The sequence below is a fragment of the Bradyrhizobium tropiciagri genome (assembly GCF_001189845.1).
In the GTDB taxonomy this organism is placed as follows: domain Bacteria; phylum Pseudomonadota; class Alphaproteobacteria; order Rhizobiales; family Xanthobacteraceae; genus Bradyrhizobium; species Bradyrhizobium tropiciagri.
Map to the genome: position 1 here is coordinate 1 of NZ_LFLZ01000061.1, position 55,523 is coordinate 55,523.

General features: G+C 65.1%; 48 protein-coding genes and 2 pseudogenes. 24 read left to right on the forward strand and 26 right to left on the reverse strand.

Features of this window, described 5'->3' with window-relative positions; genetic code table 11:
* Positions 1-856 precede the first annotated feature (856 nt).
* On the reverse strand, positions 857-1,771 hold the full coding sequence (locus tag AKN84_RS33640) for an ankyrin repeat domain-containing protein (protein ID WP_050424767.1): 915 nt from the start codon (positions 1,769-1,771) through the stop codon (positions 857-859).
* Between the two features lie 331 nt (positions 1,772-2,102).
* Complete coding sequence (bla, locus tag AKN84_RS33645) at positions 2,103-3,023, reverse strand: class A beta-lactamase (RefSeq protein ID WP_050424768.1); 921 nt, start codon at positions 3,021-3,023, stop codon at positions 2,103-2,105.
* Between the two features lie 99 nt (positions 3,024-3,122).
* On the opposite strand from bla, the pseudogene AKN84_RS33650 reads away from it, so the two are divergent.
* Positions 3,123-4,084: pseudogene (locus AKN84_RS33650) on the forward strand (LysR substrate-binding domain-containing protein).
* A 324-nt stretch (positions 4,085-4,408) separates the two neighbouring features.
* Here the strand turns inward: AKN84_RS33650 and AKN84_RS33655 are convergent.
* The 6 genes from AKN84_RS33655 to AKN84_RS33680 form a co-directional block, all read right to left on the reverse strand.
* A complete protein-coding gene (locus tag AKN84_RS33655; protein ID WP_050424769.1) occupies positions 4,409-5,377 on the reverse strand; it encodes an ABC transporter ATP-binding protein in 969 nt (322 codons plus the stop codon).
* On the reverse strand, positions 5,374-6,354 hold the full coding sequence (locus tag AKN84_RS33660) for an ABC transporter ATP-binding protein (RefSeq protein ID WP_128971401.1): 981 nt from the start codon (positions 6,352-6,354) through the stop codon (positions 5,374-5,376). Before AKN84_RS33660 ends, AKN84_RS33655 begins: the two co-directional genes overlap by 4 nt.
* Positions 6,351-7,268 carry an ABC transporter permease gene (locus AKN84_RS33665; protein WP_050424771.1) on the reverse strand — a complete coding sequence of 306 codons (918 nt, stop codon included), beginning with the start codon at positions 7,266-7,268 and terminating at the stop codon, positions 6,351-6,353. The genes AKN84_RS33660 and AKN84_RS33665 overlap by 4 nt, the downstream gene beginning before the upstream one ends.
* Positions 7,234-8,190 (reverse strand): ABC transporter permease, encoded by a 957-nt coding sequence (locus AKN84_RS33670; protein WP_050424772.1) that lies wholly within the window; start codon positions 8,188-8,190, stop codon positions 7,234-7,236. Before AKN84_RS33670 ends, AKN84_RS33665 begins: the two co-directional genes overlap by 35 nt.
* 238 nt (positions 8,191-8,428) lie before the next feature.
* Positions 8,429-10,219, reverse strand: coding sequence for a peptide ABC transporter substrate-binding protein (locus AKN84_RS33675; RefSeq protein ID WP_050424773.1), 1,791 nt, complete (start codon positions 10,217-10,219; stop codon positions 8,429-8,431).
* A gap of 333 nt (positions 10,220-10,552) precedes the next feature.
* Positions 10,553-11,971 (reverse strand): M20 family metallopeptidase, encoded by a 1,419-nt coding sequence (locus AKN84_RS33680; protein WP_050424774.1) that lies wholly within the window; start codon positions 11,969-11,971, stop codon positions 10,553-10,555.
* 242 nt (positions 11,972-12,213) lie between these two features.
* Between AKN84_RS33680 and AKN84_RS33685 the strand changes: the two genes are divergently transcribed.
* Positions 12,214-13,575 carry a metallophosphoesterase family protein gene (locus AKN84_RS33685; RefSeq protein ID WP_050424775.1) on the forward strand — a complete coding sequence of 454 codons (1,362 nt, stop codon included), beginning with the start codon at positions 12,214-12,216 and terminating at the stop codon, positions 13,573-13,575.
* 36 nt (positions 13,576-13,611) lie between these two features.
* On the opposite strand, the gene AKN84_RS33690 is transcribed toward AKN84_RS33685, so the two are convergent.
* The 7 genes from AKN84_RS33690 to AKN84_RS33715 all read right to left on the reverse strand — a co-directional run bounded on the left by AKN84_RS33690 (position 13,612) and on the right by AKN84_RS33715 (position 18,965).
* A complete protein-coding gene (locus AKN84_RS33690; RefSeq protein ID WP_050424776.1) occupies positions 13,612-13,824 on the reverse strand; it encodes a hypothetical protein in 213 nt (70 codons plus the stop codon).
* 339 nt (positions 13,825-14,163) lie between these two features.
* Positions 14,164-14,535 carry a response regulator transcription factor gene (locus AKN84_RS33695; RefSeq protein WP_050424777.1) on the reverse strand — a complete coding sequence of 124 codons (372 nt, stop codon included), beginning with the start codon at positions 14,533-14,535 and terminating at the stop codon, positions 14,164-14,166.
* The gene (locus AKN84_RS33700) at positions 14,532-15,398 is read right to left on the reverse strand and encodes a S1C family serine protease (RefSeq protein ID WP_050424778.1); all 867 of its coding nucleotides are present in this window, start codon (positions 15,396-15,398) and stop codon (positions 14,532-14,534) included. Before AKN84_RS33700 ends, AKN84_RS33695 begins: the two co-directional genes overlap by 4 nt.
* A gap of 97 nt (positions 15,399-15,495) precedes the next feature.
* Positions 15,496-15,618 (reverse strand): hypothetical protein, encoded by a 123-nt coding sequence (locus tag AKN84_RS50110; RefSeq protein WP_279707939.1) that lies wholly within the window; start codon positions 15,616-15,618, stop codon positions 15,496-15,498.
* Between the two features lie 89 nt (positions 15,619-15,707).
* Positions 15,708-16,421: a response regulator gene (locus AKN84_RS33705; protein WP_050424779.1), complete on the reverse strand. Its 714-nt coding sequence runs from the start codon at positions 16,419-16,421 to the stop codon at positions 15,708-15,710.
* Positions 16,414-18,069: a DUF4118 domain-containing protein gene (locus AKN84_RS33710; protein ID WP_210168521.1), complete on the reverse strand. Its 1,656-nt coding sequence runs from the start codon at positions 18,067-18,069 to the stop codon at positions 16,414-16,416. Before AKN84_RS33710 ends, AKN84_RS33705 begins: the two co-directional genes overlap by 8 nt.
* Before the next feature lie 308 nt (positions 18,070-18,377).
* On the reverse strand, positions 18,378-18,965 hold the full coding sequence (locus AKN84_RS33715; protein ID WP_050424781.1) for a hypothetical protein: 588 nt from the start codon (positions 18,963-18,965) through the stop codon (positions 18,378-18,380).
* Between the two features lie 428 nt (positions 18,966-19,393).
* Here AKN84_RS33715 and AKN84_RS33720 point away from each other — a divergent pair, with 428 nt between their 5' ends.
* The 6 genes from AKN84_RS33720 to AKN84_RS33740 all read left to right on the forward strand — a co-directional run bounded on the left by AKN84_RS33720 (position 19,394) and on the right by AKN84_RS33740 (position 23,149).
* Positions 19,394-20,971, forward strand: coding sequence for an outer membrane beta-barrel protein (locus AKN84_RS33720; protein WP_157863374.1), 1,578 nt, complete (start codon positions 19,394-19,396; stop codon positions 20,969-20,971).
* 120 nt (positions 20,972-21,091) lie between these two features.
* Positions 21,092-21,637 carry a hypothetical protein gene (locus AKN84_RS33725; RefSeq protein WP_050424783.1) on the forward strand — a complete coding sequence of 182 codons (546 nt, stop codon included), beginning with the start codon at positions 21,092-21,094 and terminating at the stop codon, positions 21,635-21,637.
* On the forward strand, positions 21,532-21,834 hold the full coding sequence (locus AKN84_RS49465) for an outer membrane protein (RefSeq protein ID WP_244485656.1): 303 nt from the start codon (positions 21,532-21,534) through the stop codon (positions 21,832-21,834). Before AKN84_RS33725 ends, AKN84_RS49465 begins: the two co-directional genes overlap by 106 nt.
* Positions 21,835-21,862: 28 nt before the next feature.
* Positions 21,863-22,039 carry a hypothetical protein gene (locus AKN84_RS47525; RefSeq protein ID WP_157863375.1) on the forward strand — a complete coding sequence of 59 codons (177 nt, stop codon included), beginning with the start codon at positions 21,863-21,865 and terminating at the stop codon, positions 22,037-22,039.
* 40 nt (positions 22,040-22,079) lie between these two features.
* Positions 22,080-22,691, forward strand: a complete 612-nt coding sequence (locus AKN84_RS33735; protein WP_157863376.1) for an enoyl-CoA hydratase-related protein — start codon at positions 22,080-22,082, stop codon at positions 22,689-22,691.
* Positions 22,692-22,933: 242 nt separating this feature from the next.
* The gene (locus tag AKN84_RS33740; RefSeq protein WP_050424786.1) at positions 22,934-23,149 is read left to right on the forward strand and encodes a hypothetical protein; all 216 of its coding nucleotides are present in this window, start codon (positions 22,934-22,936) and stop codon (positions 23,147-23,149) included.
* Positions 23,150-23,154: 5 nt separating this feature from the next.
* Here AKN84_RS33740 and AKN84_RS33745 read toward each other — a convergent pair whose 3' ends face one another.
* Positions 23,155-24,183, reverse strand: coding sequence for an AraC family transcriptional regulator (locus AKN84_RS33745; RefSeq protein ID WP_050424787.1), 1,029 nt, complete (start codon positions 24,181-24,183; stop codon positions 23,155-23,157).
* A 262-nt stretch (positions 24,184-24,445) separates the two neighbouring features.
* Here AKN84_RS33745 and AKN84_RS33750 point away from each other — a divergent pair, with 262 nt between their 5' ends.
* Entirely contained in the window at positions 24,446-24,895 is a 450-nt protein-coding gene (locus AKN84_RS33750) for a cupin domain-containing protein (RefSeq protein ID WP_050424788.1), read from the forward strand.
* Positions 24,896-25,009: 114 nt separating this feature from the next.
* On the forward strand, positions 25,010-26,503 hold the full coding sequence (locus AKN84_RS33755; protein ID WP_050424789.1) for a flavin-containing monooxygenase: 1,494 nt from the start codon (positions 25,010-25,012) through the stop codon (positions 26,501-26,503).
* On the opposite strand, the gene AKN84_RS33760 is transcribed toward AKN84_RS33755, so the two are convergent.
* Positions 26,500-27,225, reverse strand: coding sequence for an alpha/beta hydrolase (locus AKN84_RS33760; protein WP_050424808.1), 726 nt, complete (start codon positions 27,223-27,225; stop codon positions 26,500-26,502). The two genes, AKN84_RS33755 and AKN84_RS33760, sit on opposite strands and share 4 nt — an antisense overlap.
* Positions 27,226-27,384: 159 nt before the next feature.
* Between AKN84_RS33760 and AKN84_RS33765 the strand changes: the two genes are divergently transcribed.
* Both AKN84_RS33765 and AKN84_RS33770 read left to right on the forward strand, forming a co-directional pair.
* Positions 27,385-28,362: a helix-turn-helix domain-containing protein gene (locus AKN84_RS33765; RefSeq protein WP_050424790.1), complete on the forward strand. Its 978-nt coding sequence runs from the start codon at positions 27,385-27,387 to the stop codon at positions 28,360-28,362.
* A 20-nt stretch (positions 28,363-28,382) separates the two neighbouring features.
* A complete protein-coding gene (locus tag AKN84_RS33770) occupies positions 28,383-29,450 on the forward strand; it encodes a maleylacetate reductase (protein WP_050424791.1) in 1,068 nt (355 codons plus the stop codon).
* Between the two features lies 1 nt (position 29,451).
* Here AKN84_RS33770 and AKN84_RS33775 read toward each other — a convergent pair whose 3' ends face one another.
* Positions 29,452-30,906: a GH1 family beta-glucosidase gene (locus AKN84_RS33775; RefSeq protein WP_050424792.1), complete on the reverse strand. Its 1,455-nt coding sequence runs from the start codon at positions 30,904-30,906 to the stop codon at positions 29,452-29,454.
* A 242-nt stretch (positions 30,907-31,148) separates the two neighbouring features.
* Between AKN84_RS33775 and AKN84_RS33780 the strand changes: the two genes are divergently transcribed.
* From AKN84_RS33780 to AKN84_RS33805, 6 genes and pseudogenes are all read left to right on the forward strand, one after another.
* Positions 31,149-33,815 (forward strand): M1 family metallopeptidase, encoded by a 2,667-nt coding sequence (locus AKN84_RS33780; protein ID WP_050424809.1) that lies wholly within the window; start codon positions 31,149-31,151, stop codon positions 33,813-33,815.
* A gap of 78 nt (positions 33,816-33,893) precedes the next feature.
* Positions 33,894-35,546, forward strand: coding sequence for an acetolactate synthase large subunit (locus AKN84_RS33785; RefSeq protein ID WP_050424793.1), 1,653 nt, complete (start codon positions 33,894-33,896; stop codon positions 35,544-35,546).
* A gap of 137 nt (positions 35,547-35,683) precedes the next feature.
* Positions 35,684-37,315 (forward strand): annotated as a pseudogene (pgm, locus tag AKN84_RS33790) (phosphoglucomutase (alpha-D-glucose-1,6-bisphosphate-dependent)); the annotation flags it as partial.
* A 31-nt stretch (positions 37,316-37,346) separates the two neighbouring features.
* On the forward strand, positions 37,347-38,303 hold the full coding sequence (locus AKN84_RS33795; RefSeq protein ID WP_050424794.1) for an NAD-dependent epimerase/dehydratase family protein: 957 nt from the start codon (positions 37,347-37,349) through the stop codon (positions 38,301-38,303).
* Positions 38,296-39,171: a dihydrodipicolinate synthase family protein gene (locus tag AKN84_RS33800; protein ID WP_050424795.1), complete on the forward strand. Its 876-nt coding sequence runs from the start codon at positions 38,296-38,298 to the stop codon at positions 39,169-39,171. The genes AKN84_RS33795 and AKN84_RS33800 overlap by 8 nt, the downstream gene beginning before the upstream one ends.
* A 129-nt stretch (positions 39,172-39,300) precedes the next feature.
* A complete protein-coding gene (locus AKN84_RS33805) occupies positions 39,301-41,625 on the forward strand; it encodes a xanthine dehydrogenase family protein molybdopterin-binding subunit (RefSeq protein ID WP_050424796.1) in 2,325 nt (774 codons plus the stop codon).
* Positions 41,626-41,824: 199 nt separating this feature from the next.
* Here the strand turns inward: AKN84_RS33805 and AKN84_RS33810 are convergent, their stop codons facing one another.
* The 3 genes from AKN84_RS33810 to AKN84_RS33820 are packed head-to-tail and all read right to left on the reverse strand — an operon-like array spanning position 41,825 to position 45,043.
* Positions 41,825-43,021 (reverse strand): acyl-CoA dehydrogenase family protein, encoded by a 1,197-nt coding sequence (locus AKN84_RS33810; protein ID WP_050424797.1) that lies wholly within the window; start codon positions 43,019-43,021, stop codon positions 41,825-41,827.
* 13 nt (positions 43,022-43,034) lie between these two features.
* Positions 43,035-44,180 (reverse strand): acyl-CoA dehydrogenase family protein, encoded by a 1,146-nt coding sequence (locus tag AKN84_RS33815; RefSeq protein ID WP_050424798.1) that lies wholly within the window; start codon positions 44,178-44,180, stop codon positions 43,035-43,037.
* Between the two features lie 8 nt (positions 44,181-44,188).
* Positions 44,189-45,043: an enoyl-CoA hydratase gene (locus tag AKN84_RS33820; protein ID WP_128971406.1), complete on the reverse strand. Its 855-nt coding sequence runs from the start codon at positions 45,041-45,043 to the stop codon at positions 44,189-44,191.
* Positions 45,044-45,201: 158 nt separating this feature from the next.
* Here AKN84_RS33820 and AKN84_RS33825 point away from each other — a divergent pair, with 158 nt between their 5' ends.
* Genes AKN84_RS33825 through AKN84_RS33835 form a run of 3 tightly spaced genes read left to right on the forward strand, consistent with a single transcriptional unit; the run spans position 45,202 to position 47,230 of the window.
* A complete protein-coding gene (locus AKN84_RS33825) occupies positions 45,202-45,810 on the forward strand; it encodes a LemA family protein (protein WP_050424799.1) in 609 nt (202 codons plus the stop codon).
* 21 nt (positions 45,811-45,831) lie between these two features.
* Entirely contained in the window at positions 45,832-46,728 is an 897-nt protein-coding gene (locus AKN84_RS33830; protein ID WP_050424800.1) for a TPM domain-containing protein, read from the forward strand.
* Between the two features lie 4 nt (positions 46,729-46,732).
* A complete protein-coding gene (locus tag AKN84_RS33835) occupies positions 46,733-47,230 on the forward strand; it encodes a TPM domain-containing protein (RefSeq protein ID WP_050424801.1) in 498 nt (165 codons plus the stop codon).
* Positions 47,231-47,427: 197 nt separating this feature from the next.
* On the opposite strand, the gene AKN84_RS33840 is transcribed toward AKN84_RS33835, so the two are convergent.
* The 4 genes from AKN84_RS33840 to AKN84_RS33855 form a co-directional block, all read right to left on the reverse strand.
* The gene (locus AKN84_RS33840; protein WP_050424802.1) at positions 47,428-48,042 is read right to left on the reverse strand and encodes a glutathione S-transferase family protein; all 615 of its coding nucleotides are present in this window, start codon (positions 48,040-48,042) and stop codon (positions 47,428-47,430) included.
* A gap of 179 nt (positions 48,043-48,221) precedes the next feature.
* Positions 48,222-49,535, reverse strand: coding sequence for an MFS transporter (locus AKN84_RS33845; RefSeq protein ID WP_050424811.1), 1,314 nt, complete (start codon positions 49,533-49,535; stop codon positions 48,222-48,224).
* Positions 49,536-49,660: 125 nt separating this feature from the next.
* Complete coding sequence (locus tag AKN84_RS33850) at positions 49,661-50,470, reverse strand: MBL fold metallo-hydrolase (RefSeq protein WP_050424803.1); 810 nt, start codon at positions 50,468-50,470, stop codon at positions 49,661-49,663.
* Complete coding sequence (locus AKN84_RS33855; RefSeq protein ID WP_050424804.1) at positions 50,467-50,841, reverse strand: Crp/Fnr family transcriptional regulator; 375 nt, start codon at positions 50,839-50,841, stop codon at positions 50,467-50,469. The genes AKN84_RS33850 and AKN84_RS33855 overlap by 4 nt, the downstream gene beginning before the upstream one ends.
* Before the next feature lie 204 nt (positions 50,842-51,045).
* Between AKN84_RS33855 and AKN84_RS33860 the strand changes: the two genes are divergently transcribed.
* From AKN84_RS33860 to AKN84_RS48220, 3 genes are all read left to right on the forward strand, one after another.
* Complete coding sequence (locus AKN84_RS33860; RefSeq protein ID WP_050424805.1) at positions 51,046-52,122, forward strand: hypothetical protein; 1,077 nt, start codon at positions 51,046-51,048, stop codon at positions 52,120-52,122.
* Positions 52,123-52,212: 90 nt separating this feature from the next.
* Positions 52,213-53,760: a hypothetical protein gene (locus AKN84_RS33865; protein ID WP_050424806.1), complete on the forward strand. Its 1,548-nt coding sequence runs from the start codon at positions 52,213-52,215 to the stop codon at positions 53,758-53,760.
* Between the two features lie 91 nt (positions 53,761-53,851).
* On the forward strand, positions 53,852-54,016 hold the full coding sequence (locus tag AKN84_RS48220; protein ID WP_167351890.1) for a hypothetical protein: 165 nt from the start codon (positions 53,852-53,854) through the stop codon (positions 54,014-54,016).
* 25 nt (positions 54,017-54,041) lie between these two features.
* Here AKN84_RS48220 and AKN84_RS33870 read toward each other — a convergent pair whose 3' ends face one another.
* On the reverse strand, positions 54,042-55,247 hold the full coding sequence (locus tag AKN84_RS33870; RefSeq protein ID WP_050424807.1) for a CaiB/BaiF CoA transferase family protein: 1,206 nt from the start codon (positions 55,245-55,247) through the stop codon (positions 54,042-54,044).
* Between the last annotated feature and the right edge of the window lie 276 nt (positions 55,248-55,523).

Genomic DNA, 55,523 nt, shown 5'->3' on the forward strand with positions numbered 1-55,523 from the left:
GTTGCGGAAATAGGCGACGCTGCTAATGATGTCCGTCATCCGGGAAACATGGCCGTAAGCTGAATGGGATATCGAGACCGCAAATATCTAGTTTATGCCGTTCTTGGAAGTCGGGTGGCGCCTCCGCCGTGGGTTGAGCGAACTTGGACCCACATATTCAACGCTTTGGACTGTCTTATTCATGTACAGCGCCGCGCAGTGGCGGTGCGTTCAACTCAATTGGACTCGTTGACGGGAACGCCCAATCAGAGGAGAATTTCGTTTGGGCGCATTGGCTGGAACGAACTGGGTAGCAAACGGTGGACTCACGCCGAGAATGGTGTGCTTCTTTCAGGCCGTCAGGCTGCGTTTCTGAATTGCGAAATGTGGGCGCCTTCTTGGTCCATTTGCGGGCGCGACGGACTGGCGCCTGATGTGTACTTTTCCATGATGAGCGAGCCCAATGAGAAACTAAGCTTTAGCTCGACTTGCCTCTTGGCGGTCGCGTCTGACTTGGGTCAACCTGATGAAGCGTGGCAAGCTGCAGATGCTATCGCGGCAACAGTCCAGGCAGTTTTCCGAGCGCATTGCATTCGACAATGGGGCGGCCATCTCCACGACGGAATGCTTCGTCTGAACGCGATCAACGATCTATTGGTCTCAGGCTTGTTTAAGCCCGGCCAGAAACATTTGGCACTACCGTCGCTTGCGGTTCTGCAAGGAACTTGGGCTGCGTTTTAGGCTGTCGAGGCTAAATCGCAATGTCTGCCTCTGGCCCATTTCGGCATTTGCCGCGGTTGCACAAAGGCGGTCGGTATCGGAGCAAAGCGGATATCGCGAACGATTTATGACTACGTGTCCTGGTTCGTAAGCGGTCTCAGCGCGGCGTCAGCTCCGCGCGCAGTGCTGAGAGGATGGTGAGATCAGCGGCGTGCTTGCCCGCCTTGTCAGCCAGCGCGGCGTCGGCGCCGTGGGCCAGCAGCGCTTTCGCGATCGCGGGATGATTGCCTTCGGCGGCGATCATCAGTGCCGTGCGTCCGCGCGCGTCGCGATCGTCGATCCTGGCGCCGGCGTCCAAGAGATACGAAACGACCTCGAGCGCCTGCGCCTCCGGCACGGTCTCATCCGGTCCCGATGCCCACATCAGGAGCGTGAGGTCGTTGGCGTAGCGCGCATTGATGTCGATATCGCGCGCGAGCAGCTGCTTGACAATGCCGAGCTGACCGCCGGCCGCCGCGTACACGACCGGTGGCTTGCCGGTGTCGTCGGCCTTGCCGCCGTCGGCGCCGTGCGCCAGCAGCATCCGCACCACCATGTCCCGGCCGGCATAGGCGGCGGCCGCGACCGGCGATGCGCCGCTCCGTCCGGTGAGATTGACGTCGGCGCCGCGGTCGATCAGGCGCTGCACGATCGCGGTATGGCCGCGCTCGGCGGCAAAATACAGCGCGGTCGATCCGGCAAGGTTGCGCGCATCGACCGGCGCGCCGCGCGCCAGCAGCAGATCGACCATGTCGAGATGGCCGGAGCGGGCGGCGTGGCTCAGCGGCCGTGCGCCGAGCCGGTCCCGCGCGTCGACCGATGCGCCGCCGTCGAGCAGCTCGGTGGCGAGGTTGATGCAATCGGCATCGGCGGCCGCGAACAAGGTCAGCGAGATCTCGATCGCGCTGAGCTGGGCCTTCTCGGCTTCATATTTGCGGATCAGCTCGCGGCACCGCGCCGGGTCGACCGCAGCAGAGCTGCTGTGAACGTGGCCCGCAACAAGCAGCGCGGCGAGAGCGATGCGGCGATACAAGACGTGTCCTCCGGATGGCTGCTGGGCGCATCGCCATCCGGATCGAGCGTCGCATGATCCTTGGTTGCTGCCAAGCCGCGCAGCGATGTAAAGCCGCGCAGCAAGGGCGCTGCGCTCCCTCGCCCCGTTCTTACGGGGAGAGGGTTGGGGTGAGGGGCTCTCTCGGCGCATGAGAGAGCAGACGGATGCGCGGAGACTCCCCCTCACCCGGAACGCATCTGGAGATGCGTCATAGCCGAAGCTCCGCTTCGGCGTTCTGAGGACGGCCGCCGAAGGCGGCCTATGCCTCTCCCCGCATGCGGGGCGAGGTGAAGCAGAGCCCGTCGCCGCTCTAGCCGGTCTGCCCGGTGCTCGCATTCGCGACGGCACGCGCGACGTTGGCGATCACCTCGTTGCACTTCTCCATCGGCGCGCTGGCCCCGGTCAGGTAGACCGTCACCACGATCGGCTTGCGGCCGGGCGGCCAGAACACGCCGATATCGTTGTAGGTGCCGCGCTCGCCGGTGCCGGTCTTGTCGCCGACCCGCCAGTCGCGCGGCACGCCGGCGCGCAGCCGCGCGTCGCCGGTCTTGTTGGCGACCATCCAGTCCACCAGCTTCTGGCGCGAATTGGCCTGCAGGATATCGCCGAGCACCACGCGCTGCAGATTCTTCAGCATCGCGACGGGGCTGGTGGTATCGCGCGGGTCACCGGGCACGGCTTCGTTCAGTTCCACCTCCCAGCGGTCGAGCCGGCTGATATTGTCGCCAATGGTGCGGAAGAAGCTGGTCAAGCCGGCAGGCCCGCCGATCTCACGCAGCAGCAGGTTGGCCGCGGTGTTGTCGCTGAGCGTGATCGCGGCCCCGCAGAGTTCGGCCAACGTCATGCCGGATCCGACATGTTGCTTGGCGACAGGCGCGTAGGCCAAGATATCCTTGGCCTCGACTTGCATCCGTTGATCGAGGCTGGATTCGCCGCGATCGACCCGGTGCAGCACGGCAGCTGACAGCATCGCCTTGAAGGTGCTGCACATCGGGAACCGCTCGTCGCCGCGTTGGCTCGCGCGCAATCCCGTCTCCATGTCGAGCGCGGCGACGCCGAGCCGGCCGCTGGTCGCGAGCTCGATGCGCGCAAACTCCTGCTGCAGCCGCTGCGCCGGCTCGCCTGGTGCTGCCGCCGTACTCTGTCCCGCCGCGGCGCTCTGCCACGGCAGGGTGGTGCAGGACACCGCAAGGCCCAGTGCGCGCAATCCAAATGTTCGTCTCGTCAGCATGTCGAATCTCCCGTTGCGGCGCGAACCTGCCGGGCGGCGTGACGGCGCACAAACGATCATTTATACAACGAGGCATGAGGAAAACTTGGTCATGACGCCATGCGCCGGCATCTCCCGCTGAACGCGTTGCGCGCCTTCGAGGCGTCTGCGCGGCTCTTGAGCTTCACCCGCGCGGGGATGGAGCTGCGCGTCACGCAGACCGCGATCAGCCATCAGGTCAAGCAGCTCGAGGAACTGCTGGGCGCGAGCCTGTTCCGCCGCCTGCCGCGCGGGCTGGTGCTCACCGACGAGGGGTTGGCGCTGTTGCCGGTGCTGTCAGACACGTTCGACCGGATCGGGGCCGCGATCGACCGGATCGAGGCCAAGGGCACGCGCGAGGTCGTCACCGTCGGCTGCGTCACGACGTTTGCGACTGGGTGGCTGCTGCAACGGGTCGACCGCTTCAAGCGCGCGCATCCCTATATCGACCTGCGGCTGCTCACCAACAACAACCGCGTCGACATCGCGGGCGACGGGCTCGATCTTGCGCTGCGCTTCGGCGACGGCTCGTGGCACGGCACCGAGGCGATCCATCTGTTGTCCGCGCCGCTCTCGCCAGTGTGCTGCCCCGATGCAGCGACCCGGCTGCGCAAGCCGTCCGATCTCGCGCAGGAATTTTTGCTGCGCTCCTACCGCGCCGAGGAATGGCCGCTGTGGTTTGCGGTGGCCGCGCGCCGTGTCCGAAAATCCAGGGGCCGATCTTCGACAGTTCGGTTGGTATGGCCGAGGCGGCGGCACGTGGCGTCGGCGTCGGGCTGGTGCCGATTGCGATGTTCGCAAATGAGCTTACCTCCGGCCGGCTGGTGCGGCCGTTCGCGGCCGAGGTGCCGGCGGGGTCGTACTGGCTGACCTGGCTGAAGTCGCGCGAGGTCACGCCGGGCATGCGCGCGTTCCGCGACTGGCTGCTCGATACGCTGCGGGCGGAAGTGAATGAGAGCGAGAAGAGCGCATCGGCTCCGCGGCCAAGGGCCAAGGCAAAGCGCAAGCCGGTAAAGTCCGCGTCGAAGAAGCGTGGTCGCTAGCGGATGTGGCGCAAGCTGCTGCAGCGAGCGGTGCTTATACGATTTCGGAATATTGGAAATGTATCCTTGATTTGCCCGACGTGTCAAGCCGCCTGGTCGGACGCAGGCAGCCGCCAGCTGTTTTGCATGGGGTTGTTTTCGATATTTTGGTCCGTCATGCCCGCGCAAAGGCTCCGCCTTTGTCGCTGGAGGCGCGAGCGGAGCGAGCCTCGAAGGATGCACGGCCCGGCCGGTGGCCGTCGACCCTTCGAGGGCCGCTGAAGAAGCGGCCACCTCAGGGTGACGGTGAGGGAGCATCAGCAGCTTGATCGCCGGAGGAGCGGCCTACGCCAGATGGCACGCCACGAAGTGCCCGTTGCGTCCTTCCCGCAATTCCGGCGACGCTTGCCGGCAGCGCTCTTCGGCGATCGGGCATCTGGTGTGGAAGTGACAGCCCTGCGGGGGATTCATCGGGCTCGGCACGTCGCCCTTCAGGCGGATGCGGTCGCGCTTCGCCTTGGGATCGGCGACCGGCACCGCCGAGAGCAGCGCCTTGGTGTAGGGATGCTGCGGGTTGCGGTAGAGGTCGCTCGCCTTGGCGAGCTCGACGATGCGGCCGAGATACATCACGGCGACACGGTCGGAGATGTGCTCGACGACGGAGAGATCGTGAGCCACGAACAGATAGGTGAGGTTCAGCTCGGCCTGCAGGTCCTCGAGCAGGTTGATGACCTGGGCCTGGATCGAGACGTCGAGCGCCGAGACCGGCTCGTCGCATACGATCAGCTTCGGCTCCAAGGTTAGCGCGCGGGCGATCGCGATGCGCTGGCGCTGGCCGCCGGAGAATTCATGCGGGTAGCGCCGCATGTGCTCGGCCTTCAGCCCGACCTTGACCAAAAGGCTTGCGACGCGGTCCTCGCGCTCGCTGGCTGAGGTCGCGAGGTTATGGATGATGAAGGGCTCGCCGAGGATCGCGCCGACCGTCATGCGCGGGTTGAGCGAGGCGAACGGGTCCTGGAACACCAGCTGCATGTTGCGACGCATGGCGCGCAGATCACCGCTGCCCAAGCCCGTCACGCTCTGGCCGTCGAACACGACTTCGCCCGAGGTCGGCTCGATCAGCCGCAGCACGCAGCGGCCGGTGGTCGACTTGCCGCAGCCGGATTCGCCGACCAGCCCCAGCGTCTCGCCGCGGTTGACCGCAAACGACACGCCGTCGACCGCATAGACCTGGCCGACCTCGCGCGACAGCAGGCCGCCGAGCACCGGAAAATGCTTCTTCAGATTGGAGACGCGCAGCAGCGGCTCGCTCATGACGCGTCTCCGAGGTGGCAGGCCATGCGATGGCCGGGTGCGATCTCGCGCAGGCGCGGCTCCCGTTCGGTGCAGATGCTCATGGCGTGCTTGCAGCGCGGCGCAAACCGGCAGCCCGGCGGCGGATTGATCAGGATCGGCACCGAGCCGCCGATCGCCTCCAGCCTTGTCTTGTGCTCGGCGTCGAGGTCGATGCGCGGGATCGAGCGGATCAGGCCCTGGGTGTAGGGATGGCGCGGGTTGCCGAACAATTCGTCGACCGACGCCTCTTCCACCACCTTGCCGGCATACATCACCACAACGCGCTGCGCGGTCTCCGCGACCACGCCCATGGCATGGGTGATCAGCATCACCGCCATGCCGAAGCGCTCCTTCATGTCCTGCAAGAGGTCGAGGATCTGCGCCTGGATGGTGACGTCGAGCGCGGTGGTCGGCTCGTCCGCGATCACGAGCTTGGGGCGGCAGGCCAGCGCCATCGCGATCATCACGCGCTGGCGCATGCCGCCGGAGAACTGATGCGGATAGTGATGCACGCGGCCCGCGGCATTGGGGATCTGCACCAGCTTCAGCATCTCGATGGTGCGCTCGAGCGCCTGCTTCTTGGTCACCGCCTCGTGGCGGCGCAGGCTCTCGGCGATCTGCTCGCCGATCGTCAGCACCGGGTTGAGCGAGGTCATCGGCTCCTGGAAGATGAAGCCGATCTCCTTGGCCCTGATGTCGTCGAGCTGGTGGCTCGACAGCGGCACCAGATCGCGGCCCTCGAACATGATCTCGCCTGCGACGATCCGGCCCGGCGGCATCGCGATCAGCTTCAGGATCGACATCGCGGTGACAGTCTTGCCGCAGCCGGATTCGCCGACCACGCACAGTGTCTCGCCGCGGTTGATCGAGATGTCGACGCCGTCGACCGCCTGCAGCACGCCGGCGTCGGTGGCGAAATGGGTCTTCAGGCCCTTGATGTCGAGCAGCGCCATCAGATCACCTTGCGCGCGTCGAGCGCATCGCGCAGCCCGTCGCCGATGAAGTTGATGGCGACGACAGCGATGAAGATCGCGCCGCCCGGGAACAGCGCCCAGTGCGGGCCGATGTCGAGGAAATCCTTGGCGTCATACAGGATGCGGCCCCAGGTCGGGGTGTCGGGCGGGAAGCCGAGGCCGAGGAACGACAGCGTCGATTCGGCGATGATCGCGGCGGCGACGTCGATCGTGCCGGCGATGATCACGGGGCCCAGTGCATTGGGCAGGATATGGCGCACCACCTGCCGCACCGGGCTCGCGCCGAGCGCGCGGGCCGCCTCGACGAATTCCTTCTCGCGCAGCGAGAGGAACTGGGCGCGCACCAGGCGGGCGACCGGCATCCAGCGCAGGCCGCCGATGACCAGCACGATCAGGATGAAGATGCCGCCCTCGGGGCCGAACAAGGCCTTCAGCCCGTCGCGGAACAGGTAGATCAGCATCAACAGCAGCGGCAGTTGCGGCAGCGACAGGAACAGGTCGGTCAGCCACATCAGCCCATAGCCCAGCGCGCCGCGCGACATGCCGGCCAGCGCGCCGATCAGCGTGCCGACGAATACCGAGACCAGCATCGCGGCAAGGCCGACCGCGAGCGAGATGCGTCCGCCATAGATCATGCGGGCGAGCAGGTCCTGGCCGAGATCGTCGGTGCCGAACGGATGCGCCAGCGAGGGCCCCTGCAGGCCCGCCACCACGTCAATGTCGCTGATCGAGACGCGCCAGATGAACGGGCCGATCACGACGGCCGCGATCAGCAGCAGCAGCAACACGGCGCTGATCACGGCCGGCCTGTGCCGGCGGTAGCGCCGCCAGGTCTCGCGCCAGGGCGAATAACCGCGCCGCTCAGCGGAAGGAGATGCGAGGGTCAAGCCAGCCATAGAGGACATCTGCGATCAGGTTGAACAGCACCACGAGACACGCGAAGACGAAGGTCACGGCCATCACGACCGGCGTATCATTGGCGAGGATGGAGGAAATCAGGAGCGAGCCGATGCCGGGAATCCGGAAGATCTGCTCGGTGACGATGGCGCCGCCGAACACGGCGGGCATCTGCAGCGCGATCAGCGTGACCACCGGGATCATCGCATTGCGCATCACGTGCTTGACGATCACCTTGGCCTGGCCGAGGCCCTTGGCGCGCGCGGTGGTGACATAGTCGAGCCGGATTACGTCAAGCATCGCCGAGCGCACGAAGCGGGTCATCGATGCCGCCTGGAACAGGCCGAGCACCATCACCGGCATGATGGCCTGCCGGATCATCTCCAGCAGCCAGGGGATGCCGCTTCCCGGCACGCTGGTGTAGACGAAGGGCAGCCAGTCCAGCTTCACCGAAAACACCAGGATGAACAGGATGCCGGTGAAGAAGGTCGGCAGCGAGAAGCCGATGAAGGCGAAGGTGTTGGCGAGCTGGTCGAACAGCGAATAGGGCCGGGTGGCGGCATAGACGCCGACCGGGATCGCGATCAGGAGCGCCAGCAGCTGCGACGAGCCGACCACGTAAAGCGTGGTCGGCAGCCGCTGCAGGATCAGGGTGTCGACATCGACCCGGCTGACGAACGAGAAGCCCCAGTCGCCGTGGACCATTGCCGCGAGCCAGTGCAGGTAGCGGAGATAGATCGGGTCATCGAGGCCGAACTTGGCGCGCAGCGCGGCCTGCACCTCGGGCGGCACGTTCGGATTGGTCGCGAGCTCGCTGAACGGATCGCCCGGCGCGAGCGCCAGCACGACGAACAGCACGAGCGAGATTCCGAGCAGGCTCGGGATCGCGATCATCAGACGGCGCAGGATATATTGACTCATCGAGAGATCATCTAACTAACGCTCGCACCTTGAGCACGTTGATCTTGCTTCCAATCGAAAGGCGAGCTTCACCTCGCCCGGCGTGCGGGGAGAGGTCGAATCAAGTACGGCTTGAATTCCGGGTGAGGGTTCTCAGGCGAATTCACCTTCCAACCCATTTGCGGATGGAGCCCCTCACCCAAGCCTCTCTCCGTAGGAACGGGGAGAGGAAGGAGCACATCTCGAGCCCCCTCATGGCTCAAGTTTCACGATACCAGTCTTGCAGATTGTCGGTTTGGTTGGCCCAGCCGGACAGCGCGGGACGCAGCGTGTTGGAGGAGGCTTCCACCGCAAGGCGATGCATCACGGGGATCATCACATTGTCCTGCCACATCAGGTCATTGCCCTTGATGTAGAGGTCCGCCCGCTTGATCGGATCGGTCTCGGTGTCGGCCGCGTCGACCGCGGCATCGAATTCCTTGTTGGCCCAGCGCGGGAAGTTCGGCCCCTGCCACTTGTTCTCCTTGGTGGAGATATTGCGCGAGTGGTAGCGGCGCATGTGCAAAGCGGGATCGGGCTGCGTCATCGGGATCTGGAACATCTCGAGGTCGGCATAGAAGTGGGCGTAGGTGTCGGGGTTGGCGACGTCGGAGGAGAAGAACACCGAGGCCACCACCGATTTCAGCTCGACGTCGATGCCGGCCTTCTGGCAGGCCTGCTTGACGATCGCCTGGGTCTTCTGACGCGGCCCGTTGATCGAGGTCTGGTACAACAGCTTCAGTTTCTTGCCGTCCTTTTCGCGGATGCCGTCGGAGCCCAGCTTCCAGCCGGCCTGCTCGAGCAGCGCGCTCGCCTTCTCGACCGAGAACTCCCATTTGGTGTTCTTGGAGACGAACTCCTCGGGGCCGTTGAGATAGTTGGCAGTGGTGCGGCCGGCGCGGCCGTAGATCGCCTTCTTGACGGAGTCGCGGTCGACCAGCAGCGCCAGCGCCTGACGTACCTTCGGATCGGACAGGATCGGATGCTTGGTCTTGATCGACGAGCGCTCGCCGTCGACCTCGGTGTTGGGGTCGGTGAAGTTGATCGCAATGAACTCGATGTCGCCGCCGACCGCGAACAGGGCCTTGCCCTTGCCGCCCTTTTCGAGCCGCTGCAGCACTTCGTCCTCGACCTGGATGTTCCAGGCGAAATCATATTCGCCGGTCTGGATCACCGCGCGTGCCGCCGAGACGGCATCGCCGCCACCCTTCATCTCGATCGTGTCGAAATAGGGCCGGTTCGCCATGTGGTAGTCGGTGTTGATCTCGCCGCGGATCAGATCGCCCGGCTTGAACTCGACGAACTTGTACGGGCCGGTGCCGACGGGTTTCAGATTGTTGGGCGCCTCGCGAGACTTGCCGCCCTTGTAATCCGCGAACAGATGCTTCGGGATGATGCAGCCATAGGCCCCGACAAAGGCATTGGCCCAGAACGGTGTCTGCTTCTTGAAAGTGATGCGGATCGTGAGATCGTCGATCTTTTCGACGGTCAGGCCGCTGTAGGTTTCAATCGAGACGGCCGCCGTCGCAGGGTCGCTGGCATATTCCCAGTTGAACACCAGATCGTCGGCCGTCATCGGCTTGCCGTCGTGCCATTTGACGCCCGGTTTGAGTTTCCAGATCACCTGCTTGGCGTCGGCGGAGAGCCCGCCATTCTGGATCGAGGGAATCTCGGCGGCGAGGATCGGGTTGAGATGGCCGTCGACATCCCAGCTTGCCAGCGGTTCGTAGAAGATGCGCGAGCCGTCCTGATCCTTGGTGCCGGTGGCGAAATGCGGATTGAGCAAAGTCGGGCCCTGCCACCACAGCAGCTTGAGCGGGCCGCCGCCGCCGCGCTTGGTCGGCTTGTAGGGGTTGGGGCTCTGCGCCATCGCGACGCCGCCGATCGCCAGAATCTGGTTGGCCATCGGCGCGGTGAGGCCGACGGCAATCATTCGCTTGACGAAGGCGCGGCGGTCCATCCGTCCGTCCTTCACGTCGTCGATCATGCCTCGCAGATTATTGTCGAACATTGTCCCCTCGGTCCGGCTCACGTGTGTTTGCGGCGGGCCTTGGAACCGGCCGCCGTTCTGGCGGCAGATGGCACACCGAATGAACGCGAAGGTCAACGCCTCCCGCCCTTCGGCGTCTAGGTCTTTTGGCTATCGCTTGTGCAGAACCTCGCCTAGGCGCACATCGGTTCAGCATATCGGCGCCAAAGCGCGCTGATGCGTGCCTCGCACTGCGGAAAATTTGTTCGTTATCCTTTGTTCCGAGATGCTTTTTTGCCACGCAACCGTATTTTCGCGCGAAGCGGCCGCCGGCCTGCGCATCGAAGCGCAGGTCCGGCTCTCAGGATGCGGCGCTCAGGCGACCGACATGTCCAACGGCGGTGCAACATTCGCCGGCAGCGGACTGATATAGGGCGTTCGCGTGGTCCGCTTCTTGAGGTCGGCCTTGGCGGCCGCGATCAGCTCCGGCTCCATCAGCGCCTTGACGCCGAGGCCGGCCATCGCCTTGGCGGCCTGCACCATGGCCTTGTGCGCGGCCGGCGTCTTGCCCTGCGCCACAACCTGCCAGGTGTGGAACGGCGTGCCGATTGCAACCGTCGGTGCATGGACCTGCACCGTCGGCACCACCCAGCTGACGTCGCCGACATCGGTCGAGCCGATCAGCGGATTGCGCTTGGCGTCGATCGGCACCAGGAAATCGGCCAGCGGCCGGTCGGTCGGCTCCATGCCGATCGCGTAATAGACCGAGGCGATGTCCTTGTCGGTCAGGGTCGCGCGGATCTTGCCGGCAAATTCCTTGTCGGCATCGTCGAAATGCGGCGGGCCGAGATCTTCCATGATCCGGTGCAGCGTCTCTTCCAGCGGGGTGTTGGGCAGGATGTTGGAGACCGCGGAGATGATCTTCATCTCGACCTTGGTCTCGGTCATCAGCGCTGCGCCCTGCGCGATCTTGTGCACGCGCTCGACCAGCTCGTTCATGCCGGGCAGGTCGCGGGCACGGATCGAGTAGCGCACCCGGGCATGGGCCTGCACCACGTTGGGCGCGATGCCGCCGGTGTCGAGCAGCGCGTAATGCACGCGGGCATCGCTCGGCATGTGCTCGCGCATGTAGTTGACGCCGACATTCATCAATTCCACCGCATCGAGCGCGCTGCGGCCGAGATGCGGCGAGGCCGCCGCATGTGAGGTCCGCCCGGTGAAGATGAAATCGGCCCGGGTGTTGGCGAGTGACGGCGTCACCGCCACCTCCCAGAAACTGTGCGGATGCCAGGTGATGGCGATGTCGGCGTCCTCGAACGCGCCACAGCGCACCATGAAGGCCTTGGCCGCGCCGCCTTCCTCGGCGGGGCAGCCGTAATAGCGCACCCGGCCCGGCACCTTGTTGGCGGCGAGCCAGTCCTTCACCGCGGTGGCGGCGAGCAGCGCGGAGGAACCGAGCAGATTGTGGCCGCAGCCGTGGCCGTGGCCGCCCGTCTCGACCGGACGATGCTCGGCGATGCCGGCCTCCTGGCTGAGGCCGGGCAGGGCGTCATATTCGCCGAGGAAGGCGATGACAGGACCGCCTTCACCCCATTCGCCCATCACCGCGGTCGGAATGTCAGCGAGGTTCTCGGTGATGCGGAAACCCTGATGGCGCAGTTCGGCCAGATGTTCGGCGGAGGAGCGCGCCTCGGTGTAGCAGACCTCGGGCATTGCCCAGACCCGGTCGCTCAATTCGATGAAACGCGGCTTGATCGTGTCGACGCCGCGCCAAACATCACTACGGTTGTCCATTTGCTCCGATCCTCGAGTAAGGCAATCTGAAGCGCAAAACGCTAGCAGCTTGCCGCGCCGCCGCCTAGCGGCTGTCGGCAGGGCAGCTTTTCCGAAAGTCACGTCCTGGTGTGCGGAAATGTGTCCGGCTCGCCAAAACCCCGTCGGACTGAACGACTTCGAGCGCTCCGTAACCTTGCGCGTGCCTTGAGCGATCAGTCTGCCTTCCCTTATGATGTGGCTCGCGAGGACGTGGTCCGACCATGAATGATGCAATTCCGTCTCTGTTGCCGAGAAGTTCGGGCCACCAGTTCGTGATCTATGCCGACGCCTGCTCGGGTGTTGCCGGCGCGCTGCATGAGCGCACTTTCGCGTCGGTCAACAATGTGGTTCGCCGGCTGCATCCGCGGCCCGAATTCATTCTCTTCCCCGGCGACGAGATCATCGGCCTCACCGCTGATGCCAATGCGTTGCGTGCGCAATGGCGGCATTGGTTTGAGGTCGAAATGGGCTGGCTCGACCGCCGTGCGGTGCCGCTGTGGCACACGACCGGCAACCACACCACCTATGACGAGATGAGCGAGGCGGTGTTTCGCGACGTGCTGAAGCTGCCGCGCAACGGTCCGCCGGGTCAGGAGGGCCTGTCCTACTGGGTCCGCCGCGACGATCTCGTGATGGTGTTCGTCCACACATTGTGGAGCGGGCTCGGCGGTGAGGGACACGTCGAGACCGACTGGCTGGACGCGGTCCTCGAACAGCACAAGGACGCGAGATACAAACTGGTGCTGGGTCATCATCCGGTCTACCCCATCAATGGCTACAGCGGCAGCTATCAGCGCGAGATCGGCCACGAATACAGTGCGCGCTTCTGGGACATCCTGGTGCGCGCCGGCGTGACCGCCTATGTCTGCAGCCACATCCTCGCCTTCGATGTTCAGGTCCATCGCGGCGTGCTGCAGATCTGTACGGCGGGCGCAGGCACCGCGCACCGGATGCCCGAAGGCGTCGAATATCTGCATTGCGTGCAGGCGGCGCTCGATCAGGACGGTCTCCGCTATCAGGTGCTCGACACCGACGGCGTCGTGCGCGAGCAGCTTATATGGCCGCTGCCATCTCTCGACCGGGCCGCGTGGTCGCCATTGCCGCGCGGAACCAGCCCCGCGCCATTGTCCGGGACGCCGGCGCCCGCGACGGTGATCGCCCTGAGATTGTCAGGCCGCACCGCGGCGGCAAGCGCCGCGCCGCAAACGCTGCTCTGCACGCCCGTGCCTGACATGATCGCACCGCTCTGGCTCGGCCTGCGCGGGCCGAACCAGACGCTCACCCTGATCCTCGGGCGTGAGCAAGGGCGCAGTCCGCACTACTGGGTCGGTCCGGATTTTGGCGATGAGCGGGATTTCGACCTCGACATCGCCTTCTATCCGGATATGGGACCCGGCGGCGTGCTGTGGCGACGCCGCGGTGACGTCAGTTGGACGTCGTTCGCAGCGATATCGGCGACGGGGCTCGAGCGGTTGTCGTGGCCCGCGCTCTGGAGCGTCGGGTGCGGTCCGCATGGACCGGACGACAGGCGATATGCCGGGCCGCGGCTCGACGTCGCTGCGACTGTTATCGCGGTGTCATAAGGCCCTGCCTTGAGCCAAGTCGGCGAAGCGGGTGGCCTAGTCAGGCTTCTTCGGCTTGCCCCGTTCCACGTCCTTCAATTCGCGATCGATCAGCGTACGGACGCGCCGCTGCGCCAGCAGGCCTAGCCGCACCCGTGTGGTGCCGCGCTTGATCCTGCCATTGATTTCGAATGACCAGCTCCAGAGGTCGGGTTCGATGTTGGTGAGCGTGTATTGAATGTCCCGGTGACGATCGATCAGCTTCTTCATGCCGTTTCTTTTTGTTGGCTGAAGCTTGCATAGCGAGATCGAGACGGCGTCTGTATCCGGACGACTACTTACACATTTGGTCTAGGCGCCGCCCGCGCGACGGAATTTTCGCAAAATCACTGAGTTGGGGGCGTTGTCCCGCTTTCGCAGGTGATGACACCGCGTGACACCTTGAATCGAGAACCATCCGCATCGTCGTCCTGGCGAAAGCCAGGACCCATTACCCGAAAGTTCATTGTTGCGCGATGCTGGGGCCACGATCCCCTTCACAATCCAATGCCGTGGTTATGGGTCCTGGCTTTCGCCAGGACGACGTGTGGGGAGGCCGCCGTGCACGCCTCACAAATTGATCACCCCGCGTCGCGCGGCATGGGCGACGGCATCGGTGCGGCCGGTGGCGTCGAGCTTGTCGAGCAGGGAGCCGACATGAAATTTTGCGGTGTGGACGGAAATCCCGAGCCGCTGCGCGATCATCTTGTTGGATGCGCCTTCAGCCAGCAGCGCCAGCACGTCGAGCTCGCGCGGCGTCAGCTCGAAGTCGCCGCCGGCGGCCTCGCGGTTACGTGCGACGATCGCGGCCGCAGCCTGCTCGCCCGGCGCGGCGAGCCGCAGGCCGGCGACGCCGCCGAGCAACGTCGCCAGCCGGTCGGCGAGGACGGGGTCGTCGATCTCGAGCGCGATGACGATGTCGGCGGCAGGCTCACTGCTCACGTCTCGGGCCTCTCTCCGACTGTGACCTTGAAGGTCATCGGCTCGCCGCCACGATGCACGGTCAGCTCGACGACGCTGCCGACGCTCTGCGGCCCGAGGCCGCGCGACAGCGCCCGCACGCCCGACAGCTTCTCACCGTTGACGGCGATGATCACGTCGCCCTGGCGGATGCCGGCGGTGGCCGAGGGGCCGGCCTTGTCGACATTCATCACCATTGCGCCGAGGCCGTCGTCGAGACGGACCGGCTGCAGCCCGACGCCGAGATATCCGCGCGCGATGCGGCCGCTCTTCTCGAGCTGGGCTGCAACCCGCTCGATGGTGGCGGCCGGGATCGTCAGCACGCGGCGCGGGCCGAGCACCGCCATGCCGAACGGCACGCCCGCGGCATTCAGCGCCAATCCACCCTGCTGGCTGTGCCGCAGCCGGACGTCGAGCTCGATCCGTGCGTCGATCTCGCCGCCGCGCAGGCTGCGCCAGGCGGCGCCCGACCGCGAGACCATGCCGAGCCGCGCGACCGGCGCGCCGCGGTCGGCCGCGACGAGCACCGCGAGCGATCCGAGCGCGGGGATCTCGCTCGACAGCTTGATCGGCGCGACGTCGCCATCGACGCGCAGCAGCGCGATGTCGGTGGTGTGGTCGCGTCCGGCGACGGTCGCCTGGCGGCGGCTGCCATCGGCGAACTGGATTTCGATCTCGCCCTCGTCGGCCAGCGCTTCGTCCGCGGTGACGATCAGGCCCGCATTCCAGACAAAGCCCGAGGCGCGCGCGCGATGCGAATGCACGGAGACGACCGATGGCGCAGCGCGCGCAATGGTCTCCGATAGGGCTGACGACAGCGAGGCAAGGATGTTCGGTTCGGTCATGGGAAACTCCGTTGGCTTCCCGCAATCTGGGATGTTGCGGCCGGCGGCGAAACTGGCCGGATGGGCAGGGCCGGGACGCGTCGCCCGGAACCGCCGCTCAGCCCCGGTCCCGGGTTCTCAAGCCAAGCAGGGCAAAGCCGGCAATCAGCGCGATCACGATCAGCATCCAGATCTGACCCTCGAAGCCGAAGATGTGAAACGGTTGGATCAGAAACTGCACCGCGTGCCCCTTTTCAGGGCACGCTAAGGCTTTCTCGGTCGGAAATATATTATTTTTCTATATATGCCAGCCCGCGGCCGGCCGAATGGTCAATTGGCAACGCTGGTCTCCAGCCGGTTCTCCAGCCGATAGCCAACGCCGGACTCGGTTACCAGCAGACGGGGCTGGTTCGGGTCGGTCTCGATCTTCTGGCGCAGCTTGCGCACCAGGATGCGCAGATACTGGATGTTGTCGCGCTGATTGCCGGTCCAGATCTCCTTCAGCAGCTGATCGTGCGTCACCACCAGACCGACATGGACCGCCAGCACGTGCAGCAGGCGATATTCCTTACGTGTCAGCTTGATCCTGGTCTGGTTTAGCGAAACGGCCCGGCTGGCGAGATCGACGGAGAGCGGCCCGACCATGACGACCGGATTCTCGGTGGCGCTTTTGAAATAGCGCCGCAAGGCGGCATCGCTCCGCGCCAGCAACTCGGCCATGCCGAACGGCTTCACGACATAGTCGTCAGCCCCCGCTTGCAACAGGCGAACCTTTTCGTCCTCGTCGGATTCGACGGAGAGCACGATCACCGGAACGTTGGACCAGGAGCGCAGCCGCTCCAGCGTCTCGCTGCCGTGCAGGTCCGGCAGACCGAGGTCGAGGATGACAAGATCCGGTGCATTGAAGGTCGCGATCTTCAAGCCGTCGGCGGAGTTCTCGGCCTCGACGACGGAGAAGCCGTGGATTTCGAAGCCGGCGCGCAGGAAACGCCGGATCTTCGGCTCGTCGTCGATCAAGAGGACAAGGTTACGCGGATTACTCATCGTCGCAGGTCACCAGTTCCGAATCGATGGCGTGCTGCGCCGATAGCAAGATCGATGCCGTTGTCCCGAGACCCTGGCCGCGGCTCACGACCTCCACAGATCCGTCATGCGCCCTGATGAAGGTCGATGCGATCCAGAAGCCGAGCCCCGAGCCCGGGACGCTCGCCTGGTGCCGGGGGCTGCGGAACGACTTGCGGCCGAGGTGGCGCTGCTCGTCGGGCGTGACGCCGACTCCCTGATCGATGATCGCCATCACGATGCGCCCGGCCTCATGCCGGGTTTGCACGGAGATCGTCGATCCGGACGGGGAGTATTTGGCGGCATTTTCCAGCAGCTGGCCGCAGGCCTCCTCGACCAGGCCGGAATCGACATTGAGCAGCGGGAGATCGTCGTCAAATCCGATCTCGAGGCGGTGCGCCGCCAGCCGCCGCGCCCGGGCCTTGACTGCGGCGTTGACGATGTCGCGCGGGTCGGACCATTCGAGGCGAGGCGTGAGCCCGCCGGCGGTCACACGCGTCGCGTTCAGGAGATTGCGGATGTGACCGTCGAGCCGGACGACCTCGTCCGCGACAGCTTCGGTCAGCGAGCGCAGCCGGTCATCGGCCGCAACGGCCGGCATCTCCCGCATGACGCTCACCGATCCCTGGATGGCGGCGAGCGGTGAGCACAGCTCGTGCGAGAGCGTGCCGTGGAACGCGTCCCGCAACAGCTCGGCTTGCAGATGCAGTCTGGCGTCGTCCATTGCCTTGCCGATATCGAGTCGCTGCAGGGTCAACGAGACCTCCTCGAGCACCGCCTCGATCCGGCGTGCGCGCGACTTGATTGCATCGTGCGTGCCGCGTCCGACATTGATGGCGATGACACCGTGCACCACGGTTTTCGATCCGATGGCACGGAGCAACCACACGTCCTGGGTCTGTTCATCGACGACGCTGCGATCTGTTGCGCCGACGGCGACCATCATCGCCGCCACGCTTTCCTGGACGGAAGGCGGGGCCGCTCCCGATCCCGGCGAGGATTCGAAATGACCTCCAGCGGATGCGACGAAGAGCGCCGCGCGCTGGCCGAGCGTACGCGCCAGATAGTGTCTGATGGCATCGATCAGATCGGAGATCGTGAAGCAGGCGGCAAGACGCTTGGAGAATTCGTAGAGGTGCTGGATCTCCCGCTCCCGGCGCCGCAATCTTTCGGTCTCCTGTTGCAGGCGCGATGCCAGATTGCTGCTCACCAGCGCGACGATCAGGAAGACAAGCAGGTCGATGGCCTCCTGCGGGCTGTCGACCCGAAGGCTGTAGAGCGGCGTGAAAAAGAAGAAGTCGGCGGCGGCGATCGCCGCGAGCGATGCCAGCGTGCCCGACCAGACGCCCCATCGTGTGGCTGCAAAGATCACCGGGATCAGATAGGCGATCGGCACCAGATTCGCCGCGATCGGCTCGTCGAGCGCGAACAGGATCGCGGTGATGATGGCGACCGATCCAACCGACCACAGCAGGGGCAGGACGTCGGTCCACGTGACCCGTCTTGGGCTCGCATCGAAACCCGGCACGAACGCGCGCCCCGCTTCGGCGCGACGCGCGCGGATATCCGCGAGCCGTTGAAACAGGGGCAGGGGATAGATCAAGGATTTTGCCTTCGTAGAGCGAGACACCGGTAGATCCTCGTCACGGCCGTCCCCCGGCCCGCACGAAATCCGCCCCTGCAACATCCGATGGGAAGCGCTGAAGACGCGGGTCCAGCGCCGTCAGAACGGCGCACGCCCTCGCGAATGGTTCAACGTTCGACCGTCGGCTACTGCTCCGATGTCACCAACTACCCAGCGAGCCGAGCATTCCCCAGGAACGGATAGAAAATCCATGTTGTTGAGGCGGAGGAGAAATATAAAAGAAATAGTCGACCCGGGGGCCGCCGTCGCTGGCGCCGTCGAGTGGCTGCACGCGACAGCGGCGCGAAGCCCCCTCAGCGCTGCTCGAGCAGGGCGGCATCATCCGATTTCTGCAACATCTCACCGACATAGCTGAGCGCCAACCGCTCTCCCGCAAGCTCCGGCTTCGAGGCGCGGTAGAGACCAAATTCGCCGGTCTGGCTCGCCCTCGGCGGGGTCAGCTTGGCGATCGCAGCCGAGCTGAAGTATTTCGGCGGGTAGAGATAGAAGTCCATCAGCGGGGTCTGCGAGGCGCCGGATTGCCGCTTCAAGACAGCAAGCGCCCTCGCGCCCGCCTCCGGATAAAGTGTTGTCCAGCCCGCAAAGCTGCTCGCCAATATCTCAAGCGACAGGATCGCCGTCGCGATCTCGGCGAAGCCCTGGTTGGACTTCTTGGCGCTTCGGGTGGTCGAAGCCTTGCGCAGCCGCTGCCTGAACTCGTGATGCCGTTCGATGAACGGCCCGAGCCGCGCCCGCCACAGCATGTCGGGCAGGCAGGCGTAGCCATGGATGTCGTGATAGCTCTCGATCAGGTTGCGACACTGTGCCGTGAGATCGGCCGGCAAGAAGTTCAGATCGACGTCGCCGATCTCTTCGCTCGCACAGTTCATCACGTTGGCCACGACGCGCGGCGCTCCATTACAATCGGGGCGAAGGATTCGTCCGATGCAGCGAGCTTAGCCGTTGAACGCGTATATCTTCGATGCGCATTCGGCGCGATCGGCATAGCAATAAAATAGCGCGCGTGCTGACGCTGAGTACGAAGTCGATCGAGCTATGGCGGAAATGGCACAGGTCGTCGACAATCTCTCGCGCCGCAACGTGTGCTTGTCACAAAACGTCACGACTTTCGCCGAGTTCTTCAGCAGGCGCTGATGCAAATGATGCTTTTGCAAGCAGCCGACGCAGCCAACAGCGTTTCAGCTATTTTATCTTAATGAAAGTGCGAGGAGACCCGTATCGCCTTTTTCTCAAGCCCCCACGAAAGATTACACGGACGTTAATCGCGAGAGCGCTCGAAGCGTCGGTAGCAATATCCTGGGGCAAAATCATGAAGAGACTTGTTTTGGCGGGCGTATCGTTGACGGCGCTGAGCCTGTTCAACGCGGCACACGCAGCCGACGCCAATCCACCTTTGTTGAAGGCGCCGTCATCGACGTGCGATCCTTACAAGAATTACTCCTGCCTCGACAGCTATCTCGGCAGTGACTTCTTCACGCGGTTCGTCAACTACTACCGGCTCGAGTGGGGCCACGACGTCGCGCCGTCGGATCCGAAAGCGCCGCCCGGCCGCCGCGACTATTGGCCGACGACACCGCAAAGCACACCGCCGATGCCGTTCAGCGATTGGCCGTATGGCGGCACGACGAATATCGGCGACACGCGGCCTGGCTCGGTCGACAGCCCGCTGATGGCGGCGCTCGGCAACACGCCCGCCGGCCAATGGATGAACGACGCGCACATCCAGGTCTATGGCTGGATCAATGCCGGCGGCAACCTCAGCAACAACACGGTCCGCGGCGGCAATTCGCCGGCCGCCTATGACTACAACCCGAACACGGTCCAGCTCGATCAGGCCGTGGTCTATATCGAGCGCCTGCCCGACACGGTGCAGAAGGATCACGTCGACTGGGGCTTCCGGATCGCGCCGATCTATGGCGAGAATTATCGCTACACGACGGCCTACGGCCTGTGGAGCAATCAGCTCCTGAACCAGAACAAGAACTACGGCTACGACTTGCCGATGGCCTACGGCGAGGTGTTCGTGCCGCAGGTGCTGGAAGGCCTGATGTTCCGGTTCGGCCGCTACATCTCGATCCCGGACATAGAGGCGCAGCTCGCCCCCAACAACTACATGTATACGCATTCGATGACGTATACGTTCGACAACTATACCAACACCGGCCTCAACACCACGCTCGCGGTGACCAAGAACTGGATGGTGCAGCTCGGCGTCACCGTCGGTACCGAGGCGATGCCGTGGCATGTCGGTGCGAAGATCCCGAATCTCGCTCCGAACCCGCTGTTTCCGGATTCGACGATGCTGAAGGATCCTGGCGCCCAGCCCAGCGTCAGTGTTGGTGTTCGTTATACGACCGACAGCGGCAATGACGGCGTCTACGTCGTCGCCAACGGTATCAACAACGGCACCTGGGGCTACAATAACCTGCAGTGGTACGGCCTGACCTATTACCACAAATTCAACGAGCAGTGGCACATCTCGTTCGAGACCTACAACGAGCATCAGAACAATGTGCTGAATGCGAACAACCCGGCAGCGCTGGCGGCGTTCCTCGCCGGAGGAACCCCCTTCTCGCCGCAGGTGATGCCGTTCAACTCGCCGTTCCTCGCCCAGTGCAGCAACGCAGCAGTGTTCTCCTGCACGGCTTCGGTGCAGACCTACCTGACCTACATCAGTTACAAGCCGACGCCGCTCGACAACATCTCCTACCGTCTCGAATATTTCGACGACCAGCAGGGACAGCGGACCGGCGTCAAGACCCGCTACGTCGAGACCGGCATCGGCTGGCAGCACTGGTTCTCGCCGCAGATCGAGATCAGCCTGAGGTCTCCTACTACAGGGCCCTCGATGCGGCGGCATTCAACGGCAATTCGAATCTCGGCATAGCGCCCACCAAGAAGGACGCTCTGATCGGTTCGGCAGACATCATCATTCACTTCTGATCGCAGGTAGCAAAGCGCCGGGCGGGCCGCCCGGTGCTCCCGTCAGAAATTAGAGGATTCCACAATGAAGCAGGTTCTCTTCATCACCGCGGCGCTCGGAGCGCTGCTGCTCACAGCGCCGGCGAAAAGCGCAGACCTTCCGCTCTACACCAAGGCGCCCGCAATCGCAGCGCCGGCCTACGACTGGTCCGGCTTCTATCTCGGCGTGTTCGGCGGCGGCGGCTTCGGCAACCACAATCTCAACAACGCGCTCGGATCGGCCGGCTTCGCCAACTACACCATCAACTACTCCTCGAGCGGCGGCATCGCCGGCGGCGAGATCGGCTACAACGTGCAGAGCGGCAACATCGTGGTCGGCGTCGAAGCGACGGCTTCTGGTCCGGCGTCAGGGGCAGCGATGTCGGGCAGTTCAACGCCGGCACCCTGCCGATCGGCTCGGTCGATGCGACCAGTCTGCGCGACGGTTACACGGTCCGGGCCCGCGGCGGCATCGCGGTCGACCGGTTGCTGCTGTTCTTCACCGGCGGCTGGGCCTATGGCGACTTCCAGCACACCAACACCGATCCGGTGTTCGGCGTCGACCAGTTCAGCGCTAACAGAAGCGGTCTGACCGCGGGCGGCGGCATCGCCTATGCGCTCACCAACAACCTGATCGGCAAGGTTGAGTACCGCTACTACGATTTCGGCCGCTACGAACGCGCCGCCCCGCTCAACGGCCAGCTGCCCTACGCGGTCGATAACACCTACTCGGTCGTGACGCTGGGCCTCGACTACAAGTTCGGCGGGCCGGTGGTCGCGAAATACTGATGCCGCGCGGGACGATGGGGAGGATGCCGTGACAATCTCGACATCAAGACAGCTGCTGCTGCGTATCGTTGTACTCGCCGGCGTCTGCGCCACGGCTGCCGGCTGTGCCAGCGACGTCGGAGCGCCGGATACGTCCGGCACCTCGCAAATGCGTTACTATGGCGGTCCGAAATCTCCGATGTGGCGTGCACCCGCGGAGAATTGACCCGGTGGCAGGACGTGTCGCGGTCGGTGAGCAGGGTGCGGTGCGTACGATCGCGGTGCTGCACGCGGAAGGGAGGAACGCGCGCGCGGATGACATGTATCTCGCCATGACGAGGGCCATCGAATCGGCGCAGCACAATTCTGCCATCCGCTGTATCGTCGTTGCCGGCGGGTTCGATGTCTTCGCGACAGGCGTCGGGACCTCGGGGTATCGTGCTGTCGGTGGCGGGGCGCCGGAAGGGCTTCCGCCACAGAACGTAATCGGCCTCCTGAACGCGCTCGCCAACAATGCAAAGCCGATCATCGCCGCCGTCGAGGGAGCGACGGCGGGCATCGGTACGGCCATTGTGTTCTATTGCGACCAGGTCATCGCCGCCGCCTCCGCGACGTTTACCTCGCCACTCGACTCTCATGATCTGGTCCCGGACGGCGCGATGAGCTCGCTGATACCCCGACGGCTTGCTCAGCAGCGTGCCTTTGCGATGCTTGTTCCCGGACGCTCCATGCGCGTGGAGAGAGCCTATGAGTCGGGCTTGATCGACATGATCGTCCCGCCGGGACAGGCGGCGATCGAAGCGGGCCGGGTCGCCGAGCAGCTCTGCCGACTGCCGGCGGAAGCGGCGTCGGAAGCGACGGCGAGCCGGCCGGGGTAGCGCGAATGCCAGGAACTGCTCCATTCGCAGCTCGCGCTGCATCGCAATCGGTAGGGCAGCGCCGCGTGCCGCTTTCCTGATCGATGCGGTCGCTTGTCCAAAAAATCAGCAACTGATGATTATTGTTGCGATTCATAGAAATCGGGATCAGCATTTCGCATCGTCAACAAGACGCCGGGCAGAGGCGTCGATCGGAAACGCCTGTTGCTGTTCGGACGTGTCTCAGCCTCTTGGAGGGTGCGATGCTGAAGTCCCTTGCGACCCTGATCGGTGCCGTAGCGATTGCCGCCTTGATCGCACCGGCCGCCCACGCCGGAGCCTCCGCCAGCGCTCCGACAAAATACGCACAGCATTCACAGCAGGTGACAAGCGTGCGCATGGTCAGGCAGACCAGGCGGATCGAACCGGCCCTCACTGATTTGTCGGCGCAGGCAAAGACGGCGCCGTTTCACCGCTAGGCCGCTCAGCTCAGCCGCTGCAGGGTCGCCTTCGGGCTCTCGCCGAACTTGGCGCGGTAGGCGCTCGCCATGCGGCTGAGATGGGTAAAGCCGAGGTCGAATGCAATATCGACGATGCGTTCGCCCGGCCGCGCCGTCTTGAGACGAGCGTTCAGATGGGCGAGGCGGATGTCGAGCAGCATCTCTGAGACGGTAGTCCCGAAGTGACGGCGGAAGCCGAGTTGCAGCGCGCGCACGCCGGTACCCGCGATCTCCGCAAGCTCGGCGAGATCCAGCGGCTCGGTCGCGCGCGTTTCCAGATAGGCCCGCACGCGCTTCAGCGCCACCGGCTGGGCCTCGGTGCGGCCGTTGAACACATCGATCGCCGAACTCAGGCTGTGCCGCTGCCCGCTAAGCAGGACGTTGAGAAACTGTTCGCGCCAATCGGCCGCCGCGACCGCGGACAATGATTTGCGCGGCCCGACCTGCTCGGCCGTCGTCACGAGCTGCTCGATCCTGGCCGAGAGCGTCTGCCCAAGCGGCCCGCTCAGTTCGACCGCCGGATCGAATTCGACCGGCCGCACCGCCACGCCACCAAGCGCCGCGGCACGCTGCTCGACCAGCTTGCGGTCGAGCAGCACGATGAGCTGGGCGCAGCCATGGCGCCAGGTCATCTCGGTTGGGATCGTCGGCGACAGCAGCGAAGCGCAGTGTCGCGGCCCGGTGGTGAGCTCGCGCGCGGCGGTCCGGATCGAGGCCGAGCCGGACAGCGGCATCTGCAACAGGAAGAAGCGGTCGAGGCAGCCTGGATTGATCGCGACCGATCCGCCATAGGCGACATAGTTGACGGAGAAGCCGTCGAAGTCTGCGCAATTGTGATGCGCGGAGAAATCGCGCTCGGAATGATCGACCGGCGTCAGGTCGTGTGGACAGAAGATGCGGCCGATCGCTTCGGCTGCGTCGTCGACGCGCGCCGTCGCGACGCGCGCGAAATCCTTCAGCCTTGCCCTCGCAGGATTTGCCGTTGCCGAAACCTCGTTGCCAACAGCAGTCACGCCGGCCGTCCGAGTTGTTTGAGGTCTAAAATATCGGGCAACGTAATCCATTCGCGGGCAAAGGGGAACGCCGTTTCGTCGCGCAATCTGCCCGATCTGAGCGCAGGCGGATGCGGCGACCTTGGGCAGAATCCGCGGGGCTCAATGCTCCCGCATTGCAGCATGATCGTGCCGGGTGCGGATTCGTTTATCGGCTAGACAGCCTCACCGGCTGGCGACAGGCTCCGTGTCCGCAATACACAGCAAAACTGGAGAGGCTGACATGGGCACGCTCGAAAAAGGCATTACCCGCACCGGCACCGGCTACGGCGGCAAGACCTGGAATATCCTCGGCCAGGTCTACTATCCGAAGGCGGTCACCGACTCGACCTTCGCGTTCGAGACCAACAGCGATCCCGGCCAGTTCGTGCCGGTGCACATCCACCCGACCCAGGACGAGTTCATCCTGGTGCAGGAGGGCGTGCTCGACCTCAAGCTCGACGGCGTCTGGGTGCAGGCCAAGGCCGGCGACCTCGTGCGCATGCCGCGCGGTATTCCGCACGGCTATTTCAACAAGTCCGACAAGCCGGCGCGGGCGCTGTTCTGGGTGTCGCCGATGCAGAAGCTCGAGGCGCTGTTCGACAAGCTGCACAATCTGCAGGACCCCGTCGAGGTGGTGCGTATCTCCGCCGAGCACGAGGTGGACTTCCTGCCGCCGGAAGCCAACGACTAGGCCTGCAGTAAAGAATACGTACGCGAGGCGGCAATCGCCGGAGCATGCTCCGGCGATGACGGGGACGCGTGCGCTGACGAAATTGGATCTGTTCATTCATCGCGGAGCGGTTTCATGGTCAAGCAGAAGCATGTGTGTGTGATCGGCGCCGGCATTTCCGGGCTCGCCGCGGGCAAGGCCTTTGCCGGTCGCGGTCACAAGGTGACCATCATCGAGCGCAGCGGCGATCTCGGCGGGGTCTGGGAGCCGGCGCGCTCCTATCCCGACGTCCAGACCCAGAGCCCGAAGGAGCTCTATCGCTACACCGACAAGGCGATGCCGGAAGCTTATCCGGAATGGCCGAAGGGTCCGCAGGTCCATGCCTACTTGCGCGATTATAGCCGCAGCCACGGGCTCGACGGCGCGATGCGGTTCAACACCAAGGTCGAGGGCATGAAGCGCCGAGCCGACGGCAAACCAGGCTGGACGCTCGCGCTGCGCTCGACCGACGGTGCCAGCGGTCACGAGGATTTCGACTTCATCGCGGTCTGCACCGGGCAATTCAACGAGCCGCAGTCGCTGCCGCTTCCCGGCGAGGACGGCTTCAAGGCGCAGGGCGGCCAGATCCTGCATTCATCGCAATATGGCGATCCTGATCTTGCCAAGGGGTGCAAGGTGGTCGTGCTCGGCGGCTCCAAATCGGCGACCGATATCGCGGTGAATGCGGTCAATTCCGGCGCCAGCGAAGTCACCATCGTGTTTCGCGAGGCGGTGTGGCGGATCCCCTATTTCATCGGCGGCCTCGTCAACTTCAAACGCATCCTCTACATCCGTGCGCAGGAGCAGATGTTCGCGAGCTGGGGCATCGGGCCGATGGCGCGTCTCGCGCATGCCGTGGCAAAGCCGTTCGTTTGGGCGAACTGGCGCGGGCTCGAGAGCATGCTGAAGATGCAGCTCAAGCTGAAGCAATGCGGCATGGTGCCGAAGGAACGCATCGAGGACGGTGTCAACTGCTCGGTGCCGATCGCGACCCCCGGCTTCTACCCGATGGTGGCCGACGGCCGGATCAAGGCGGTGCTCGGGACCTTCGATCGTTATGACGGCAAGACCATCGTGACGAGCGGCGGCCAGCGCGTCGCGGCCGATGTTGCGGTGCTCGCAATCGGCTACAAGCTCGGGGTGCCGTTCCTGCCTGCGGAGTATCAGAACAAGCTGGTCGAGCCCGACGGGCAGTACCGGCTTTACCGGCTGATCGCCAATCCCGATCTGCCGGACATGGGCTTCGTCGGCTTCAATTCGAGCTTCTGCACCGTGCTGTGCGCGGATCTCGCCGCGAACTGGCTGGTGCGCTATGCCGACGGGCAGCTCGCGCGGCAGCCGAGCGCGGCCGAGATGCGCGACAACATCGCGATGATGCTGAACTTCAAGCGGGTCGAGCGTCCGGCGGCCGGCGTCTATGGCGGGTTGTGCGTCGCACCCTATCACTTCAAGCATTTCGACGAGCTGCTCGCGGATATCGGCACCAAGGCGTCGCGCCGCAACCCGCTCGTCGAAAAGTTCACGCCGCCGGACGCGGACGCCTATGCGCGCTTCCTCGCGACCGCGCCTGTATATACGGCAGCCGCCTAATCGCGGCCGGCGTCGAGGAAGGCTTGCGCGAGGCGCTCCGGATTGGAGAAGCACAGCTCGTGGCTGCCCGGCACCTGGACCAGGCGGAACAGCCCGAGTTTTTCCGACAGCCGCGGATGCCAGGGCAGGCCGTGCGGCAGCGCGGTGTCCTCGGTGCAGTTGACGTAGGACTTTGCGATCGGCATCTCGGCCGGATTGGTCCGCAGCGCGATCTTGTCCTCGAAGGTCTTCAGCGGGTGCGGGTTGAGCTTGTCATAGGCGCGCTGCGCCGTCTCGAGGTCGGCGTCGTTGATGAAGGCCTCGCGCCAGATCGGGAACGGCAGCACCACCGAGCCGTCGCCGCGCTCGGCATGGATGGCGTCGAACAGGCCGCGATAGTGCGGCGGCACCATGTCGTTGAGGCACTCGCCATTGTTCGGCACGAACGCGTTCCAGTAGACGAGGCGGCGGATACGATCGGGTGCAGCGTCGGCAACGCCTGTGATGACCATGCCGCCATAGCTGTGGCCGACCAGCACGATGTCGTTCAGATTGTGCTCGGCGAGATAGTTCACGATCGACTGGATCGCCTCGGGGAGGCCGGAATCCTTCCGGTCGCCGGGCCGGTTGCCCTTGATGGTCGGGGTGTGGACGACATGGCCGGCCTTGCGGATGCCAGCCGCAACCGGCTCAAACTCGGCGCCGGTATGCCAGGCGCCATGGACGAGAACATAGGTCGACATGGTGTGCTTCTCCAATTGTGCATCTTGATGCTGTTTGGTTAGATCGACGCTCGCTTCCGGTTATGGCGCGACGTTCGTGCGGTGGTTTGTCGGATATTGCGGTAGCCGGACCGGCCGTGCTTGGCTGAGACTGCACTGAACTAGGCTCGGAGTGAACTGATGCAACAAATCGCTCGCCCGGACCGCACGCTGGGTCTCGCCTGGAATACCGAGGATGTGCGGCCTGCCGAGCAGTTCGCCTACTATCGGGAGGCGATCTGCCAGGTGTTCATGAAGCTGACGCCCGAGCCAACGGACAGGTCCAGTTTTCCTGCACGGATTGAACGGATCGGGCTCGGCGCGGGCGCCATCAATCGCGTGACGTTTCCCGGTCACCTGGTGCGCCGTTCGGCGAGCGACATCGCGGCCTCGAGCAGCAGCTGCTTCTACCTCAATCTGAAGCTGGCCGGGCATTGCCGGATCGACCAGGACGGACGGGCTGTCGAACTGTCGCCGGGACAGGTCGGCATCTTCGACAGCGAGCGGCTGTTCGCGCTGCATCACAGTCAGGGGCCTTCGCTGCACGTCGCGTCCTTCTGGGTCCCGACGCAACTGCTGCGCGATCGCCTGCCGCCATCGTTCGAATTCAGGCCGGCGCGGGTGTCCGACGATCCGCTGGTCGGCCATCTCATCGTGGAGACCGCGCAGGCGCTCAATTCGGCGGCGCCCGGCATGCCGGAAGCGGAAAGCGCGCGGCTGTTCGGCGTGCTGCTCGACCTCGTGGCGCTGAGCCTGTCGCGTGATGGCCGGCGCGGCGCGGACCCGATGAGCCTGGTGGAGGCGACCTGGATCGCGCTGCGCCGCGCCGTGGAGAGTCGGTTGCGCGAACCGGGGCTCGGCGTTGCCGCCATCGCGGCTGCGATCGGAATCAGCGAGCGCTATGTCCACAAACTGTTCGAACGGGCCGGCACCACGTTCGCCAGCTATTTGATGGACCGCCGCCTCGACGGCGCCGCGCGCGACCTGAGGGATCCGGCGATCGCTTGCCGCGCGATCGGGGACATCGCGTTCGACTGGGGCTTCTCCGATCTGTCGCATTTCACCCGGCGGTTCCGGCATCGCTTCGGCTGCACGCCGCGCGACTGGCGCCGCGGCTGACCAACGTTTCGGAAATGCCCATGGCACAGTCCTTCACCTATCAAGTCAGCCCGATGCGGGTGGTATTCGGGGTCGGCACGGTTGCCGCGCTGGCGGACGAGCTCGATCGGCTCGGCATCAGGCGCGCGCTGGTGCTGGCGAGCTGGCGGCAGCAGGCCGAGCTCGGCGATCTCGCCGCCCTGACCGGCGGCCGCATGGCCAGCGTTTTCGATGGCGCGGTTGTGCATACGCCGGTCGCAGTCACCGAACGCGCGATGCAGATAGTGCGCGAGCTCAAGCCCGACGGCGTGGTTGCGATCGGCGCGGGCGCGGCAACCGGATTGAGCAAGGCGATCGCGCTGCGCACCGACCTGCCGCAACTGGTCGTGCCCACCAGCTATGCCGGCTCCGAGATGACGCCGGTGCTCGGCGAGACCGTGGATGGCGTCAAGACCACGCAGTCCTCGCCGAAGATATTGCCGGAGGCCGTGATCTACGACGTCAATCTGACACTCTCGATGCCGGCGAAGTTCTCCGCGATCTCGGGCCTCAACGCGATCGCGCATGCGGCCGAGGCGCTGTATGCGCGGGACGGTAATCCCATCACCTCGCTGATGGCGGAAGAGGCGATTGCGAAGCTCGCTTCATCGCTGCCTGAAGTGATCGCACGGCCGCGCGATCTCGATGCGCGCTCGGACGCGCTCTATGGCGCCTGGCTGTGCGCGGTCTGTCTCGGCACCGTCGGCATGGCGCTGCATCACAAGCTCTGCCACACCGTCGGCGCGCTGTTCGACCTGCCGCACGCAGAGACCCATGCGGTGCTGCTGCCGCACACCATCGCCTACAACACGCCGGCGGCACGAGATGCGATCGGCCGCGCCGCGCGGGCGCTAGGCGCATCTGATGCGGCCGATGGCCTGTTCGATCTGTCGGCAAGGCTCGGCGCGCCGCGCTCGCTCGCCGAGATCGGCATGCCCGAGGACGGCATCGCCAAGGCGGCCGCGCTTGCTACCAAAAATCCTTACTGGAATCCGCGGCCGATCGAGGAAGGCGGCATCCGCGACCTGCTCCGGCGTGCGTGGTCCGGCGCGCGGCCGCAGGCCGGGTAGATCACACCCCGATCGCGTTGCGCGCGATCACGTCGCGGTAGAACGCCGCGCTTAGCTTCGGCACGCGCGCCTGGGTCTCGAAATCCACGCGATAGAGGCCGAAGCGCTTCGCATAGCCGAAGATCCATTCGAAATTGTCCATCAGGCTCCACAGGAAATAGCCGTGGACCGGGACGCCGTCGGCGCTCGCGCGCTGCAACTGGGCGAGGTAGTTGCGCAGGAACATGATGCGGTCGAGATCGTAGATCTGCCCGTCGGCATGCACCTTGTCCTCGCCGGAGGTGCCGTTCTCGCTGATATAGATGCTCTTGATGTTCCAGAGCTTGGCGGCAATCCGCGGCGCCCAGTAGATCGTCTCCGGCGCGATCCGCAGCCAATCCGAATTCATATGCGGGAACGAGGCCGGCATCGGCAGCGGCTTCCACCCCGGCGCGCTGTCGGTGGCGAGGACATAGCAGTGCGGCGCGTAGATGTTGAGCCCGACGAAATCGTTGGGCTGCGCGATGATCTTCAGATCCTCCGCGGTGAATTTGGGCGCGTCAGCGCCGGCATATTTCAGGAAGGCCTCGGTGTACTTGCCTTCGAGGAGGACGCCGAGGAAGCCCGCATTGAGCTCGCGCGTCGCGATCTCGGTGGCGCGGATGTTCTCCGGCGTGTTGAACGCGGGCACGCAGGCGGTGATGTTCTCGGCCGGCCCGACCCGCGTGCCGGCGCGGCCCTTGGCGCGGATCGCCTGCACGGCGAGGCCATGCGCCAGCGCGACGTGGTGGCGCGCCTGGTTCACCTCGGCCGGCGGCAGCTTGAGCCCGGGCGCGTCGACGCCGAGTGCATAGCCGAACGGGAGGAAACGTCCGACCTCGTTGAGGGTGAAGATGTTCTTGACCCGGTCGGTCAGCCGCTGCGCCACATAGCCGGCGTAGTCGCCGAATGCCTTCGAGGTGTCGCGCGAGCGCCAGCCGCCGGCCCGGTCCTGCAGCGCCTGCGGCAGGTCCCAATGATAGAGCGTGGCGTAGGGCTCGATGCCGTTCGCCAAGAGCTCGTCGACCAGGCGGTTGTAGAAGTCGAGGCCCTTCGGATTCGGTGCGCCGCTGCCATCGGGAAACACCCGCGGCCAGGCGATTGAAAATCGATACGCCTTGGCGCCGAGATCCTTGATGAGGCGGACGTCCTCCTTGTAGCGGTGGTAGTGCTCGTTGGCGCGATCGCCGGTCGAGCCGTCCTCGATCTTGCCCGATGTGTGGGTGAATGTGTCCCAGATCGACGGGCCGCGGCCGTCCTCATTGACCGCGCCCTCGACCTGGTAGGACGAGGTCGCGGTGCCCCAGACGAAGCCGGCGGGGAAGTTCGCGCCGTCCGGCTGCGGAGCGTGGTTCGCGGCCTGTGCAGGGGCCGACAGGCCGAGCGCCGAGAGGCCTGCAAGGCCCGCAAACTGCCGGCGCGAGAACTTACCGAACATTCATTGTCTCCCGTCGACGGACGCCGCGGCTGGAATGCCAGCCGCAGGTTAACCTTCCAGCCCGCGGTTGAGCAACAAGGGCCGGGAGGCCGCAGCGCGGTGGCGAACGGCTCACCAAACAATGCGACCCGTTATGATGTCAATGTCGCGGAGTTGTCAGTTTTGTGGCGACATTTTCTCTACTAGATTGCCTGCTACGTCCTTCCGCAATGACATCCGAAAATCCCTGTGAGCCGCGCACAATGAACAAGCCTGCCAGCGATGTCCGAGTTGCGGTGCTGCGTCGTCTTGCCACGGCAATCTGCTTGTTGCTGACGATGGTCGCGGGCGCGCAGGCCGAGCAGACTTTTTCGTTCGACAGCACACCCGGAAAGCTGCCGAAGACGGTTGTCCCGTTGAGCTACGTGATCGAGCTGACGCCCGACTTCACCAGCCTCGCGTTGCCGGGTGTCGAGACCGTCGACATCGAGGTGCGCGAGGCCACCACGCAACTGACGCTGAATGCGGTCAACACGACGTTCGCCGAGGCCACGATCGATGATGGTGCGCAGCGCGCGGAGGTGTCGGCCGACGCCACCGCGCAGACGGCGACGCTGACCTTTGCCAAGCCGCTCGCGGCGGGCCGCCACAAGCTCCGCATCGCCTTCACGGCGCAGATCAACAAATTCGGCACCGGGTTGTTCTCGGTCGATTATCCGACCCCAAGCGGCATCAAGCGGCTGATCTCCAGCAAGCTGGAGCCGGCTGATGCGCGGCGGATCTTCCCGTGCTGGGACGAGCCGTCGTTCAAGGCGAGCTTTGCGCTGACTGTCGTGATCCCGCGCAATCTGCTCGCGGTCGGCAACATGCCTATCGCGAGCGAGCAGCCGGTCGCCGGCGAGCTGAAGAAGGTTGCGTTCGCGCCGACGCCGAAGATGTCGAGCTATCTGTTCGTGCTCACCGTCGGCGAGCTCGAGCGCGTGACCGCGGATGCCGGCGGCGTCACTGTCGGCGTGGTGACGACCGCGGGCAAGAGCGGGCAGGGCCGGTTCGCGCTGGATAGCGCAGTGAAACTGCTCGCCTATTACAACGATTATTTCGGCGTGAAATATCCGCTGCCGAAGCTCGATCTGATCGCCGTTCCCGGCGGGTTCGGCGGCGCGATGGAGAATTGGGGCGGCATCACCTTCTTCGAGAGCCGGCTGCTGTTCGACCCCGCGACCAACGCCGAGACCGCGCGGCGCGGCATCTTCGCCATCATCGCCCATGAGATGGCGCATATGTGGTTCGGGGATCTCGTCACGATGGCATGGTGGGATAATCTCTGGCTCAACGAGGGCTTTGCCAGCTGGATGGCGACCAAGGCCTCGGAGCAGTTCTATCCGCAATGGCAGAGCTGGCTGAACGGCTATGGCGCCAAGCAGTTCGCCATGACGCTCGATGCGCGCCGCACCTCGCATCCGGTGCAGCAGCCGATCGCCGATCACAGCGAGGCGGTCACCGCGTTCGACGCCATCACCTACAACAAAGGTCAGGCGCTGATCCGGATGCTCGAGACCTATCTCGGCGAGCAGGCGTTCCGCGACGGCATCCGCAAATACATGGCCGCGCATGCCTACAGCAATTCCACCACGGCCGATCTCTGGCAGGCGCTCGAGACGTCCGGCGGCAAGCCGATCACCGGCATCGCCGCCTCCTTCACCGAACAGGACGGCGTGCCGCTGGTCGTGGCCGAGACGACCTGCGACGGCACCGCTCAGCGCCTGACCTTGCGGCAGGACCGTTTCGTGATCGCGCCGGCCAATGATCCGCTGCTGCCGGCGCACGACTGGCAGATCCCGGTCGCGGCCGGGCCGGCGCATGGCAAGCCGCTTGATGAGATCCTGCTGAAGGGCAGCGCCGATATGCCGGCCGGCGCCTGCGGCGATGCGATCAAGGTCAATCTCGGCGACGTCGGCTATTACAGGGTGGAATACGGCCTGAAGAACCGTGCGGCGCTGCTGAACGCATTCCCGCAAATGCAGGTCATTGACCGGCTCAATGTCGTCACCGACAGCTGGGCGCTGGTACAGGCGGGCCGTGCCGAGCCGCCGTCCTACCTCGCGCTGCTCGACGCGCTCGATGCCGGGGATCATCGCGCGGTGTGGGACCAGGTGATCTCGACATTCGCTACGCTCAACCGCCTGTCGCGTGACCGCAGCGAGCGGCCAGTGATCCAGACCTATGCCCGGGCCAAGCTGCGCCCGGTGTTCGATCGGATCGGATGGGATGGCGGCGGCGCGGGTGACGATGACACCGCGCTGTTGCGCGCAAGCCTGATCTCGACGCTTGGCGACCTCGGTGACGCCGCCGTGGTGGCCGAGGCGAAGCGGCGCTTCGCGGCGTTCCTCGACGACCCCAGCTCGCTGCCGACCACGCTGCGCGATGCGGTCACCCATGTCGTCGGCATCACGGCTGACCGGGCGACCTACGACAGGCTGCTGACGCTCGCGCGCAACAGCACGGCGACCAATGAACGGCTGCGCTATTATTATGCCGCGGCCAGCGCCCGCGATGCCGGACTGGCGCGCGCGACGCTGGCGTTGACGCTGACCAATGAGCTGCCCGACACGATCGTGACGGGGATGATCAGTACCGTTGCGTCCGCAGGCGAGCAGCCGCAGCTTGCGTGGGATTTCGTCCAGGCTAATTTCGATACGCTGCTGGCCAGGCAGGGGCCGAACTTCCGCGACCAGTTCGTGCCGAACTTCATGACCAATTTCACCGATGAGGCCCATGCGGCGCAGCTCGCTACCTTCGCCCCGTCGCAATCGACGACTGGGGGGCGGGTGATGGTGGCGCGATCCGTGCAGGCGATCGCAATCTCGGCCGATCTCGCCGCGCGCGTGCTGCCTACCGCCGACGCCTGGATCAGGGCGCATAAGCCATGACATTGCGAGGGAGTTTCCGGCGGCGCGCGATGCGGCTATGCTGCGCGGGCGGCATGCAATCAACGATGCGAGGCTGACATGGTCAAAGGTTCCGATTTGCTGGTCGCGGCCCTCGAAAACGAGGGGGTGGAGCGGGTGTTCGGCGTTCCCGGCGAGGAGAATCTCGACGTCGTCGAGAGCCTGCGCAAATCCTCGATCAAGCTGATCGTGACCCGCCACGAGCAGGCCGCGGCGTTCATGGCCGCGACCTATGGCCGGCTGACCGGAAGGCCCGGCGTCTGCATCACCACGCTCGGCCCGGGCGCGCTCAACTTGACCACCGGCGCGGCCTACGCGCTGCTCGGCGCGATGCCGATGGTGATGCTCACCGGCCAGAAGGGTATCCTGAGCAGCCGGCAGGCCAAGTTCCAGATCGTCGACATCGTCAACACCTTCCGGCCGCTGACCAAGCTGTCGCTGCAGATCGTCAGCGGTGCGACCATTCCGACACTGGTGCGCGACGCGTTCCGGATCGCGACCCAGGAGCGGCCGGGGCCGGTGCTGCTCGAACTGCCGGAGGACATCGCGGGTGAGGAGACCGAACCGGTCGAGCTGGTGCATCCGCATCCGATCGAAATTCCGATCGCGCACGCCGCCGCGCTCGATCGCGCCGCCGACATGATCCTCAAGGCGCAGCGCCCGCTGATCATGCTTGGCGCGGCAGCATCGCGCCCGCGCTCAACCGCCGGGATCGGCGACTTCGTGCGACGCACGAAAATTCCGTTCTTCACCACCCAGATGGGCAAGGGCACGGTGTCCGGCGGCACCAACCAATACATGGGGACCGCCGCGCTGAGCGAGCGCGACTATGTGCATGAGGCGATCGACCGGGCGGACCTGATCATCGCGATCGGTCACGACACGATCGAGAAGCCGCCCTTCATCATGGGCCCGAAAGGGCCGCAGGTGATCCATGTCAGCTACATGCCGGCGAATGTCGAGCAGGTCTATTTCCCGCAATGCGAGGTGAGCGGCGATGTCGGCCCGAGTCTCGAACTGCTCGCCGATCGGGTCGAGGGCAAGTTGCCGCATGCCAGCGCGCTGCTCAGCCTGCGCGAGAGCATTCTGGCCAAGATCACCGATCGCGCCACCGAGGGCCGCTGGCCGCCGACGCCGCAGCGCATCGTGCACGACGTGCGGCAGGTGATTCCCGAGGACGGCATCGTCGCGCTCGACAACGGCATGTACAAGATCTGGTTCGCGCGCAACTACCGCACGCTGCTGGCGAACTCGCTGCTGCTGGACAACGCGCTCGCCACCATGGGCGCCGGCCTGCCGTCGGCGATGATGGCGGCGATGCTCTATCCGAAGAACCGGGTGCTCGCGGTCTGCGGCGACGGCGGCTTCATGATGAATTCGCAGGAGCTCGAGACTGCGGTCCGCCTCAAGCTCAATCTGGTGATCCTGATCCTGGAAGATTCCGCCTACGGCATGATCCGCTGGAAGCAGGCGGTCGACAACTTCCCCGATTTCGGCCTCACCTTCGGCAATCCGGATTTCGTCAAATACGCCGAGAGCTACGGCGCCAAGGGTTCGCGGATCGAGAGCACGGAGGCGATCGTGCCGACCCTGGAGCGGGCCTTCTCCGGCGGCGGCGTGCACCTCGTCGTGGTGCCGATCGACTATACCGAGAACAAGCGGGTGCTGGTCGACGAGCTGCGCGAAAAGGTGCAGCAGATCGACGTCGAATAGCGGATTGCCGCTGACGGCACGGAACGAAATGCCCTCGGCTTGATTGAACGTAAGCCGCCATGGTAGCACGCCAAGCGATCAAGCCTCGGCATCACTCGTTGTGCTGATGGCCGGCGATACCAGATCTGAGAGGTCACGTGACTGCACCAAATCCTGCCGCCGGCAAACCCATCGATCCCTCAGCGCTCGCCAATGTGCCGCGATTGGTCACGGCCTATTTCGCCGGCAAGCCCGACGCCAGCGATCCCACCCAGCGGGTCGCGTTCGGCACATCGGGCCATCGCGGCTCGTCGCTGAAGAACTCCTTCAACGAAGATCACATCCTCGCCACGACGCAGGCGATCTGCGATTACCGGCGAGAGAACGGCCTCACCGGACCGCTGTTCATCGGCATCGACACCCATGCGCTGGCCGAGCCGGCGCTGGCGAGCGCGGTGGAAGTGTTCGCGGCGAACGGCGTCGAGATCATGATCGACGCGCAGGGCGGCTACACCCCGACGCCGGTGATCTCGCACGCAATCCTGAGCTACAACAAGGGCCGTAGCAGCGGCCTTGCCGACGGTGTCGTCATCACCCCGTCACACAACCCGCCGGAGGACGGCGGCTATAAATATAACCCGCCGCATGGCGGCCCGGCCGACACCGACGTCACCGGCGTGGTCGAGAAGAACGCCAACCGCTATATCGAGGCCGGCCTCAAGGGCGTCGCGCGAATGCCGTATGATCGCGCGCGCAAGGCCGCGACCACGCATCTGCACGACTACATCACGCCGTATGTCTCCGATCTCGGCAACACCGTCGATCTGGCGCTGATCAAGTCCGCCGGCGTCAAGATCGGCATCGATCCGCTCGGCGGCGCGGCGGTGCATTACTGGCAGCCGATCATCGCGCGCTACGGCATCAACGCGTCAGTCGTCAACGAGGCGGTCGACCCGACCTTCCGCTTCATGACCGCGGATTGGGACGGCAAGGTCCGGATGGATTGCTCGTCGCCCTATGCGATGGCGAGCCTGATCGGGATGCGCGACCGGTTCGACGTCGCCTTTGCCAACGACACCGACGCCGATCGTCACGGCATCGTGACGCGCTCGAACGGATTGATGAACCCGAACCACTTCCTTGCCACCGCGATCGCCTATCTGTTCGCGCACCGGCCGCAATGGAGCAAGGATGCTGCGATCGGCAAGACCATCGTGTCGAGCTCGATCATCGATCGCGTGGCGAAGAAGCTGGGTCGCAAGCTGGTCGAGACGCCGGTCGGCTTCAAATGGTTCGTCGACGGGCTCGGCAGCGGCGGCTTCGGCTTTGCCGGCGAGGAAAGCGCCGGCGCATCGTTCCTGAAGCGCGACGGCTCGGCCTGGACCACGGACAAGGACGGCATCATCCTCGGTCTGTTGGCGGCGGAGATCATCGCCAAGACCGGTCGCGATCCCAGTGAATTGTTCAAGGAGCTGACCGCCGAGCTCGGCGTGCCCTATTACGAGCGCATCGATGTCGCGGCGACGCCGAAGCAGAAGAACGCGCTGAAGGCGCTCGGGCCCGACCAGCTCAACATGACCGAGCTCGCCGGCGATCCGGTGCGCGCGGTCAGGACCAAGGCGCCGGGCAACGATCAGCCGTTCGGCGGCATCAAGGTCGAGAGCGACGCCGGCTGGTTCGCTGCACGTCCGTCCGGCACCGAGGATGTCTACAAGATCTACGCCGAAAGCTTCCGCGGGCCGGATCATCTGAAGCAGATCCAGGGCGACGCGCAGGCCGCGATCGCAAGGTATTCTGAAGGCGCGAGGGCGGGCGGAATCCATGCGCGTCTTGTTGACCGGCTCCTCCGGCTGGCTCGGCCGCTTCCTTGCGCCGCGGCTTCGACAGGCCGGCCATCACGTGACCGGCCTCGACGTCGTCGCGGGCACGGCGACCGATGTCATCGGCTCGGTGGCCGAGCGATCGGTGGTTGACCGCGTGTTCGGCGATCACGGCATCGAGGCCGTGATCCATGGCGGCGCGCTGCACAAGCCTGACATTGCGCGGTTCGCGCCGCAGGCTTTTGTCGACGTCAACGTGTCAGGCACGCTCAACCTGCTGCAGGCCGCCGTGGCCGCCGGCCATGATCGTTTCGTGTTCACCTCGACGACCTCGCTGATGATCTCGCAGGCGATCCGGGACGAGGAGGGCCATGCGGCGGTGTGGCTCGACGAGACGAGCGGGCCGCTCGAGCCGCGCAACATCTACGGCGTGACAAAACTCGCCGCCGAAGCGCTGTGCCGGCTGTACAGCCGCGAGCATGGGTTGAACTGCGCGGTGCTGCGCACCAGCCGCTTCTTCCCCGAGGACGACGACACCATCCGCGACATCCATGGCGAGAACCTGAAGGCGACCGAGCTGCTGTACCGTCGCCTGACGGTCGAGGACGCTGCCGACGCCCATGTCGTGGCGCTGGAGAAGATCAGGGGATTCGAGGTGTTCGTGATCAGCGCGCCGACACCGTTTGCGCGCAGCGACGTTGCTGCCCTGAAGACCGACGCGGCGAGCGTGATCGGGCACTATTTCCCCGACGCGCCGGCGCTGTTTGCAAAGCGCGGCTGGCGCCTGCCGGGGTCGATCGGCCGGATCTATGACGCGAGCAAGGCCGAACGGCTGCTCGGTTTCCGCGCGGTAACCGACTTTGCAGCGGTGCTCGGCGCCCTGCGCAATGGCGAGCCGCTTCCTTTTGCGCACGATCCCGATTATGTCTCGCCGTCAACGAGGCTCGCAAATGGCTGACTTCCACGGCGTCTTTCCGTATCTGGTGTCCCCGGTCGATCCCGCAGGCCATGTCCGCACCGAGGTGCTGGCCCGGCTCTGCGATGATCTGGTCAAGGCCGGCGTCCACGGCTTGACGCCGCTCGGCTCGACCGGCGAATTCGCCTATCTCAACAATGCGCAGCGCATGCAGGTGGTGGCGACCACGATCGAGGCCGCGCGGGGCCGCGTGCCTGTGGTTGCCGGCGTCGCCTCGACCTCGACGGCGGACGCGGTGGCGCAGGCCAAGGCCTACCAGAAGCGGGGTGCTGCCGGCATTCTCGCGATCCTGGAAGCGTATTTTCCGCTCAGCGATGCGCAGGTGGAAGCCTATTTCCGCGCCATCGCCGACGCGGTCGACATTCCCGTCGTGATCTACACCAATCCGAACTTCCAGCGCTCTGACCTGACGCTCGACGTCATCGCGCGCCTCGCCCAGCACCCGCGGATCGGCTACATCAAGGACGCCTCGACCAATACCGGCCGGCTGCTGTCGATCATGAACCGCTGCGGCGACAGCCTGAAAGTGTTCTCGGCGTCCGCCCATATCCCGGCCGCTGTCATGCTGATCGGCGGCTATGGCTGGATGGCCGGCCCGGCCTGCATCATCCCGCGGCAGAGCGTTGAGCTCTACAATCTTTGCCGCCGCGCCCGCTGGGATGAGGCGATGACCGTGCAGCGCAAGCTCTGGCGCATCAACGAGGCGTTCGCCCGCTTCAACCTCGCCGCCTGCATCAAGGCCGGGCTCGCGATCCAGGGCTACGACGTTGGCGACCCCGTGCCGCCACAGGCGCCGCTCACCGCCGAGCAACGCAAGGTGGTCGAGGCGGCCCTGCGCGATCTTGCCTGAAGCTGGCTTGCGCGTTGCCTTTGGCTTGCGGGACGCATAAAGCGCATTGCGTCGTCTTTTCCGGGCGTGTTGTCTCGCGCCGAAAATCCGCTAAAACCCGCCGAAATTTCTGAACTCAAGGATCCTTCGATGAACATTCTTCCCGGCAATATGCGTTTTGGTGCGGGCCAGCCAGTCAAGCGTCTGGAAGACCAGCGGCTGGTCACCGGGAAGGGGCATTTCATCGACGACAAGCCGCAGGACGGCGCGCTCTGGCTGCACGTGCTGCGCTCGCCGCATGCCCATGCCAACATCAAGTCGATCGACGCCAAGGCGGCGCTGGAGATGCCCGGCGTCAAGGCAGTCTATACCGGCGCCGACCTCGTGAAGGACGATATCGGCACGCTGCCGACGCTGGCGATTTTCAAGCGGCCCGACGGCTCGCCGATGACGGTGCCGCCGCGGCGCCTGCTGGCGCATGACGTGGTCCGCTACGCGGGCGAGGGTGTCGCGGCTGTGGTCGCGACCTCGCGGGTGCTGGCGCAGACGGCGGCTGAAGCGATCGAGGTCGATTACGAGGTGCTGCCGTCGGTGGTCGATCCGGTCGAGGCGATCAAGCCCGGCGCGCCCGCGGTCTGGCCGGAGGCGCCCGACAACATCGTGGCCGCGATGAGCTATGGCGACGCCGCCAAGGTCGAGGCAGCCTTTGCCAGCGCCGCGCACAAGGTGTCGCTCGACCTCATCAGCCAGCGCCTGGTGCCGTCGGCGATGGAGCCGCGCTCGACCATTGCCGAGATCGAGAAGAAGACCGGGCGGCTCATTCTCCACGTGCAGTCGCAGACCCCGGGCTCGACCCGCGATCTCCTCGCGGAATCGATCCTGAAGCGGCCGAAGGACAGCGTGCGCGTGCTGGTCGGCGATATCGGCGGCGGCTTCGGCCAGAAGACCAGCCTCTATCCGGAAGACGGCATCGTCGCCTATGCCGCGACCAAACTGAACGAGAAGATCCGCTGGCGCGGCGATCGCACCGACGAGTTCGTCGGCGGCACCCACGGCCGCGACCTCACCTCGACCGGCGAGTTCGCGCTCGACGCCAAGGGCCGCGTGCTGGCCTATCGGGTGCGATCGATCGGCGGCACCGGCGCTTACTCGTCGGGCACCGCCAACATCATTCCGCTGGTGCTCGGCCCGTTCGTGCAGACCGGCGTCTACGATCTGCCGCTGGTGCATTTCGAGGTGAAGTCGGTGATGACCCACACCGCGCCGGTTGGTGCCTATCGCGGCGCGGGCAGGCCCGAGGCGGTGTTCATCGTCGAGCGGCTGTTCGACGCCGCCGCGCGCCAGATCGGCATGGACCCGCGCACCATCCGCAAGGTCAACTACATCAAGCCGGCGCAGCTGCCTTACACCAACGCGGTCGGGCAGGTGTACGATTCCGGTGCCTTCGCGCACATGCTGGAGCGCGCTTCTGACTTGGCCGACTGGAACGGCTTTGCTGCGCGCAAGAAAGCGGCCAAGAAGAAAGGCCTGCTCTACGGCCGCGGCCTGACCAGCTACATCGAATGGACCGGCGGCCGCGCCCACACCGAAAACGTTTCGCTGCATGCGACCGCCGAAGGCCGCGTCGTCCTGCATTCCGGCACCATGGCGATGGGCCAGGGCCTCGCCACCACCTACACCCAGATGATATCAGATACGCTCGGCATTGCCATGGACAAGATCGACGTCATCCAGGGCGACACGGATCTTGCCACCGGGTTCGGCAGCGTCGGCTCGCGCTCGCTGTTCGTCGGCGGCACCGCGGTTGCGGTCTCCGCCAACGACATGATCAACAAGGCGCGCGACAAGGCCTCCAATCTGCTAGAAGCCTCCGTCGGGGACATCGAGTATCGCGACGGCTTCCTCACCGTGGTCGGCACTGACAGGCGTATCAGCCTGTTCGAGATCGCGAAGAAAGAAAACGGCGCCAAGCTCTCGGTCGAGAGCGAGGGCAATGTCGACGGCCCGAGCTGGCCGAACGGCACGCATATCTGCGAGGTCGAGATCGATCCCGAGACCGGCGTCACGCGCGTGGTGCGCTACACCACGGTCGACGACGTCGGCGTCGCGGTCAATCCGATGCTGGTGACCGGGCAGGTGCATGGCGGCGTTGTCCAGGGCATCGGCCAGGCCCTGTACGAAGGCGTGGCCTACAGCGAGGAAGGCCAGCTGCTGACCGCGAGCTATCAGGACTATTGCATCCCGCGCGCCTCGGACATTCCGCCGATGTCAGTGACGCTCGATCCCTCGGCGCCCTGCAAGACCAATCCGCTGGGCGCCAAAGGCTGCGGCGAGTCGGGCGCGATCGGCGGCCCGCCCTGCATCACCAACGGCGTGATGGATGCCCTGAGCGAGGTCGGGATCACCCAACTCAACACGCCGCTGACGCCGGTGAAGATCTGGCAGGCGATAAGGGACGCGAAGGCGGGGGCGTAAGCGCGCCGGCACCTTCACCCTCCCCTGGAGGGGGAGGGTCGACGCGACTGAAAGGAGCGGCGGGGTGGGGTGAAAGTCCCTCCTCGTGAACAGTGCCCGAGTTGAGAGATCACCCCACCCCGTCACGCATCTTACGATGCGTGCCGACCCTCCCCCTCCAGGGGAGAGTGAAGGGAAGGCGATCGCGGCCAGACTCGGCCTACAACCCCAGCACCATCTTCGCGATGATGTCGCGCTGGATCTCCGACGAGCCGCCGAAGATCGTGTACGCCCGCCCGTTGAGATATTCCGGCACCACCGGCAGCAGCTCTTCCGGGATCGCCGGCTCGTGGTTGAGCCGGTAGAACGGCCGCGCCGGCTCGACGGCAAGGCCGTCCTGGCCGATCACGTCGACGCCGAGCCGCGTCACCGCCTGGCGGATCTCGCTGACGCGCAGCTTGATCAGCGACGACACCGCGCCGGGATTCTGCCCGGTCTGCAGTGCCGACAGCACCCTGAGCTCGGTCATCTCGAGCGCGTCGATATCGACCTCGACCTCCGACATCCGCATCGCAATGTCGGGGTCCTCGATCGCGCGGCCGGTGACGTCGGACGCGGCGAGATCGGTGATCGTCTTCAGCGCCTCGCGCAATTTTGCGGAGGCGATGCCGGAGCCGCGCTCGAACTCGAGCAGGTACTTGCCGTAGGTCCAGCCCTTGCCTTCCTCGCCGACGCGGTTGGCGACGGGCACCCGGACGTCGTCGAAGAACACCTGGTTGACTTCGTGATCTCCGCCGATGGTCAGGATCGGGCGCGTGGTGATGCCAGGCGTCTTCATGTCGATGAGAATAAAACTGATGCCGTCCTGCTGCCGCGCGCCGTCGCTGGTGCGCACCAGCGCGAACATCCGGTTGGCGTGATGCGCGTGCGTGGTCCAGATCTTGGTGCCGTTGATGACGTAGTCGTCACCGTCGCGCACCGCGCGGGTCTTCAGCGATGACAGGTCGGAGCCCGAGCCGGGCTCGGAATAGCCCTGGCACCAGTAATCTTCGCCGGAGAGAATCCGCGGCAGATAGAAGTTCTGCTGCTCGGGCGAGCCGAAGCCGATGATGACGGGGCCGACCATCTTCACGCCCATCACGTTGACATTCGGCACGCCTGCGCGGGCGCATTCCGCCTCGAAGATCCAGCGCTGCGCCGGCGTCCAGTCCGGCCCGCCATGCTCGACCGGCCAGCCCGGTGCGCCCCAGCCCTTCCGGTGCAGCGCGCGCTGCCAGGCCATGCCGATATCGGGATCGGAGAACACCGACGGGGTCAGCGCGGTGGCGCGCTTCATCTCCGGCGTCAGGCTCTCGGCGATATAGTCGCGGACTTCCTGTTCGAAGGCGCGCTCTTCGGCGCTGAAGGTGAGATCCATGATGGGCTCTCCGTTATGCGTGGGCGCGGCCGCTCAGGGCGGCGTGGCGGCGATAATGATGGGCGCTGCCGCCGAACAGGGTGTCGAAGGCGAGCAGCCGCTTGAAATAGGCGCCGATGTCGAGCTCCTCGGTGACGCCCATGGCGCCGTGCAGCTGCACCGCCTGCTCGGCGACGAAGCGTGCGCATTTTCCGATCTTCGCCTTGGCGCCGGAGGCGGCGCGACTGCGCGCCGCGGGCTCGGCATTGGCCATCAACGCCGCGCGCAGCGCCATCGACCGCGCCTCATCGACCTGCATTGCGACATCGGCGAGGCGATGGCGGATCACCTGATTGGCCGATAGCGGCCGGCCGAACTGCTTGCGGATCTTGGTGTATTCGAGCGTGGTGTCGAGCAGCGTCTGCATGATGCCGACCGCTTCCGCGCCGAGCGCGGCCATCGCGCGGTCGACCACGGTCTCGATCGCGGGCAGCGCATCGCTGCCATCGCCGAGCAACGCGTCGGCAGGCAGTTGCACATCTCTGAGATCGAGATTGCAGCCGCGTCCGCCGCCGAGCCGCGCATAGTCGCGCGAGGTGAGGCCGGGCGCACCGGCCGGCACCAGGAACAGGGCAAGCTTGCCGGTCGCGCCATTGGCGTTGGCAACGCGGGCGGAGACGATGATCTGGTTGGCTGCCGCGCCGTCGAGCACTGCGACCTTGCTGCCGTTCAGCCGCCAGCCGTCGGCGGTTTTGGTGGCCGTCGTGTCGACATGGGCGAGGTCGAAGCGCGCGGCGCGTTCCGAATGTGCGAAGGCGAGCGTGAGCGCGCCCTCGGCGACCCTGGGCAGGATCGCCTGCTTCTGCGCCTCGGTGCCGCATTCGGCGACCAGCGCGGCGCCGATCACGACAGTGGAGAGGAACGGCTCGGATACGAGACCGCGGCCGAACGCTTCCATCAACAGCCCGATCTCGATCGCGCCGCCGCCGAGCCCGCCATGGGCTTCGGCGATCGGCAGCGCCAGCCAGCCGAGCTCGGCGAATTGTTTCCAGATCGCGGGCGAATAGCCCAGCGGATCGTTCACCGCCTTCTTGCGATGCTCTGATGTGAAGGTTTCCGCCACGAAGCGGTCGGCACTTTCGCGCAGCAGGCGCTGCTCGTCGCTGAGGGTGAGGTCCATCTGGCTTTCTACACGTTGGCGGTTTTCTTGACGGAAGGATGCAGCCCCGCGGGGTCCACCACCATTCCGAATTCCTGGAGATTATGCGCGTGGCAGAGCTGATGCAGCGCGAACGCCTGATCGATCGCCGCAGGCTGCCCCATGATGTCGATCGAGCGGTTCACCGCCTCCTTGGAGAGCTTCAGCGCAAACGCGGGTTTTGTGGCGATCCTGCGCGCCAGCGCCAGCGTGAACGACGAGAGATCGCCGCGCGGCACCACGTGATTGACCATGCCGAGGCGATGCGCCTCGTCCGCGCTCCAGACATCGGCGGTGAACAGCATCTCCTTGGCCTTGCGCGCGCCGAGCTCCCAGGGATGCACGAACCACTCGACGCCGCAGACGCCCATCGTCACCACGGGATCGCAGAACTCGGCATCGTGGCTCGCGACGATCAGGTCGCAGGCCCAGGCCAGCATCAGCCCGCCGGCGATGCACTTGCCGTGCACCTCCGCGATCGTGGGCTTGGCGAGATTGCGCCAGCGCCGTGTGATCTGCAGATAGATTTCCTGCTCGCGCGCGAAGCGGCCATGCGCGTTGGGTTCGGCGAAGCCGCCCCAATTTCCGACTGGCGGGAAATCGACGCCCGCCTCGTTCTTGGCGCCTGGCCTGAGATCGTGACCGGCCGAGAAATGCGGGCCGTTGCCGGCGAGGATGATGACCTTGACCGCGTCGTCCTGCACCGCCCGGTCGAAGGCGGCGTTGAGGTCGTAGGTCATCTGCAGGTTCTGGGCGTTGCGCGCCTCAGGGCGGTTCATCACGATCCGCGCAATCGCGGGGTCGGGCTGCTCGACAACAATCGTCTCGAATTGTTCAGACGCCAATGGATCCTCCCGCGATCGATTTTTTCGCCATGATGAACGGCGCAGGGAGGGATAGGCAAGGGCCATCATCCGCAAAAGAGCGCGCGAAATCCGCGCCACGGGATTATCAGGCGGAAATCTGTTACCGTGAGAGAGAATCCACCGGGAGGACCATCTTCATGCGCAAGCTTTGGACCGTGCTGGCAGCGCTGGCGACCTTGAGCCTGACCAACTGCGGCTACAACGCGATCCAGACCAATGACGAGCAGGTCAAGTCGAGCTGGTCGGAGGTGGTGAACCAGTACCAGCGGCGTGCCGACCTGGTGCCGAACCTGGTCAACTCGGTGAAGGGCTTTGCGCAGCAGGAGAAGGACGTGCTGCTCGGCGTCACCAATGCACGCGCCAAGGTCGGCAGCATCCAGGCGACATCAGAGGTGCTCAACGATCCCGCAGCGTTCCAGAAGTTCACGCAGGCGCAGGGCGAGCTGACCAGCGCGCTGTCACGGCTCCTGGTCGTGACGGAGAACTACCCGCAGCTGAAATCGGATGCACTGTTCCGTGACTTGATGGCGCAGCTCGAAGGCACCGAGAACCGCATCACGGTGGCGCGCAACCGCTACATCAAGTCGGTGCAGGAGTATAACGTCGGCATCCGAACCTTCCCGAACAATCTGACCGCGATGGCGTTCGGCTACAAGGAGAAGCCGAACTTCACCGTTGACAATGAGAAGGAGATCTCGACCGCGCCGAAGGTCGATTTCAATCCAGCCCCGGCGCCGTCGAAGTAGTGCCGCCCGGCGCCCGTCGCGATGACCGCCGCACGCGTCATCCTGTTCGCCTTCCTGCTGGGCTTCATGTGTCCGGCGTGGGCCGAGGTTGCAGTACCTCAGCTCACCGGCCGCGTCGTCGATCAGACCGGCACGCTGTCGGCTGCTGATGTCGCCTCACTGAACGACAGGCTGAAGGATCTGGAGACCCGCAAGGGCAGCCAGATCGCGGTCTTGATCGTGCCGACGTCAGGCGAAGAAACCATCGAGCAGTTCTCGATCCGCGTCGCCGAGGCTTGGAAGATCGGGCGCAAGAAGGTCGACGACGGTGCGCTGCTCGTCGTTGCCAAGAACGACCGTCATTTGCGCATCGAGGTCGGCTACGGCCTCGAAGGCGTGCTGAGCGACGTCGTCACCCATCGCATCATCGACGAGGACATCACGCCGAAATTCAAGGCCGGCGATTTCGCCGGCGGGATCTCGGCCGGCGTCGACCGGATGATCCGCCTGGTCAATGGCGAGCCATTGCCGGCGCCGGAGCCCGAGCATTGGCAGGCGCCCAATCTCGTCGACTTCGCCAACCCGGTCGCGATCTTCGGCATCATCATCGTGGCAGGCTTCCTGCGCGGCCTGCTGGGGCGGCTGTTGGGCTCGGTCGCGACCGGCGGCATCGTCGGTGTCTTCACCTGGATGCTAGCCGGCTCGCTCGCCACCGCGCTGGTGGTCGGTCTGTTCGCTGGTGTTGCGGCGCTGATCTTTGGCGGATTGAATTTTGGCGGTCCGGCGGCGGGCTCGGGACCGTACCGGCGCGGCGGCGGTTATTCCGGGGGCTGGTCCGGCGGCGGGGGCTGGAGCAGCGGCTCGAGTTCGAGCGACAGCGGCGGCTTCAGCGGCGGAGGCGGCAGCTTCGGCGGCGGCGGCGCCTCGGGGAGCTGGTAGGCATATGAGCATCAAGCGCATCGGCAAGCATCTCATCGAGCATCGCTGGCGCGTGCGGCGTGAGTTTCCGCCGCGCGTGCTCGATGCGATCGAACAGGCGATCAAGGCCGGCGAGGCCACCCATTCGGGCCAGATCCGCTTCGTCGTCGAGGGCGCGCTCGACGGCGTGCCGCTGTTCCGCAACCAGCCGGCGCGGGAGCGGGCACTCGACGTGTTCTCGCATTTGCGGATCTGGGACACCCATCACAACAATGGTGTCCTGATCTATCTGTTGCTCGCCGACCGCGACGTCGAGATCGTCGCCGACCGCGGCATCGACGCAAAAGTCGGCCACGCTGGCTGGGAAGCGATTTGCCGCGCGATGGAAACGGACTTTCGGGCCGGCCGGTTCGAACAGGGCGTGATCAATGGGATCGCGGCGGTGTCGCAGGAGCTGGCGAAGTATTTTCCGCCTGCCGAGGGCGGCCCGAACGAGCTGCCGGATAGGCCGGTGGTGATTTGAGGGATTGAGCCACTTGGCCTTCTTCATCCTCCCCTGGAGGGGGAGGATCGACGCGAATGCAATGAGCGGCGAGGTGGGGTGAAGGTCTCTCCGCCTGAAGGCTGCCCGAGTTGAGAGATCACCCCACCTCTTCGCATTGCGCTATCGCTTCATGCGAACCGATCCTCCCCCTCCAGGGGAGGATAAGGAGACCGCCCTTACGCTTTCACCGACGGCCGCGCGGCGATGCGGTTGAACCAGGCGACGATGTTGGCGTTCGACTGGTCCAGCGGCTGGCCGACCTGGTTGCCGAAATCGATCCAGCAGTAGAGCAGCATGTCGGCGAGCGTGAAGCGCTTGCCGCAGATGTAGTCGCGTCCATCGGCCATCTGGTTATCAAGCCATTTGATGCGATTGGCGGCGATCATCTTCAGCCCCGGCGAGGCTTCGGGCGCGACGGGAATCCGCTTCTCGAAGAATTTCAGCGCCTCGCCGAAGCGATAGCCGTTGGCAAGCGGCTCGGCGATGTTGAGATCGACCCGGCGCGTCCACATCCGGCATTCAGCGCGCTCTTCCGGCGTGCTGCCGATCATCGCGGGCGAGGGGTGCTTCTCCTCGAGATATTCGCAGATCGCCGTGATCTCGGACAGATAGTTGCCGCAGTCGAGCTCGAGCGCCGGCATCTGGCCATGCGGATTGCGCTTCAAATGCGCTTCCTCGCGGTTCTCGCCCTTGCGCAGGTCGACGGTCTCCTTGGGGATCTCGATGCCCTTCTCCGCCATGAACATGCGCACGATGCGCGGATTGGGTCCGATCGAGTCGTAAAGCTTCATGGTCCTCGCTCCCTGTTCTTCAGCGTTATTCTTGCCGCTGTTGAACAGGCCACAAGCGGGTTTGTCAAATGCAGCGCCGCATGCACGGTCGCGCAAGCTCGGGCGTCAATCGTCGTACCGGTCGCGCGGTGGCCGCATGATCTGCCTGTCGCCTGTCGCCTGTCGCCTGCCGATGGCGGTCATTGCGCCGGTTGAGTTGCTATTCCCGGCACTGACGGCCGACCGCGATAGACCGACAGACCCACGAGGCCCACCGCTGCAGCGAAGAGGATGTAGTAGACCGGAGCAGCCTTGTCGCCCGTGACCTGGACCAGCCAGGTGTTGATGAACGGTGCCAGCCCGCCGAACAGCATCACGGCGAGATTGTACATCAGCGATGCTCCGGTCGAGCGCACGCCGACCGGGAATATCTCGGTCATGAAGGCCGGCATCGGCCCGGCCAGGGCTCCGAGCAGGACCGCGACGATCTGCAACTGCCAGAGATTCGCCGTGGTGGGCGCGGCGACGAGCCGCTGCAAGATCACATAGAACAGCAAGCTGTAGATGATCAGCGCCGGCACCAGCACCGCGCGGCGGCCGATCCGGTCGGAGAGGGCGCCGCAGGCCACCGCCACCGCCGCATTGACGAGGCTGACGACGAGCAGGCCGAGCTGCGCGTTCAGGATCGGCAGCTTGAGCTCGGCGACCGCATAGGTCGGCAGAAAGATCGCATTGACATAGTTGATCGCCGTGCCGGCGGCGATCAGGCAGAACGAGGCAATCAACTCGCGCGGATGTTCGGAGAACAATTGGCCGAGCGTGGTCTGCCTGCCAGGCTGCGCCGTTGCAGCCCTCTCGGCGAGATACGCCTTGAATTCGGGCGACTCGTCGCACCTTTGGCGCAGGTACCATCCGGTCGGCCCGATCAGAATGCCGAGGATGAACGGCGCGCGCCAACCCCAGCTCGCGAAGGCGTCCGCCGACAGGCCGAGATTGAGGCCGATCGCCATCGCGGCACCGAGGCCGAACGCCAGCGATTGCGACACCATCTGGAACGAGCCGTAGAATCCGCGCCGGCCGGGCGGCGCGAACTCGATCAGCATTGCGCTCGCGCTGCCGAACTCACCGCCGGCGGAAAAGCCCTGGATCAGCCGCGCCAGCAGCAGCAGCAGCGGCGCGGCGATTCCGATCGCGCCGTAGGTCGGCAGGACGCCGAGCAGGCCGGTGCCGGCAGCCATCAGCGATATCATCACGACCAGCGCCTTCTTGCGGCCGTGCTTGTCGGCGTAGAGCCCGAACACCAGGCCCCCCAGCGGCCGGGCTGCAAAGGCGATCCCGAATGTCGCGAAGGTGAGCAGCAGCGAGGAATGCGGATTGTCCGCGGGAAAGAACAGCTTGCTCAGGATGCCGGCGAACAGGCCAAAGACGGTGAAGTCGAACCATTCCAGCGCATTGCCGATCGTGGAGGAGATCACCACCCGCCGGCGCATCTGCGCCATCGTGTCAGCCTGCATTCGCTTGGTCTCCCCGCTGTCGGCAACGGCTTGCATCGCCGCGTCTGTGATTCTTATCGTTGCGAGCCGATCCTAGTGCAAAGTCATGGCAGGTCACAACGGGCGGCTTCGGCTGGGACCGAGCCTCAATCGTCGAGCTTGTTGAGGTCGCGCACCGATTGCATGATCGGCTCGAAGTTCGAGCGCGCATCGAGCGCGTCGAACAGTTGCGCGGTGTCCTCGAGCAAAGCGTGCGAGCGCTGCAGCGCGATCCGCACGTCGTCCTGCGGCGTGTCGGAGAGGCGGCCGTGCCCCGACAGCAGGATCTTCGAGTTGAGGCCCTTCAGCCGCTCGAGCGACTGGATGTAGTCGGCAATCGAGCCGGAGCCGAACACGCCGCCCATCACGCCGCCGGGCATCAGCGTATCGGCAGCGAACAGCAGCCCCTTGTCCTGGTCGAACAGCGAGATGCAGGCCGAGGTATGGCCCGGCGTGTACATCACGTTGAGGCGGAAATTGCCGAGGTCGATCAGGTTGCCTTCCTCGAGCCAGATGTCGATGTCGATCGGCACGTTCGGTTCGTTGAACATCTTGCGCAGCATCGAGAAGTCGTCGCGCAGCATGATCTTGTTGGCGGCGAGCCGGTGCGCGGCGATATAGGCTGAGCCGTGGAAATGATAGGCCGCACCGATGTGATCGAGATGCTCGTGGCTCAACACCACCATGTCGATCATCTCGGGCGTGATCCCGAGATGGTTGAGACAGGCGACGAGCGACGGATAATTGGTCGACAGCCCGACGTCGATCATGATGGTCCGCTTGCTGCCGCGCACGAGATAGGCGTTCGCAGCGCGGTTCTTGAAGCGGATCTGGTAGACATCGTCAGCAGCCTGAATCAGCGTCGCGACGTCGGCGTCGAACAGCGTCTTGAACGGGCTCGGCTTGCGCTCGCTCATGGTGCAGCCGCCGTCCGATAGGTGACGGCGTTGGAGGCGCGCAGGCGTTTCGAGAGCGCATCCATCACCATCAGCGCGAAGGCCGGCTGCTGGCTGACCAGGTAGACGAAGCGGGCGTGGTTGATCCGCATTACGCGCGTCGCGGGCGCGGCTGCGATGGCGGTCGCCGAGCGCGCCGAGCCATCGATCACGGCCATCTCGCCGAAGAACTCGCCCTTGCCGAGGCTGACGATGACGGTCTTGTTGCCACCATCGATCTTGGCGATGTCGACGGTGCCGTCGAGCACGACAAATAGTTCTCGGCCGGTCGAGCCTTCCTCAAAAATGACGTCATCGACACCAAATTCATTGATGCATTTCTCGATCGTCATGGTGCTCCCCTGCCTTCTGGCTGGAAGATGACGGCATGTTAATCGGGAAAGCGCCGCGCGCAAACGGAGTTGACGCAGATTGCCGCAGGGCAGCATCGCCCAAATCCGGCCCGGAAAACTCCCTAAAATTTAGGTAATGGCGGCGCGGGGTAACCATTTCGCAAGCAATAAAAGTTACCGAATTGTCAACCAAGCCTGGAGACTTTGAACGTGAGTGAGCAGCAGAGCGAGCCGGTCAGCGGTCAAACCGGCGCCGATATGGCGGCGAAGAGCGAGCCCGCGATGGCCGTGGCCGGTGTCGAGGCTCCGCGGCTCGCGCCCGAGCAGGAAGAGACCTCGCCGAAGGCGGACGCGCCCAAGACGGATGCGCCGAAGGCCGAAGCCCCCAAGGAAGCGCCCAAGGCTGAGCCGTCCCGGCTTGATCCCGCGCTCGAGGCCAGGATCGACGCCAAGATTGATCCCAAGACCGAGCCGACCAATATGGCGGTGCCCAAGGTCGAGACCGGCGAGCGTGAAGAGCCGCGTTTCCCGGGCAGACTGATGATCATGGCACCCGGTGACCGGACCTGGGACCATGAGGCGACCGCCTCCAAGCCGGGTGTCGAGCAGGCCGGCAAGACCGCCGCCAAACCGGCCGGCACGCGCCGGTTCGGGGCGATGGCCGCGGTGATTGCGCTGGCGACCGTGGCAGGCGCCATCGGTGGCGCGCTCGCGACCGCAGGGCTAGGCCATTTCGCCGCCCCCGCTGCTGCCTCGGTCAGGGACGTGGCTGCAAAGGACGCTGCAAAGGAAGCGACCGACACGGCGCTCGCCCGGATCGATGGCGAAATCGCCGCCCTGAAGTCCAGCATCGACCAGACCGCCAGAAACGGGACCGTTCAGTTCAGCAAGGCCAGCGAGCGGATCGAGAAGGTCGAGAAGGCCCAGGCCGAGCCGATCGCCAGGCTCAACAAGCTCAGCGAGACCGTCGACAAGCTCCGCGCCCCGCAGACGACTGTCGCCGCGGCGACGCCCGCCCGCGAGGTCACCGGCTCGATCCCGCCGGCGACTGCCGCGGCAGCGCCTGCCGCCCCGAGGCCCGAGGTCGGCCGCCTGCCGGTGGTCGATGGCTGGGCGCTGCGCGACGTCGGCAATGGCGGCGCGCTGATCGAGGGTCGCGGCGGCATCTACGAGGTCTACGCCGGCGATCCCGTCCCCGGCCTCGGCCGCGTCGACGCCATCCGCAAGCAGGACGGCCGTTGGGTGGTCGTCACCAGCAAGGGCCTGATCGTCTCGCGTTGATTGCGAAAACACGACAACACCAAGGCGCTTCACCGCGATGTGAGCGCCTTTTTTCTTGAATAGGGTTTGCCGCGCGGTGTTAGTGAGGGCATGGGCCGCGCGCTGAAATGCCTCTTGCTGATGACCGTACTGCTCGGCGGCGCCATGCCTGCGCGTGCTGCGGAGGATCGCGCGCTCGAGCGTGGCGCGGCGGTGATCGATCCCGCTGTTCTGCGCGAGCTCGATCATGGCCGCTTTGGCCTCGGCCGGATGCTCGCGCCTGAACGCTCCGCCGATACGCCGCTGTCCAACCGCGAGCTGTTCGCCTTGCCTGCGATGCTGCCGGTGCGCGAGGCGCTCGATCGCGAATTCGATCGCTATATCGCGAAGCACAAAGCGAGCTTGCCGAACGAGAGCATCGGGATCGGCGACGGCTTTGCGTTTCAGCTGTTCGACCGTGCGCTGTTCGAATCCTCTGATGTTCGCTTCGTGCTGGCCGGCATCGTCAACCGCATGGACCGCGCCTATGTGGCGCCGAAAGACTGCGGCGAGATCAGGCTGATCTATCGGCTGACCCGTACCGATGTGCCGCTGATCGGCGAGAACGCGGTCTCGCAGCGGCTGCCGATGACGCTGAACCTGGTGCTCAAGGCGAAAGGCGACGGCAATGACGCGTCGCTCAGCTGCCGCGAAATCGCGCGCCGCTGGCTCGCGACCGCCGGCGCTCAGCCTGCGATGGACAAATTGTTCGGCAAGGACGGGCCGCTCGATTTGATCGATGCCCGGAATATCGATCGCATCGAGACCAATCTGCAGATTGCGCACGCGCCGAAATCCGCGGTGCGCGACTTCCGCACCGACTATCTGCTGAAAGTGTTCGACTACGACGGCGCGGCAAAGCGCTTTGCCGAGGCACCGCTGGAGAACCAGATCGATCGCGACCGCATTCTGGCTGACGAGGGATTGAAGCGCGACTTCAAGGCCTGGCTGCTGGATCCCAAACATTTTGCCGAGCTCGATCGCGGCACCTTGCTGGTTCCCGATCGTTTCCTCGCAACCGGTGCCGTCGCGCCGACCCCGATCGGTTTTGACATCAGCGATCTGCAGCCGGAGTTCGGGATGGTGCACGGCGAGGGCGGAGCCGGCAATGCGGTGTTCTCGGAGGGCGACGTCGTCGGGGCCTTGCAGAAGGCTGCCGCCGACGGAACGAAGCTCAGGAATATCCAGTCGCTGGCCGGCTTCGAGCGGCGCCTCAACGACGTCACCTGCGCAGGCTGCCATCAGACCCGCGGCATCGGCGGCTTCCACTTCCCCGGCGTCGACTGGATGGCGGCAAAGCCGTCGAACTCCACCGTGGTACCAGCCTCGCCGCATTTCTTCGGCGACCAGCCTCGCCGCCGCGATATCCTCACAAGCTTCCGCGACGGCAAGGCGCCGGATTTCTCGCGCGGCTTCTCCAACCGGCCGCAGCAGCGCGCCAGCGCCGAGCTAGCCGGCACCGAATACAGCGACGGCTGGGGCGCGCATTGCTATCTGCCGGGCGGTGGGCCCGCCGAGACCGACCGTAGCTTCCGCGGCTGGACCTGCGCCGAGGGGCTTGCCTGCCAGGTTGCCGGGAAAACCTCCCGCATGGGCATGTGCTTCGTGAAGGGCCGCTGATTTCAGCGGGAACCGGAGCGGCTGCGCGTCATTATTTGATGCTACACTCGAGTTTGCCTGGACCTGACAGCTCTGACCGGAGACCGGCCCGATGAGTGCTTCCGAGGACAACAAGCAGCGCAACCGCGAGATCGCGGCCAACGAGGCCGAGCGTCAGGCGGTCAGCGCCGTCCGCGTCAGCAGCTGGGCGATCGGGCTCGCGGTCATCATCGGCATCATCGTGGTGGCCATCGTCTGGGCGTGGATGACACGCTGAAGTGACGCTCGACGGAAGCCGTCCGCTACGCCACTGCGCCGGACGCGCGCAGCTTCTGGATCGTGGCCTCGTCGTAGCCGGCCTGGCGCAGGATCTCGTCGGAGTGCTCGCCGACTTCCGGCGGCTTGCGCGGCTGCACCTTCTTGGTGCCGTCGATGAAGATCGGGCTGTTCACGGTCAGCATGGTGTCGTTCTCGAAGCGCACCAGCACCTCGTTCTCGATCATCTGCTTGTCGTTCGGGATGTCGTCGAGGATGCCGACGACGCCGAACACCAGGCCGTTGCCGTCGAGGATCTTGCGCCATTCCGCGAGGTCCTTGCCGGCGAACACCTCGTCGAAGATCTTGATCAGCTCGACCGAGCGCGCGTGGCGGTCCGCCTTGGTGGCGAAGCGGGCATCCGCGACGAGATCCTCGCGGCCCATGCAGCGCGCCAAGGTCGGCCATTGCCGGTCCTCGTTGAGCAGCGACAGGATCAGCCAGCGGCCGTCCTTGCACTTGTAGTGGTTGGTGACGGCGTTGAGCGCCTCTTCGCGCGGCTTGCGCTTCTTGAACTTGGCGCCGGCAAGCTTGGCCTGCGCCAGCACGCCGTTGGCCCAGACGCCGTTGGCCATCAGATTGGTCGAGACGTGCGAGCCCTTGCCGGTCTTCTCGCGCTTGAACAGCGCGGTGACGATTGCGCCGTAGAACGCCATCGCGCAGGGATGGTCGCCCATGCCGGCGACCGAGCGCGCCGGCGTGGTGTCCTCGTCGGCGCGCACCAGATCCATCAGGCCGGAGCGGGCCCAGTAGGCGTTGGAGTCGAAGCCGGGCTTGTTGGCCTCTTCGCCTTTCTCGCCATAGCCGGTGAAGGAGGCGTAGATCAGCCGGTCGTTCAGGTGGGCGAGATGATCGTGGGTGATGCCGAGCTTCTGGCGCACCTGCGGCGGCATATTGGTGATGAACACGTCGGCTTCCGCGACCAGCTTGTAGAGCACCTCGCGCGCCTCTGATTTGGTGAGGTCGAGTGCGAGGCTCTTCTTGTTGCGGGCCTCCAGCATCCACGCGAAATTGTGCTCGCTTGCGGGATAGCCGGGCAAATTGGGCAGATTGCGGTAGGGGTCGCCGGCGCCGGGCGGCTCGATCTTGATGACGTCGGCGCCGAAGTCGGACAGCACGGTGGCGGCCGCGGGCGCCGCGATGAAGCTCGCGCAGTCCAGGACCTTGAGCCCGTCAAATATGCCTTTTTCCATCGTGCCGTCGCTCCCGTGGCGCTTGTTGGTGTTTTTCCGGTAGCTGGAATTATCGCTGGCGATGATCCCGTTGAGCGGCCATTTGACCCATCTCGGGGTGATGATGCAACGGCACTTTCTTACCCTCGCTTCACCCTCCCCTGGAGGGGGAGGGTCGGCTCACAATGAGCGAAGCGAATGTGAGACGGGGTGGGGTGATCTCTCAACACGGGCAGTGCTCGCATGGAGAGATCACCCCACCCCGCCGCTCATTTCATTCGCGTCGACCCTCCCCTG

Excerpts from the sequence above, each read along its gene's own strand:
- bla (WP_050424768.1), bottom strand. The coding sequence starts at position 3,023 with ATGCTGACGAGACGAACATTTGGATTGCGCGCACTGGGCCTTGCGGTG.
- AKN84_RS33655 (WP_050424769.1), bottom strand. The coding sequence starts at position 5,377 with ATGAGCGAGCCGCTGCTGCGCGTCTCCAATCTGAAGAAGCATTTTCCG.
- AKN84_RS33665 (WP_050424771.1), bottom strand. The coding sequence starts at position 7,268 with ATGGCTGGCTTGACCCTCGCATCTCCTTCCGCTGAGCGGCGCGGTTAT.
- AKN84_RS33670 (WP_050424772.1), bottom strand. The coding sequence starts at position 8,190 with ATGAGTCAATATATCCTGCGCCGTCTGATGATCGCGATCCCGAGCCTG.
- AKN84_RS33675 (WP_050424773.1), bottom strand. The coding sequence starts at position 10,219 with ATGTTCGACAATAATCTGCGAGGCATGATCGACGACGTGAAGGACGGA.
- AKN84_RS33680 (WP_050424774.1), bottom strand. The coding sequence starts at position 11,971 with ATGGACAACCGTAGTGATGTTTGGCGCGGCGTCGACACGATCAAGCCG.
- AKN84_RS33685 (WP_050424775.1), top strand. The coding sequence starts at position 12,214 with ATGAATGATGCAATTCCGTCTCTGTTGCCGAGAAGTTCGGGCCACCAG.
- AKN84_RS33690 (WP_050424776.1), bottom strand. The coding sequence starts at position 13,824 with ATGAAGAAGCTGATCGATCGTCACCGGGACATTCAATACACGCTCACC.
- AKN84_RS33700 (WP_050424778.1), bottom strand. The coding sequence starts at position 15,398 with ATGACCGAACCGAACATCCTTGCCTCGCTGTCGTCAGCCCTATCGGAG.
- AKN84_RS33705 (WP_050424779.1), bottom strand. The coding sequence starts at position 16,421 with ATGAGTAATCCGCGTAACCTTGTCCTCTTGATCGACGACGAGCCGAAG.
- AKN84_RS33720 (WP_157863374.1), top strand. The coding sequence starts at position 19,394 with ATGAAGAGACTTGTTTTGGCGGGCGTATCGTTGACGGCGCTGAGCCTG.
- AKN84_RS33725 (WP_050424783.1), top strand. The coding sequence starts at position 21,092 with ATGAAGCAGGTTCTCTTCATCACCGCGGCGCTCGGAGCGCTGCTGCTC.
- AKN84_RS33740 (WP_050424786.1), top strand. The coding sequence starts at position 22,934 with ATGCTGAAGTCCCTTGCGACCCTGATCGGTGCCGTAGCGATTGCCGCC.
- AKN84_RS33750 (WP_050424788.1), top strand. The coding sequence starts at position 24,446 with ATGGGCACGCTCGAAAAAGGCATTACCCGCACCGGCACCGGCTACGGC.
- AKN84_RS33755 (WP_050424789.1), top strand. The coding sequence starts at position 25,010 with ATGGTCAAGCAGAAGCATGTGTGTGTGATCGGCGCCGGCATTTCCGGG.
- AKN84_RS33760 (WP_050424808.1), bottom strand. The coding sequence starts at position 27,225 with ATGTCGACCTATGTTCTCGTCCATGGCGCCTGGCATACCGGCGCCGAG.
- AKN84_RS33765 (WP_050424790.1), top strand. The coding sequence starts at position 27,385 with ATGCAACAAATCGCTCGCCCGGACCGCACGCTGGGTCTCGCCTGGAAT.
- AKN84_RS33770 (WP_050424791.1), top strand. The coding sequence starts at position 28,383 with ATGGCACAGTCCTTCACCTATCAAGTCAGCCCGATGCGGGTGGTATTC.
- AKN84_RS33775 (WP_050424792.1), bottom strand. The coding sequence starts at position 30,906 with ATGTTCGGTAAGTTCTCGCGCCGGCAGTTTGCGGGCCTTGCAGGCCTC.
- AKN84_RS33780 (WP_050424809.1), top strand. The coding sequence starts at position 31,149 with ATGAACAAGCCTGCCAGCGATGTCCGAGTTGCGGTGCTGCGTCGTCTT.
- AKN84_RS33785 (WP_050424793.1), top strand. The coding sequence starts at position 33,894 with ATGGTCAAAGGTTCCGATTTGCTGGTCGCGGCCCTCGAAAACGAGGGG.
- AKN84_RS33795 (WP_050424794.1), top strand. The coding sequence starts at position 37,347 with ATGCGCGTCTTGTTGACCGGCTCCTCCGGCTGGCTCGGCCGCTTCCTT.
- AKN84_RS33800 (WP_050424795.1), top strand. The coding sequence starts at position 38,296 with ATGGCTGACTTCCACGGCGTCTTTCCGTATCTGGTGTCCCCGGTCGAT.
- AKN84_RS33805 (WP_050424796.1), top strand. The coding sequence starts at position 39,301 with ATGAACATTCTTCCCGGCAATATGCGTTTTGGTGCGGGCCAGCCAGTC.
- AKN84_RS33810 (WP_050424797.1), bottom strand. The coding sequence starts at position 43,021 with ATGGATCTCACCTTCAGCGCCGAAGAGCGCGCCTTCGAACAGGAAGTC.
- AKN84_RS33815 (WP_050424798.1), bottom strand. The coding sequence starts at position 44,180 with ATGGACCTCACCCTCAGCGACGAGCAGCGCCTGCTGCGCGAAAGTGCC.
- AKN84_RS33825 (WP_050424799.1), top strand. The coding sequence starts at position 45,202 with ATGCGCAAGCTTTGGACCGTGCTGGCAGCGCTGGCGACCTTGAGCCTG.
- AKN84_RS33830 (WP_050424800.1), top strand. The coding sequence starts at position 45,832 with ATGACCGCCGCACGCGTCATCCTGTTCGCCTTCCTGCTGGGCTTCATG.
- AKN84_RS33835 (WP_050424801.1), top strand. The coding sequence starts at position 46,733 with ATGAGCATCAAGCGCATCGGCAAGCATCTCATCGAGCATCGCTGGCGC.
- AKN84_RS33840 (WP_050424802.1), bottom strand. The coding sequence starts at position 48,042 with ATGAAGCTTTACGACTCGATCGGACCCAATCCGCGCATCGTGCGCATG.
- AKN84_RS33845 (WP_050424811.1), bottom strand. The coding sequence starts at position 49,535 with ATGCAGGCTGACACGATGGCGCAGATGCGCCGGCGGGTGGTGATCTCC.
- AKN84_RS33850 (WP_050424803.1), bottom strand. The coding sequence starts at position 50,470 with ATGAGCGAGCGCAAGCCGAGCCCGTTCAAGACGCTGTTCGACGCCGAC.
- AKN84_RS33855 (WP_050424804.1), bottom strand. The coding sequence starts at position 50,841 with ATGACGATCGAGAAATGCATCAATGAATTTGGTGTCGATGACGTCATT.
- AKN84_RS33865 (WP_050424806.1), top strand. The coding sequence starts at position 52,213 with ATGGGCCGCGCGCTGAAATGCCTCTTGCTGATGACCGTACTGCTCGGC.
- AKN84_RS48220 (WP_167351890.1), top strand. The coding sequence starts at position 53,852 with ATGAGTGCTTCCGAGGACAACAAGCAGCGCAACCGCGAGATCGCGGCC.
- AKN84_RS33870 (WP_050424807.1), bottom strand. The coding sequence starts at position 55,247 with ATGGAAAAAGGCATATTTGACGGGCTCAAGGTCCTGGACTGCGCGAGC.